Origin of the sequence: Muricomes intestini, assembly GCF_004346165.1 — a bacterium.
GTDB lineage: Bacteria > Bacillota > Clostridia > Lachnospirales > Lachnospiraceae > Muricomes > Muricomes intestini.
In genome coordinates this window covers 57672-115342 of record NZ_SLZZ01000009.1, presented here as the reverse complement: position 1 = coordinate 115342, position 57671 = coordinate 57672, and the positions used below count along the sequence as shown (strand labels likewise).

At 44.3% G+C, this 57671-nt stretch carries 52 protein-coding genes (2 of these 52 cut by a window edge); 45 read left to right on the top strand and 7 right to left on the bottom strand.

Annotated elements, in window-relative coordinates; all coding sequences use genetic code 11:
- From EDD59_RS08175 to folK, 10 genes are all read left to right on the top strand, one after another.
- A protein-coding gene (locus EDD59_RS08175) for an NADH-dependent [FeFe] hydrogenase, group A6 (protein WP_132380823.1) crosses the window boundary here: on the top strand, positions 1-201 show its 3' end. 1542 nt of this gene lie to the left of the window's left edge; the window shows 201 of its 1743 coding nt (coding positions 1543-1743); its start codon lies off the left edge, out of view; its stop codon occupies positions 199-201.
- Between the two features lie 15 nt (positions 202-216).
- Complete coding sequence (locus tag EDD59_RS08170) at positions 217-1929, top strand: [Fe-Fe] hydrogenase large subunit C-terminal domain-containing protein (RefSeq protein WP_132380821.1); 1713 nt, start codon at positions 217-219, stop codon at positions 1927-1929.
- Position 1930: 1 nt separating this feature from the next.
- A complete protein-coding gene (locus EDD59_RS08165; RefSeq protein WP_132380819.1) occupies positions 1931-3106 on the top strand; it encodes a SpoIIE family protein phosphatase in 1176 nt (391 codons plus the stop codon).
- A gap of 128 nt (positions 3107-3234) precedes the next feature.
- Entirely contained in the window at positions 3235-3708 is a 474-nt protein-coding gene (locus EDD59_RS08160; protein WP_132380817.1) for a complex I 24 kDa subunit family protein, read from the top strand.
- 3 nt (positions 3709-3711) lie between these two features.
- Positions 3712-5598 carry an NADH-quinone oxidoreductase subunit NuoF gene (gene nuoF, locus EDD59_RS08155; protein ID WP_132380815.1) on the top strand — a complete coding sequence of 629 codons (1887 nt, stop codon included), beginning with the start codon at positions 3712-3714 and terminating at the stop codon, positions 5596-5598.
- Between the two features lie 12 nt (positions 5599-5610).
- Positions 5611-7305, top strand: coding sequence for a [FeFe] hydrogenase, group A (locus EDD59_RS08150; RefSeq protein ID WP_132380813.1), 1695 nt, complete (start codon positions 5611-5613; stop codon positions 7303-7305).
- A 162-nt stretch (positions 7306-7467) separates the two neighbouring features.
- Positions 7468-8763, top strand: coding sequence for a bifunctional folylpolyglutamate synthase/dihydrofolate synthase (locus tag EDD59_RS08145; RefSeq protein WP_132380811.1), 1296 nt, complete (start codon positions 7468-7470; stop codon positions 8761-8763).
- Entirely contained in the window at positions 8760-9314 is a 555-nt protein-coding gene (gene folE, locus EDD59_RS08140; RefSeq protein ID WP_132380809.1) for a GTP cyclohydrolase I FolE, read from the top strand. Before EDD59_RS08145 ends, folE begins: the two co-directional genes overlap by 4 nt.
- Before the next feature lie 104 nt (positions 9315-9418).
- Positions 9419-10234 carry a dihydropteroate synthase gene (folP, locus tag EDD59_RS08130; RefSeq protein WP_132380873.1) on the top strand — a complete coding sequence of 272 codons (816 nt, stop codon included), beginning with the start codon at positions 9419-9421 and terminating at the stop codon, positions 10232-10234.
- A gap of 1 nt (position 10235) precedes the next feature.
- Entirely contained in the window at positions 10236-11069 is an 834-nt protein-coding gene (folK, locus tag EDD59_RS08125; protein WP_132380807.1) for a 2-amino-4-hydroxy-6-hydroxymethyldihydropteridine diphosphokinase, read from the top strand.
- Here folK and aroA read toward each other — a convergent pair.
- From aroA to EDD59_RS17760, 3 genes are all read right to left on the bottom strand, one after another.
- Positions 11064-12356: a 3-phosphoshikimate 1-carboxyvinyltransferase gene (gene aroA / locus EDD59_RS08120; protein ID WP_132380805.1), complete on the bottom strand. Its 1293-nt coding sequence runs from the start codon at positions 12354-12356 to the stop codon at positions 11064-11066. The genes folK and aroA overlap by 6 nt on opposite strands.
- Positions 12357-12380: 24 nt before the next feature.
- On the bottom strand, positions 12381-13478 hold the full coding sequence (locus tag EDD59_RS08115; RefSeq protein ID WP_132380803.1) for a prephenate dehydrogenase: 1098 nt from the start codon (positions 13476-13478) through the stop codon (positions 12381-12383).
- A gap of 179 nt (positions 13479-13657) precedes the next feature.
- Positions 13658-13801: a hypothetical protein gene (locus tag EDD59_RS17760; protein ID WP_165920892.1), complete on the bottom strand. Its 144-nt coding sequence runs from the start codon at positions 13799-13801 to the stop codon at positions 13658-13660.
- Positions 13802-14001: 200 nt separating this feature from the next.
- Here EDD59_RS17760 and rpsO point away from each other — a divergent pair, with 200 nt between their 5' ends.
- The 30 genes from rpsO (at position 14002) to gdhA (ending at position 44901) form a co-directional block, all read left to right on the top strand.
- On the top strand, positions 14002-14268 hold the full coding sequence (gene rpsO / locus EDD59_RS08110; protein WP_132380801.1) for a 30S ribosomal protein S15: 267 nt from the start codon (positions 14002-14004) through the stop codon (positions 14266-14268).
- A gap of 183 nt (positions 14269-14451) precedes the next feature.
- Complete coding sequence (locus tag EDD59_RS08105; protein ID WP_132380799.1) at positions 14452-16539, top strand: polyribonucleotide nucleotidyltransferase; 2088 nt, start codon at positions 14452-14454, stop codon at positions 16537-16539.
- A 327-nt stretch (positions 16540-16866) separates the two neighbouring features.
- Positions 16867-17811, top strand: a complete 945-nt coding sequence (gene spoIIIAA / locus EDD59_RS08100; protein WP_132380797.1) for a stage III sporulation protein AA — start codon at positions 16867-16869, stop codon at positions 17809-17811.
- Positions 17796-18314, top strand: a complete 519-nt coding sequence (locus tag EDD59_RS08095; RefSeq protein ID WP_132380795.1) for a stage III sporulation protein AB — start codon at positions 17796-17798, stop codon at positions 18312-18314. Before spoIIIAA ends, EDD59_RS08095 begins: the two co-directional genes overlap by 16 nt.
- Before the next feature lie 206 nt (positions 18315-18520).
- Positions 18521-18715, top strand: coding sequence for a stage III sporulation protein AC (spoIIIAC, locus tag EDD59_RS08090; RefSeq protein ID WP_132380793.1), 195 nt, complete (start codon positions 18521-18523; stop codon positions 18713-18715).
- 67 nt (positions 18716-18782) lie between these two features.
- On the top strand, positions 18783-19169 hold the full coding sequence (locus EDD59_RS08085; protein ID WP_132380791.1) for a SpoIIIAC/SpoIIIAD family protein: 387 nt from the start codon (positions 18783-18785) through the stop codon (positions 19167-19169).
- Entirely contained in the window at positions 19166-20365 is a 1200-nt protein-coding gene (locus EDD59_RS08080) for a stage III sporulation protein AE (protein ID WP_132380789.1), read from the top strand. The genes EDD59_RS08085 and EDD59_RS08080 overlap by 4 nt, the downstream gene beginning before the upstream one ends.
- A 68-nt stretch (positions 20366-20433) precedes the next feature.
- On the top strand, positions 20434-20805 hold the full coding sequence (locus EDD59_RS08075) for a stage III sporulation protein AF (protein WP_132380787.1): 372 nt from the start codon (positions 20434-20436) through the stop codon (positions 20803-20805).
- Entirely contained in the window at positions 20795-21400 is a 606-nt protein-coding gene (locus tag EDD59_RS08070; protein ID WP_132380785.1) for a SpoIIIAG-related protein, read from the top strand. The genes EDD59_RS08075 and EDD59_RS08070 overlap by 11 nt, the downstream gene beginning before the upstream one ends.
- Before the next feature lie 14 nt (positions 21401-21414).
- Complete coding sequence (locus EDD59_RS08065; RefSeq protein WP_132380783.1) at positions 21415-22047, top strand: SpoIIIAH-like family protein; 633 nt, start codon at positions 21415-21417, stop codon at positions 22045-22047.
- A gap of 76 nt (positions 22048-22123) precedes the next feature.
- Positions 22124-23716 (top strand): peptide chain release factor 3, encoded by a 1593-nt coding sequence (locus EDD59_RS08060; RefSeq protein ID WP_132380781.1) that lies wholly within the window; start codon positions 22124-22126, stop codon positions 23714-23716.
- A gap of 86 nt (positions 23717-23802) precedes the next feature.
- Positions 23803-24186: an Asp23/Gls24 family envelope stress response protein gene (locus EDD59_RS08055; RefSeq protein WP_132380779.1), complete on the top strand. Its 384-nt coding sequence runs from the start codon at positions 23803-23805 to the stop codon at positions 24184-24186.
- 103 nt (positions 24187-24289) lie between these two features.
- Positions 24290-24688: a transcription antitermination factor NusB gene (nusB, locus tag EDD59_RS08050; protein ID WP_132380777.1), complete on the top strand. Its 399-nt coding sequence runs from the start codon at positions 24290-24292 to the stop codon at positions 24686-24688.
- 9 nt (positions 24689-24697) lie between these two features.
- Entirely contained in the window at positions 24698-25921 is a 1224-nt protein-coding gene (gene xseA, locus EDD59_RS08045) for an exodeoxyribonuclease VII large subunit (RefSeq protein ID WP_132380775.1), read from the top strand.
- Positions 25902-26135: an exodeoxyribonuclease VII small subunit gene (xseB, locus tag EDD59_RS08040; protein ID WP_132380773.1), complete on the top strand. Its 234-nt coding sequence runs from the start codon at positions 25902-25904 to the stop codon at positions 26133-26135. The genes xseA and xseB overlap by 20 nt, the downstream gene beginning before the upstream one ends.
- On the top strand, positions 26125-27015 hold the full coding sequence (locus EDD59_RS08035) for a polyprenyl synthetase family protein (RefSeq protein ID WP_132380771.1): 891 nt from the start codon (positions 26125-26127) through the stop codon (positions 27013-27015). The genes xseB and EDD59_RS08035 overlap by 11 nt, the downstream gene beginning before the upstream one ends.
- Before the next feature lie 13 nt (positions 27016-27028).
- Positions 27029-28918 (top strand): 1-deoxy-D-xylulose-5-phosphate synthase, encoded by a 1890-nt coding sequence (gene dxs, locus EDD59_RS08030; RefSeq protein ID WP_132380769.1) that lies wholly within the window; start codon positions 27029-27031, stop codon positions 28916-28918.
- Between the two features lie 20 nt (positions 28919-28938).
- Positions 28939-29772, top strand: coding sequence for a TlyA family RNA methyltransferase (locus tag EDD59_RS08025; RefSeq protein ID WP_132380767.1), 834 nt, complete (start codon positions 28939-28941; stop codon positions 29770-29772).
- Between the two features lie 102 nt (positions 29773-29874).
- Positions 29875-30708 (top strand): NAD(+)/NADH kinase, encoded by an 834-nt coding sequence (locus tag EDD59_RS08020; protein ID WP_132380765.1) that lies wholly within the window; start codon positions 29875-29877, stop codon positions 30706-30708.
- A gap of 4 nt (positions 30709-30712) precedes the next feature.
- Positions 30713-31171: an arginine repressor gene (argR, locus tag EDD59_RS08015; RefSeq protein WP_132380763.1), complete on the top strand. Its 459-nt coding sequence runs from the start codon at positions 30713-30715 to the stop codon at positions 31169-31171.
- A 9-nt stretch (positions 31172-31180) separates the two neighbouring features.
- Entirely contained in the window at positions 31181-32857 is a 1677-nt protein-coding gene (gene recN / locus EDD59_RS08010) for a DNA repair protein RecN (protein ID WP_132380761.1), read from the top strand.
- An 86-nt stretch (positions 32858-32943) separates the two neighbouring features.
- Positions 32944-34011 carry a SpoIVB peptidase gene (gene spoIVB / locus EDD59_RS08005; RefSeq protein WP_132380759.1) on the top strand — a complete coding sequence of 356 codons (1068 nt, stop codon included), beginning with the start codon at positions 32944-32946 and terminating at the stop codon, positions 34009-34011.
- A 110-nt stretch (positions 34012-34121) separates the two neighbouring features.
- Complete coding sequence (gene spo0A / locus EDD59_RS08000) at positions 34122-34910, top strand: sporulation transcription factor Spo0A (protein WP_132380757.1); 789 nt, start codon at positions 34122-34124, stop codon at positions 34908-34910.
- 85 nt (positions 34911-34995) lie between these two features.
- Positions 34996-36444, top strand: a complete 1449-nt coding sequence (gene glgA, locus EDD59_RS07995; protein ID WP_132380755.1) for a glycogen synthase GlgA — start codon at positions 34996-34998, stop codon at positions 36442-36444.
- Between the two features lie 53 nt (positions 36445-36497).
- Complete coding sequence (metF, locus tag EDD59_RS07990) at positions 36498-37367, top strand: methylenetetrahydrofolate reductase [NAD(P)H] (RefSeq protein ID WP_132380753.1); 870 nt, start codon at positions 36498-36500, stop codon at positions 37365-37367.
- A 12-nt stretch (positions 37368-37379) separates the two neighbouring features.
- Positions 37380-38030 carry a vitamin B12 dependent-methionine synthase activation domain-containing protein gene (locus EDD59_RS07985; protein WP_132380751.1) on the top strand — a complete coding sequence of 217 codons (651 nt, stop codon included), beginning with the start codon at positions 37380-37382 and terminating at the stop codon, positions 38028-38030.
- Positions 38027-40450 carry a homocysteine S-methyltransferase family protein gene (locus EDD59_RS07980; protein ID WP_132380749.1) on the top strand — a complete coding sequence of 808 codons (2424 nt, stop codon included), beginning with the start codon at positions 38027-38029 and terminating at the stop codon, positions 40448-40450. The genes EDD59_RS07985 and EDD59_RS07980 overlap by 4 nt, the downstream gene beginning before the upstream one ends.
- Before the next feature lie 111 nt (positions 40451-40561).
- Positions 40562-43201, top strand: a complete 2640-nt coding sequence (alaS, locus tag EDD59_RS07975) for an alanine--tRNA ligase (protein WP_132380747.1) — start codon at positions 40562-40564, stop codon at positions 43199-43201.
- 125 nt (positions 43202-43326) lie between these two features.
- The gene (gene rpsU / locus EDD59_RS07970; protein WP_004054229.1) at positions 43327-43503 is read left to right on the top strand and encodes a 30S ribosomal protein S21; all 177 of its coding nucleotides are present in this window, start codon (positions 43327-43329) and stop codon (positions 43501-43503) included.
- 63 nt (positions 43504-43566) lie between these two features.
- A complete protein-coding gene (gene gdhA / locus EDD59_RS07965; protein WP_132380745.1) occupies positions 43567-44901 on the top strand; it encodes an NADP-specific glutamate dehydrogenase in 1335 nt (444 codons plus the stop codon).
- 121 nt (positions 44902-45022) lie between these two features.
- Here the strand turns inward: gdhA and EDD59_RS07960 are convergent, their stop codons facing one another.
- Both EDD59_RS07960 and EDD59_RS07955 read right to left on the bottom strand, forming a co-directional pair.
- The gene (locus EDD59_RS07960; RefSeq protein ID WP_132380743.1) at positions 45023-47362 is read right to left on the bottom strand and encodes a hypothetical protein; all 2340 of its coding nucleotides are present in this window, start codon (positions 47360-47362) and stop codon (positions 45023-45025) included.
- A gap of 24 nt (positions 47363-47386) precedes the next feature.
- The gene (locus EDD59_RS07955; protein WP_132380741.1) at positions 47387-49495 is read right to left on the bottom strand and encodes an efflux RND transporter permease subunit; all 2109 of its coding nucleotides are present in this window, start codon (positions 49493-49495) and stop codon (positions 47387-47389) included.
- A gap of 160 nt (positions 49496-49655) precedes the next feature.
- Between EDD59_RS07955 and EDD59_RS07950 the strand changes: the two genes are divergently transcribed.
- The 4 genes from EDD59_RS07950 (at position 49656) to EDD59_RS07935 (ending at position 54749) form a co-directional block, all read left to right on the top strand.
- Positions 49656-50261: a TetR/AcrR family transcriptional regulator gene (locus EDD59_RS07950; RefSeq protein ID WP_132380739.1), complete on the top strand. Its 606-nt coding sequence runs from the start codon at positions 49656-49658 to the stop codon at positions 50259-50261.
- A 131-nt stretch (positions 50262-50392) separates the two neighbouring features.
- Positions 50393-51058, top strand: a complete 666-nt coding sequence (gene sdaAB, locus EDD59_RS07945; RefSeq protein ID WP_132380737.1) for an L-serine ammonia-lyase, iron-sulfur-dependent subunit beta — start codon at positions 50393-50395, stop codon at positions 51056-51058.
- Complete coding sequence (gene sdaAA, locus EDD59_RS07940; protein ID WP_132380735.1) at positions 51059-51922, top strand: L-serine ammonia-lyase, iron-sulfur-dependent, subunit alpha; 864 nt, start codon at positions 51059-51061, stop codon at positions 51920-51922.
- 154 nt (positions 51923-52076) lie between these two features.
- Positions 52077-54749 (top strand): cation-translocating P-type ATPase, encoded by a 2673-nt coding sequence (locus EDD59_RS07935; protein WP_132380733.1) that lies wholly within the window; start codon positions 52077-52079, stop codon positions 54747-54749.
- A gap of 51 nt (positions 54750-54800) precedes the next feature.
- Here EDD59_RS07935 and EDD59_RS07930 read toward each other — a convergent pair whose 3' ends face one another.
- Both EDD59_RS07930 and EDD59_RS07925 read right to left on the bottom strand, forming a co-directional pair.
- A complete protein-coding gene (locus tag EDD59_RS07930) occupies positions 54801-55559 on the bottom strand; it encodes a type 1 glutamine amidotransferase (RefSeq protein ID WP_132380731.1) in 759 nt (252 codons plus the stop codon).
- Positions 55556-56917, bottom strand: coding sequence for a Mur ligase family protein (locus EDD59_RS07925; RefSeq protein WP_132380729.1), 1362 nt, complete (start codon positions 56915-56917; stop codon positions 55556-55558). Before EDD59_RS07925 ends, EDD59_RS07930 begins: the two co-directional genes overlap by 4 nt.
- Before the next feature lie 203 nt (positions 56918-57120).
- Between EDD59_RS07925 and EDD59_RS07920 the strand changes: the two genes are divergently transcribed.
- Positions 57121-57671, top strand: partial view of a cation-translocating P-type ATPase gene (locus EDD59_RS07920; RefSeq protein ID WP_132380727.1) — the beginning only. It continues 1891 nt past the right edge of the window; only the first 551 of its 2442 coding nucleotides appear in the window; its start codon is at positions 57121-57123; the stop codon falls past the right edge of the window.

Genomic DNA, 57671 nt, shown 5'->3' with positions numbered 1-57671 from the left:
CATGCAGATGTCCGCAATTATGAAGATATTAAAGCTGCCCGCGCAAAGGCATTGTATGATAATGATAAGGCAAAATCAATCAGAAAATCCCATGAAAACCCTTCTATTAGGAAACTGTACGAGGAATTCTTAGGTGAGCCGGGAAGTGAAAAAGCACATCATATTCTGCACACCAGTTACGTAAAACGCAGCATTAATTAGAGGAAAGGCATGGTCATGAGGGTAATTGATTTTAAAGATGCAAAATGCAGGCATTGCTATAAATGTGTGCGCCACTGCATGGTGAAGGCAATTTCCATTCAAAATGAGCAGGCACACATTCTGAAAAACCACTGTATCAATTGTGGACGCTGCCTGGAAATATGCCCTCAGAATGCAAAAAAATTTGCCAGTGATATGGATAGGGTAAGAGGATATTTAAGGCAGGGATATAAGACAATTATTTCCATAGCCCCCTCTTATCTGGGAGTATTGGAGTTTGATTATCCCGGGCAGGTCGTGGATGCCCTGCACAGACTGGGATTTGCGGAAGTCAGGGAGACAGCGGAGGGAGCTGCCATGGTGACGGGTGAGTATAAAAAAATCATCCGGGAAAAGAAGATGGACAATATCATTACTACATGCTGTCCCAGTGTCAACGATCTTGTGGAGAAGTATTATCCTGACTGTGTCCATCTGCTGGCTCCGGTAGTATCGCCCATGGTAGCCCATGGGCGGTATATTAAGAAACTATATGGGAATGACGTGAAAGTAGTATTCTTAGGTCCGTGTATTGCCAAAAAGCAGGAGGCTGCCGGCGATGAGAGAGTCTCCGGTGCTATTGATGCGATTCTTACATTTGAGGAACTGGCGCTCTGGCTGGAAGAAGAAGGAATCCAGTTGAATACTTGCAAAGATATGCCGATGGGCAATCCTGATCCAGGGATAAACCGTATGTATCCGGTCAGCGGCGGAATCATTCAGTCTGTGGTGGCTGAAAAAGAGTCCGATACTTATCATAAGGTTTATGTGGACGGACTTGCAAACTGTATGGAGATGCTGGACTGTCTTCAAAGAGGTGAACTAAAAGCCTGTTTTATTGAGGCAAATGTGTGTGAGGGCGGATGTGCAAAAGGCCCTGCATCTGCAAGGTGGAACACATCCTTTGTAAAAGCAAAGATAAAAATTGAAAATTCTGTATCACACCGAGCAGCCGGAAAATTACCTTTTATGAGTTCGCAGGAGCTCGCAAAGAAATTCAGGGACAGTCATCTGACAGATAGTGTTCCCACAGAGGCGGAGATCAGAGAAATTTTAAAATCCACCGGGAAATATGCTGCCGATGATGAGCTCAACTGCGGTGCCTGCGGTTATCCTACCTGCCGGGATAAGGCCGTTGCAGTCTATCAGAACAAGGCAGAGCTTTCCATGTGTATGCCCTACGCATTGACAAAGGCGGAGTCTATGGCCAATGTGATACTGGATGTGACACCAAATATGGTGTTCGTCGTTGACAGTGATATGCAGATTGTAGAATGTAACAATAGGGCACAGCATTTTCTAGGTGTCGGCAGAAAGGAGGCCGTGCAGCGATTTATCTTTGAGTTTATTGAAGCCGGGGATATTGAGCAGGCTTTGCGTACAAAGAAATCAATTCTTCATAAAAAGGTACAGTTAAAAAACGAGAATATGATCGTAGAAGAAAATATTGTATATATTGAAAATCTGGATTCTGTACTTGTGACCTTCCAAGATGTGACTGAGGAAGAAAGGATGAAAGAGCAGCGCTATGAAAAGAAGGTAGAGATGGTGGAAATGGCGCAGAAAGTTATTGAAAAGCAGATGTTGGCCGCTCAGGAGATTGCGGGCCTTTTGGGAGAGACAACCGCGGAGACAAAGGTAACGCTGACAAAGCTCAGTGACTCTATTTTGAAACAAGGGGAAGAGTAGTATGAGTGTGAGTATTGATGTAGCGTGGAAGAGTTTGAATAAGCATCAGGAAGAGCTGTGCGGCGATAAGGTGGAAATATTAAAAACGGAAAATTCTGATATTATGATTTTGGCCGATGGAATGGGGAGTGGCGTGAAAGCGAATATTCTTGCTACCCTTACTGCTAAAATTTTGGGAACCATGCTCTGTGAAGGCGCAGAAATTGAATCCTGCGTTGAGACAGTCGCCAAAACTCTGCCCATCTGTCAGGTCCGGAATGTGGCCTATGCAACTTTCAGCATTCTGCAGATATTTCATAATGGGTTCGCGCACTTGATAGAATATGACAATCCTGCCTGTGTTTTCATCCGCGATAAAAAGATTATAAAATATCCTTATGAAGAAATGGTGATAGAGGGCAAGAAAATCCGTGAATATTGCTTCAGGGTGCAGCAAAATGACTGTTTTGTTCTGATGAGCGACGGTGTAATTTATGCCGGTACGGGAGAAATATTAAATCTTCATGGTTGGACCTGGAAAAGCATGGCTGAGTACACTCTGAACTGTACAAGGAAAACTCTGTCGGCTTCCAGACTTGCCGCGATGCTGAGTCAGGCCTGTGATGATTTGTATATGCAAAAGCCCGGAGATGACACCACAATTGCCGTGGCAAGAATTATTGAGAGAAGAGTGGTGAATATTTTTACAGGTCCTCCTTTGAGAATGGACGATGATGAAAGGCTGATGTATGACTTTATGCACATGGAAGGAAAAAAGATTGTGTCAGGAGGGTCAAGCGCCAATATAGCAGCCCGCATCCTGCATAAAGATATTGTCACAAAAATAAATTACAGCAATCCCGGTATACCGCCCATAGCAGTGATAGAGGGGCTGGATCTGGTGACAGAGGGAGTCCTGACATTGGGCAGGACACTTAAATTATTAAAACGTTATATCAATGATGAGTTTGACACAGAATTTTTTGATGAGCTGGATGCTGATAATGGAGCTTCAAAACTCGCTAAAATATTGATTGAGGAGTGTACAGAACTAAATCTGTTTGTAGGCACGTCAGTCAATGAGATACATCAGAGCTCGGATTTAAGCTTTGACCTAAGCTTAAGAATGAATTTAGTAAAGCAGCTGTGCAGTGCAGCTGAAAAAATGGGAAAGAAAGTAACTATAATGTACTATTAAAAAAACAACGTTTTCTATTGCTTATTTTTCTGCCTTAACATATAATAACAGGGATTGACAAATTTTTAACTATTAAACGTGCCATTTAAGCAGAGATGCTTAGCGGGCATTATCAGAGGAGGTATCCCATGTTAGAACAGATTTACTATGATAAGGCAGATGAAATCATAGCATCTCACGGATCCAGCCAGGCATCCCTTATCCCGATTATCCAGGATATTCAGACAGAATACCGTTATCTGCCGTCAGAACTTTTAAGTTATGTGGCTGAGAAGCTGGGAATCAATGAAGCAAAGGCATACAGCGTTGCCACATTTTACGAGAACTTTTCTTTTGAGCCAAAGGGAAAGTACATTATTAAAATATGTGATGGAACAGCCTGTCATGTCCGCAAATCTATTCCGATTCTGGAAAAACTTTACAGCGAATTAAAACTTTCCGAAGAGAAGTCTACAACAGAGGATATGATGTTTACTCTTGAAACGGTTTCCTGTCTCGGGGCCTGTGGACTTGCACCGGTGCTGACGGTCAACGACAAGGTATATCCGGCTATGACACCGGATGCGGCAGTGGAATTGATTCATGAACTGAAAGGAGTTTAAGCCATGAAAAGAATCGAAAACAGGGAAACTCTTGCGCAGGTTCGTGGAAATTCTAACAAACAGATAGAGCAAAGCAGATGCAGAGTGTTGATTTGTGCAGGTACAGGGTGCCTGGCAGGAGGCTCTGGTGATATTTATGACAGAATGTGTGAACTGGTAAAGGAGAACCCGGATATAGAGGTCTGTTTTGAAGCAGAAGCTGCACACAGGGACGGTGAGATTGGCATTAAGAAGAGTGGATGTCACGGTTTTTGCGAGATGGGGCCTCTGATGAGGGTAGAGCCTCAGGGCATATTGTATACAAAGGTACAATTAGAAGACTGTGATGAAATCTTTCACAAAACAATAGAAAAAGGGGAGATAGTCCGACATCTGTTGTTTAAGCAGGGAGATGTGGAATATCCCAAGCAGGAGGACATCCCGTTTTACAAAAAACAGACACGGCATGTTTTGAAAAACTGCGGTCAGATTGACGCCGAGAATATTAAGGAATATTTGTCTGCGGGAGGGTATCAGGCGCTGGAAAAGGTTCTCTTTGAGATGAAGCCGGCAGAAGTGATTCAGGAAATTACGAAATCGAATTTAAGAGGACGTGGGGGAGGAGGCTTTCAGACAGGTTACAAATGGTCCCAGGTGGCACGGCAGCGTGAGAAGAAGCGATATGTAGTCTGTAATGGTGATGAGGGAGATCCGGGCGCATTCATGGATAGAAGTATCATGGAGGGTGACCCTCACAAGATGATAGAGGGTATGATGATTGCCGCCTGCGCAGTTGGAGCAGATGAGGGATATATTTATGTACGTGCGGAATATCCTTTAGCTATTGCCAGGCTGAAACTTGCCATTGCACAGGCAGAGGAATGTGGTCTGCTCGGCAGCAATATTTTAGGGACAGATTTTTCCTTCTGCTTACATATCAATCGTGGTGCAGGTGCATTCGTCTGTGGAGAGGGGAGCGCCCTGACGGCGTCTATTGAAGGAAACAGAGGGATGCCCCGGGTAAAACCTCCAAGAACTGTGGAGCAGGGACTCTTCGGCAAACCCACTGTGTTGAACAATGTAGAGACTTTTGCGAATGTGCCTCTTATTATTACGGAAGGTGCACAGTGGTTTCGTAATATTGGACCTGAGAACAGTCCCGGAACAAAAGCATTTGCTTTGACAGGGAGCGTAAAGCATACGGGGCTTATAGAGGTGCCTATGGGGACGACTTTGAGGGAGGTCATCTATGATATAGGTGGAGGCATTAAGGGGGACGGGAAATTCAAGGCGGTACAGATCGGAGGGCCCTCCGGCGGATGTCTGATCTCTCCACATTTGGATGTAAGCTTGGACTTCGATTCTTTAAAAAAGATGGGGGCAATGATAGGCTCCGGCGGTTTGGTGGTCATGGATGATAAGACCTGCATGGTGGAGGTCGCAAGATTTTTCATGAATTTTACGCAGAATGAGAGCTGCGGAAAATGTGTTCCGTGCAGGGAAGGAACCAAGCGTATGCTGGAGATCCTGGAAAGAATTGTGGCGGGAAATGGTGAGCCGGAGGATTTAGACTTGCTGGAAGAGCTGGCCTTAACAATCACGGAAACTGCACTGTGTGGCCTGGGGAAAAGTGCTGCACTGCCGGTTATGAGTACATTAAAGCTGTTTAGGGATGAATATGAAGAACATGTTATGGACAAGAAATGTGCATCCCACACCTGCACCGCACTGCAAAAGTATATGATAGCGCCTGCTTTGTGCAAGGGCTGTTCTAAGTGTGCGAGAAACTGTCCTGTGAATGCTATCAGCGGGAAAATAAAGGAACCATATGTTATAGATACCACAACTTGCATTAAGTGCGGTGCCTGCGAAAGTGCCTGTGCATTTGGTGCTATATACATGGAAGGATAGGAGGAAATGAGTATGAATTATATGACAATTAATAACAGGCGAGTGGCATTTACAAATGAGAAAAATGTTCTTTCGGTCATTCGAAAGTCAGGGATTGATCTGCCCACTTTCTGCTATCATTCTGAATTGTCCACCTACGGGGCATGCCGTATGTGTGTGGTGGAGGATGAAAGAGGAAAAGTGTTCGCATCTTGCTCGGAAACTCCGAGAGACGGGATGAAAATTTACACAAATACCCCCAAATTGCAGCACCACAGAAAAATGATTCTTGAGCTTCTGCTGGCATCCCACTGCCGTGAATGTACAACCTGCGCAAAAAACGGAGTTTGTGTATTGCAGAGACTTTCCAGACAACTGGGAGTACGGGAAATTCGTTTTGAAAACAACAAAAAAGAGCTGCCACTGGATATGACGTCAGAATGTATCGTAAGAGATCCTAATAAATGTATATTATGCGGTGATTGTGTCCGGACCTGTGACGAGATACAGGGATTGGGTATACTGGATTTTTCATTCCGCGGTTCCAAAATGCAGGTGACGCCGGCTTTTAATAAAAATCTGGCCCAGACAGACTGTGTGGGGTGCGGCCAGTGCCGCGCTGTCTGTCCTACAGGGGCGATTACCCTCAATTCAAATGTACACTCTGTATGGGCCGCATTGTCTGGAAAAAACACGAGAGTCGTAGCCCAGATTGCTCCTGCGGTACGAGTGGCAGTTGGAGATAAATTTGGGATAAGGAAAGGCGAAAACACCCTTGGACGCCTGGTGGCAGCTCTGCGAAGAATTGGATTTGACGAAATATATGACACGAATTTCGGCGCGGATCTTACAGTTATGGAGGAGTCAAAAGAGCTGACAGAACGTCTGGAATCCGGGACAAAACTTCCCCTGTTCACATCATGCTGCCCTGCGTGGGTGACTTTTTGTGAAAAAAAATATCCGGAATTCAAAGAAAATATCTCATCCTGCCGTTCCCCCCAGGGAATGTTCGGTGCACTAATCAAAGAAGAAGCTCGAATGAATGACGGAGAGGATAATCGGAAAACAATCGTTGTGTCTATCATGCCCTGCACGGCAAAAAAGGCGGAGATTAAAAGGCCGGATTACTTTACAGAAGGGGCACAGGATGTGGATTATGTGCTGACGACAACGGAAGTGACCCGGATGATTCAGGAGGCGGGAATTGATCTTGCCCAGGTCCAGCCGGAAACAATGGATATGCCCTTTGGAATTGCATCTGGGGCCGGTGCCATTTTTGGGGTGACCGGAGGTGTCACTGAGGCAGTACTGCGCCGGCTGATAGACAGCAACAAAGCAGAGGATCTTGAGGCAATTAGTTTCACCGGGGTCCGCGGAGTTGACGGCATCAAAGAAGCATCTGTAAAGCTAAAAGACCGGGAAGTGAAACTGGCAGTTGTAAATGGACTGCAGTGTGCTTCGAAAGTGCTGGATAAGATGAAAGCGGGCGAAGTATATTATGATTTTGTTGAAGTGATGGCCTGTAAAAGAGGATGCATTGCCGGCGGTGGGCAGCCGGTGCCAATCGGAGCAAGGACAAAAAAGGCAAGACTGGAAGGAATTTATAAAATTGATCATATGTCCCAGATAAAACTTTCCAATCAGAATCCGATTGTAATGACAGTTTATGATGGGATTCTGAAAGGGAAAGAGCATAAGCTGCTGCATCATAATAAAGCAGAAGTATAACGAAAAAGTAACAGTGTTTTTCTTTCATTCACTTGTGATAAATATTATTTGGTGATATGATGATACCAGGGTCAAAAGGCCATGCGTTTCATGCTTGCATGGAAAAGCATGGCCTTTTGACCCTGGTATCATCATAATATTATACGAAAGGAAACAGGAAACGTGACCTATAAAGAAGCAAGGGTATATTTGGACGAAGTGTCGAAATACGGAAGTGTACTTGGCTTGGATACGATTCGAGGTTTGTTGAATGAACTTGATAATCCTCAGGATGACTTAAAGTTCATACATATCGCAGGGACTAATGGCAAGGGATCTGTGCTTGCATACACTTCAACAATTTTAAGTGAGGCAGGGTACCAAACAGGACGATATGTATCACCAACAGTAGTTTCCTATCTGGAGCGGATTCAGGTAGACGGGAAATGGATACCGGAAGATGATTTCGCAGAATTAGTGAGAGAAGTTCAGAAAGCTATTGTACGTATGGAGGCTCATGGTGAGGCAAGTCCCACTGTTTTTGAGGCTGAAACGGCAGTGGCTTTTTTGTATTTCAAGAGAATGCAATGTGATTTCGTAGTGCTGGAAACCGGTCTGGGGGGGACACTGGATGCGACTAACGTTGTAAAAAACACAATAGCCGCCGTATTTTCATCTGTCAGTCGTGACCACATGGAATTGTTGGGAGAAAGTCTGAAGGAGATAGCAGGGAATAAGGCCGGAATTATGAAGCCAGGCTGTGTGGTTGTGACAGCCGGGCAAAAGCCGGAAGTGATGGAGGTTTTTGAACAGTGTGCAGGTGAGCTTGGGTGCAGGATATATAAGGCGGATGCAGGCAAGGTGGAAATTTTGGAAGAAAGCTGGAGTGGGCAGCATTTTACCTATAAGAACCGGGCAGATATTCATATTTCCATGGCAGGCAGATACCAGATTATGAATGGGGTAACTGTATTGGAACTTATAGACGCGCTACAGGATGCCGGATATCGTATACCAGAAGAATCGCTCAGAAAAGGTTTCGAAAAAACAGTGTGGCCGGGAAGATTTACCTGTATCAGTACCAACCCGATATTTATTGTAGACGGGGCCCATAATGAGGAGGCCGCTTTACGCCTGCGGGAATCTGTTGAAACTTATTTTCCCGGGAAAAGGCTTATCTTTATTATGGGGGTCTTCCAGGATAAGGAATATCAAAAAATAGCACATATTATGGGACCTATGGCCTCTAAGATTTTTACAGTAGATCTGCCAGATACAGACCGGACACTGAAAGCAGCAGAACTGGCGGGGGCGCTGAGTCTATATTGCCCCGATGTAAAGGCGGAGACAGCTATTTCCGAGGCCGTAAAGGATGCATTTCTGGCAGCGGCCAAAGAGGATGTGATACTGACATTTGGCTCTTTGTCCTATTTGGGACTGGTGATGGAGCTGGTTAAAAAGAGGGGAGAGCAAAAATGATAGATCAGGGAAAAGTAAAACAGGCAGTCCGTCTGCTTCTGGAGGGGATAGGAGAAGACTCAGGACGGGAAGGCCTTAAAGACACACCGGAGCGTATTGCACGGATGTATGAAGAAATATATGGCGGAATGGAAGAAAGCGCCGAAGAGCACTTGAAAAAAACTTTTCATGTGGATAATAATGAAATGGTTGTAGAGAAGAATATTACCTTTTATTCCATTTGTGAACATCACCTTCTTCCGTTTTACGGGAAGGCTCACATTGCATATATTCCCGACGGAAAGGTTGTGGGATTAAGCAAGCTTGCAAGAACTGTGGAGATGTTTGCACGGCGGCTGCAGCTTCAGGAGCAGCTGACTGCACAGATTGCCGATGCTCTGATGGAAAGCCTAAATCCAAAGGGTGTGTGTGTAATGCTTGAAGCAGAGCATATGTGCATGACAATGCGGGGAATCAAAAAGCCGGGCAGTCAGACTGTCACTGTTGTGAAAAGGGGTGGATTTTCAAACAATCCGGAACTTATAAACTTGTTTTTTCAGATGATAAAATAGAAAGTTTTACAAGCTATCCAGACCCTGCTACTCGTGTCCGGCAGAGGCAGAATGTAATTGGAGCGGTGAGAGGAAGAACATGGAAATCGAGTGGTGAGAAGAATATGAGAATAGGAAAAAAAGAGTTTGATACAGAAAAGCATATTTATATTATGGGGATTTTAAATGTAACACCGGATTCCTTCTCTGATGGCGGAAAATATAACCATATAGAGGGGGCGCTTAAACATGCAGAAGAGATGATTCAGGAAGGTGCGGATATTTTGGATATAGGCGGAGAATCTACCCGTCCGGGACATATAAAAGTTACAGATGAAGAGGAAATTGAGCGGATTATGCCTGTGCTGGAAGGATTGAAAAAGGAGTTTGATATACCCATCTCTGTTGACACTTACAAAAGCAAAGTCGCACAAGCCGCTGTTTTAGCCGGGGCAGATTTGATAAATGATATCTGGGGTTTGAAATATGATGATAAAATGGCAGATGTGATTGCAAAAGGACAGACGGCGTGCTGCTTGATGCATAACAGGGAAAAAGCAGAATATAAGAACTTTTTACAGAATGTGCTTGAGGATTTACAGGTAAGCGCGGATATTGCCGGAAGTGCGGGGATTAAAAAGGACAAGATTATTTTGGATCCGGGTGTAGGGTTTGGAAAGACTTATGAAATGAACCTGGAAATTATAAAAAAGCTGAACCATCTAAAAGAGTTGGGATATCCGCTTCTCCTCGGCACGTCAAGAAAAGGTGTGATTGGATTAACTTTAGATTTACCTGTAAACCAGAGAGAGGAAGGCACTCTGGTGACAACTGTTCTGGGCATATTAAGCGGATGTGCCTTTGTGCGTGTGCATGATGTGAAACGAAACAAACGTGCTATACAGATGACAGAAGCAATTATGCGGAAACATGAGGTGTAAGATGGATCAGATTAAAATAGAAGATTTAGAAGTATTTGCAAATCACGGGGTATACCCGGAAGAAAATGTTCTTGGGCAGAAATTTCTTGTATCTATCATTTTATATACAAATACAAGACTTGCCGGTCAGACGGATGACTTGACAGCATCCATTCATTATGGTGAGGTCAGTCAGTTTGTAAATGATTATATGAAAAGGCATACATATAAACTTATTGAACGTGCGGCGGAAAGTCTGGCGGAAGAGCTTCTTCTCCAGACGAAGCATCTGAAGAAAGTAGAGCTGGAGTTAAAAAAACCGTGGGCACCGGTAGGCCTGCCTGTGAAATATGTCTCTGTAAAGATTGAAAGGCAATGGCACACTGCATATATTGCACTTGGTTCTAATATGGGAGATAAACAGAAATATTTGGATGATGCCGTAAAAGCCTTGGACGAGGTTCGGGGATGTCAGGTGACAAAGACCTCCTCCTGGCTGATTACCCCTCCCTATGGAATGACGGAGCAGGACGATTTTCTGAATGGATGCCTGGAGCTTGACACACTTTTATCTCCAGAAGAGTTGCTGGATATGTTACACAAAATCGAACAGGATGCCAGGAGGGAGAGAACCATCCACTGGGGGCCGAGGACTCTTGATCTGGACATCCTTTTTTATGATGATCTAATATTGGGGTCAGATACGTTGTGTATCCCCCATGCAGATATGCAGAACCGGGATTTTGTGCTGCGGCCGCTTGTGGAAATAGCACCGTATAAGCATCATCCCGGAAACGGAAAAACTGTTAAGGAAATGCTCGCTGCTTTAAATGAATCGCGTTCTGTTTCTCTATAATAGCAGTTCAAAAGTATCATAAAAGGAAGGATAAGACACATCTACACATTCACTGTTGAGAATATGGGTCGTTCCTTCCGCCGCCAGTGCGGCAACGCTGAAAGCCATGGCAATCCGGTGATCGAAGAGGGTATGGACGGTTGCCCCGTGGAGAGGCCTTCCGCCCTCTATTACCATACCGTCAAAAGTAGGATCTGCAGGACAACCCATTGCTCTCAGATTATCGGTAATCGTTTCTATCCTGTCTGTTTCCTTCACTCTCAATTCTCCCGCATCACGTATAATGGTGGTACCTTCTGCCATGGCTGCCATAACGGCAATAACGGGGATTTCATCTATTAATGCAGGGATAATGCTTCCTTCTATAGTGATACCGTGCAGCTGACTGGTGCGGACAAGTATATCGGCGGCTTTTTCACCGCTGCTGGTATGCTCATTCAGGAGTGTAACATCACCTCCCATGTCCTCGCATACTTTCAGCATTCCGGCACGTGTGGGGTTGATTCCCACATTCTTAATTAATATTTCGGAGTCCGGCACAATAAGGCCGGCGGCAATGAAATAGGCGGCAGAAGAAATATCTCCGGGCACCATAATTTTTTGAGCGTATAGTTCACTTCCCGGACGGATAGAGGCAGTTGTACGAATATCCAGAAGCTCGTGTGAGGAAGTCAGGTCAGCACCGAAATTCTGAAGCATGAGCTCTGTATGGTTTCTGGATAGCGTCGATTCGGTCACGGAGGTTTCCCCCTCAGCGTAGAGCCCGGCCAGCAAGATGCAGGATTTCACCTGAGCCGAAGGAACCGGTGACGTATAATGGATACCGTGAAGATTTCCTTTTGTGATGTAAAGGGGTGCGCAGTCATTGCGCAGGATGCTGGAAATATTTGCGCCCATCTGCGTCAAGGGTTCCATGATCCGTTTCATAGGACGTAAATTCAAGGATTCATCCCCCGAAATTTTAGAGTCGAACTCCTGCCCGCAGAGAATGCCGGAAATCAATCTTGTAGTAGTACCGCTGTTCTCCACATTTAGTATGTCTGAAGGGGGTGTTAATCCATAGAGCCCCTTTCCGTGGACGATAACGGTGTCCTGTTTTTGCTCAATCTCAACTCCAAGCTTGCGGAAACAATCTATAGTAGCCAGGCAATCGGCTCCTTCTAGAAAATTATGGGCCTCGGTAGTTCCTTTGGCTATAGAGCCAAGAATAATGCTGCGGTGGGAAATGGATTTATCTCCGGGTACTGTGATTTGGCCTTTTAATCCTGTAATGTTGGTTAACTCCATATTTCTGCCCTCCTGAATAGTTACCTACACTTTATAAACGATATATCTGTATTTCTGCAGCAGCTCAGCTGCCTTGCCCGAGGAAAGTTCATCGTAAAATTCAATGCGCAGTACTCCTTCCTCAAACTCCCGGTTATGTACAATGCCGATATTCTTGATACTGATATTATTACTTGCCAGAATAGTGGCAATGGTGGCAATTCCTCCCGTCTCATCAATAATATCGCAGTAAAGAGCAAAGCTCTTTTTGATTGGCCCGGCAGAACTGTTAGGCATAGAATCCCGGTAATCTTTTGAGGTCTCAAAAAATGTAAACAGCTCCTCCTCAGAACTCTTATCTATGGACGCTAAAGCTCTTTTTAATGTTTCAATATATTCTCTGAGAATATTGGAGATATTTTCCTTGTTTTTCAGACAAATCTGCTGCCACATGATTGGAGAGGATGAGGCAATTCTCGTAATATCCTTAAAGCCGCCTGCAGCCAGATTTTTCATCAGTTCCTCTTCTGTGTCTGTCTCATGCACAAAATTTACCAGGCTGGAGGCAATGATATGAGGCAGGTGGCTTATGGTTCCAGTGATATAATCATGCTCTTTGTAATCTAATATGATAGGAAGGGCTTTCAGTGATTCAACGAAAGTCCGGTATTCGTCAACTTTTTTAGAAGAGACTTTTGCGGAAGGTGTAAGGATGTAATATGCATTTTCAATTAAAATTGATTTTGAATTACTGTATCCGCTTTTTTCAGAGCCGGCCATAGGATGTCCGCCGATAAAGTTCTCTTCCAGACCAAGGCGGGTAATCTCCTTGTGAATTGATGTCTTGACACTTCCCACATCTGTCAGAATACAATCCGTGTTAATGAAATCCTTGAGCTGTCTGAGATAAGCTGTGTTATATGTAATAGGAGCACAGAGAAAAATATAACTGCACCCTTCGAAATTCTTGTCAATAGAAGAACAGAATGTACGGATTGTTCCCTCCTGAACTGCCAGAGCCAGAGTTTCCTTATTTTTATCAAATGCAAGAACTTCATAGTCCGGGTAATACTGGCGTATTGCCTTTGCAATAGAACCGCCAACCAGTCCCAGGCCAATGAAGCCGATCTTTTTTGTTAACATAAATGAAATCCTTTCCTGTCGCTAATTCAAAGTCAAAGATCCCGCAGCAAGCTGACGGGGCATCAAACTTACAGCGCAGCAAGCTGCGGGGTATTTGACCCTCGCGGCAGTCGCCAAATGAAAATGCAAGCATTTCCGCTTGGCTCGTTGCTCGCGGGAATAAAATATACAAAATTAGTTTAACATCTTGCTGTGCAAAAGTAAATTCGATTTTCCATTCTTTTAAAAGGAGCTGCTGAACTTTGTAACAGTTCAGCCATCAGCTCGATTCCGCTGCGCTTCATCTCGCTGTGGCAGAGCACCATATGAATTTTCGTCAGCATATGCATACGAAAGCAAGCTTTCTCCTGCTTATGCTGACGAAAATTCGCATGGCTGAACTGTTACAGAATTTTCTTTACATCTATATCGTCTTATGCTATACTCTTTGGGTATGGATTCAGCCGATATTCGGTAATCGGATTACTCCGGCCATTACTTAATATCAGGCAGTTTGTAAAATAATAAAAGGAGGAAACAAGACATGATCGCAAAGGAAAAGAAACAGGCAATCATTACAGAGTATGGAAGAAGTGAGGGAGACACAGGTTCTCCGGAGGTACAGATTGCAATTCTTACAGCAAGAATCAACGAGCTGACAGAGCACTTCAAAGCAAATCCGAAGGATCATCATTCAAGAAGAGGTCTTCTGAAGATGGTAGGACAGAGACGTAATATGCTTGCATATCTCAAAAATAAGGATATCGAAAGATACCGTACTTTGATTGAAAAACTCGGATTAAGAAAATAATTTCAAATCCATCAAGGTTCCGTTTGCGTGTCATCAGCATCGGAACCTTTGCTGTGCTATTTAAGGTTAAGGACAGATGAGAAAGAGCCGAGACCACTGAAAAGGATATTAGCGGATACTAATATATTTTTCAGTAGTTTCGGAGTTCGCTGTCCAAAATAATGTATTTTAAAGGAGACAAATATGTTTAAAAAATTTGAAATGGAACTGGCCGGCAGAACCCTGCGCGTAGATGTGGACAGAGTCGGAAAACAGGCGAATGGTGCCGTGTTGATGCATTACGGCGACACAACCGTACTTAGTACGGCGACGGCATCCGAAAAGCCAAGAGAGGGAATCGATTTTTTCCCTTTGAGTGTGGAGTATAATGAAAGACAATATGCGGTAGGAAAGATTCCAGGAGGTTTTAATAAGAGAGAAGGCAAGGCATCTGAGAATGCAGTCCTCACCTGCCGTGTAATTGACAGACCTATGAGACCTCTATTCCCCAAGGATTACAGAAATGATGTGACACTGGAGAACCTGGTGATGTCTGTGGACCAGGACTGCAGCCCTGAGCTGACTGCTATGCTGGGAGCGGCAATTGCCACATGCATTTCAGATATTCCTTTTGACGGACCGATTTCTACAACGCAGATGGGTCTGGTGGACGGAGAGTTTGTGTTTAATCCTACTGCCTCACAGAAAGAAGCTTCTGATCTTGCACTTACGGTTGCTTCTACAAAAGAAAAAGTAATCATGATTGAGGCCGGGGCCAATGAAGTACCGGAGGCTCAGATGATAGATGCTATCTTTGCGGCACATGACGTAAACCAGAAAGTAATTGCTTTCATTGATACTATCGTTGCAGAGTACGGAAAGCCAAAACATTCTTATGAGAGCTGTGCGGTTCCGGAAGAACTGTTTGCGGCGATTCAGGAGGTTGTACCGCCTGCTGCCATGGAAGAGGCTGTATTCACAGATGATAAGCAGACACGGGAAGAAAACATCCGTGTGATTAAAAACAAATTAGAAGAAGCATTTGCTGAAAATGACGAATGGCTGAACGTGCTGGATGAAGCGGTATACCAGTATCAGAAAAAGACCGTCAGAAAGATGATTTTGAAAGACCACAAGCGCCCCGACGGACGTCTCATTGATCAGATCCGCCCGCTGGCTGCAGAAATTGACCTGATTCCGAGAGTACATGGCTCTGCTATGTTTACAAGAGGCCAGACTCAGATTTGTACGGTCACTACACTGGCACCTCTGTCTGAGGCTCAGAGAATTGATGGACTAGATGAGGCAGAGACATCAAAAAGATATATGCACCACTATAATTTCCCGTCCTACTCTGTAGGCGAGACGAGACCGTCCAGAGGGCCGGGACGGCGTGAAATCGGACATGGAGCACTGGCAGAAAGAGCATTGATTCCCGTATTGCCGGATGAATCCGAATTTCCTTACGCAATCCGTACTGTGTCCGAGACCTTTGAGTCTAATGGCTCAACTTCACAGGCAAGTATCTGTGCGTCCAGTATGTCCCTGATGGCTGCAGGCGTACCAATTAAAGCAGCAGTGGCAGGTATCTCTGCAGGCCTGGTGACAGGAGACACAGATGAGGATTATCTGGTATTGACGGATATTCAGGGTCTGGAAGATTTTTTTGGAGATATGGACTTTAAGGTAGCTGGTACTCACAAGGGTATCACGGCGATTCAGATGGACATTAAGATTCACGGGCTTACAAGACAGATTATCGAAGAAGCCATCGCAGCTACCAAGAAGGCCAGAACTTATATTTTGGATGAAGTTATGAACAAGACAATTGCAGAACCCAGGACACAGGTGGGAACCTATGCACCGAAGATTATTCAGATGCAGATTGACCCGCAAAAGATTGGCGATGTGGTGGGACAGCGAGGAAAGACTATCAATACGATTATTGAGCAGACCGGAGTGAAAATTGATATCACTGATGATGGAGCTGTATCCATCTGTGGCACAGATAAAGAAGATATGGATAAAGCAGCGAAGATGATTGCTATTATCACGACAGACTTTGAAGCCGGACAGATATTTGAGGGGAAAGTAATCAGCATTAAGGAGTTTGGTGCATTTTTGGAATTTGCTCCCGGGAAGGAAGGAATGGTCCACATTTCCAAAATTTCCAAGGAAAGAGTGAACAAGGTGGAAGATGTACTCAAACTGGGGGATATTGTTAAGGTTGTATGCATGGGTAAGGACAAGATGGGAAGATTCAGCTTTAGCATGAGAGATGTAGCAGAATAAAAAGTGGGAAGCCAGAGTTTGGCTTGATGCCTTTATAAGAGTCAAATACCCCGCAGCAAGCTGACGGGGCATCAAACTTGCAGCGCAGCAAGCTGCGGGGTATTTGACCCTCGCGGCAGTCGCCAAATGGAAATGCAAGCATTTCCGCTTGGCTCGTTGCTCGCGGGAATAAAGAAAGAAGCGTATGAATAAGGATTGATTATAAATCAGCCTTATCCATGCGCTTCTTTTTTACGTGAGTGACGAGTAAAATTTGCAAAGCGTGTTTCGGTAAGTTCAGGCATATTTCCGGAATGTGTTCATATATTGTTTAAAGAGGTGGACAAGATGAGTGGAGAAAATAGAGAACATCAGGTGCTTCAGGTGCTCGCGAAATCCATCCGGACTGTTGTGGAAGCCCAGAGACTGGATTTTAAAAAGCTGCAGGAGGTTCGGATGAGGGTTGGGAAGCCTCTTGGCATAATTTATGACAATGAGGAATGGCTGCTGCCGTCAGGACAGGCACAGGCGCATCTGGTAACCAAGGATGAAATAAGGGAAACGATGGAATACGTCAGTCATTACTCTCTTTACGCCTATGAGCAGGAAATGAGGCAGGGGTTTATCACAATTGAAGGAGGACATCGTGTGGGAGTGATGGGAAAAGCAATACTGGAAGGCGACAAGGTGAAGAATTTGCAGTATATTTCATCCGTGAACATAAGAATGGCCCACGAGGTTTTGGGATGCGCAGACAAGGTGCTGCCTTTTCTTACAAAAAACCGTCAGATATGCCATACATTGGTGATTTCACCACCCCGCTGTGGGAAGACAACATTAATCCGGGATCTGATACGGCAGATATCGGACGGAAACACATATATTAAGGGCTGCACGGTGGGTGTAGTAGATGAACGTTCGGAGATTGGCGGCTGTTACCTTGGAATTGCCCAAAATCAGCTGGGGATGCGCACGGATATACTGGATGGATGTCCAAAAGCGGAGGGGATGATTATGCTGATACGCTCTATGGCACCACAGGTTATCGCAGTAGACGAAATTGGTGCTCCTGAGGATATACATGCTATTGAATATGCCATGCAATGCGGCTGCAAGATGATTGCCAGCGTACATGGAATGTCTATGGATGAAGCGAAAGACAAGCCTGTGCTTGGGAAACTGATTAAAGAACGCAGGTTTGAGCGCTATATTATACTGGGAAACGAAAAAAAACCCGGAGAGATACGGGAAGTCTATGATGAACGGGGGAGTCTGCTATGCAGAGATTTATAGGCAGCTTGCTGATTATTACAGCAACGACGGGCGCAGGGATGGTATATGGGGTGGAATTGCAGCGATATCTGGAGAAGCTTTTGTACATTCGTCATATTGTATATATGCTGAAAGGCGAGATGGAATATTCCAATGTACCTCTGGGAGAAATATTCGGAAGGGTTGCAGTGAGAGTAAAGAATCCTTACAGAACCTGGCTTAAAAGTATGGAGTGGCAGATAGAAAATAGGGAAGAGGATGAATTCGCAAAAATATGGATTCGGGCTGTAGATAAAAACTTAAGTGAACTTCATCTAAAAAGTGCACATTCTATTCAACTGAAAGAACTGGGGACATTTCTGGGACAGCTGGACGGCAAGACTTCCAGCAGGACCATGCAGCTTTACATCAATAGACTTGAGCTGGAAATTGAAAAAGTGAGAGAAGGCATGTCGTCAAAGAAAAGAATTGGCAGCTGCCTCGGCGTGATGGGCGGGGTTTTTTTGGTTGTCATATTAATATAAAGATACCAGGGTCAAAAGGTCATGCGTTTCATGCTTGCATGAAAAAGCATGACTTTGGGACCCGCAAAACATGAGAAAGTAGCCCAAGTAGGGCGGATTTCGAATGCTTTTAGGATTGCGGGAACACAAAGTGCGGAGCAATCCGTAGGTATCAGGGGGCAAAATACCTTTTGACCCCTACATCAATATAAAGACAGGAGGGTTCCATGACCATAAATTTGATATTTAAAATTGCGGCGGTGGGGATACTGGTTTCTATCTTAAGCCAGGTTCTCAAACACAGTGGGCGGGATGAACAGGCATTTCTTACGAGCCTTGCAGGGCTGATACTTGTACTGTCATGGATACTTCCTTACATATATGACCTATTCACATCTATCAAACAATTATTCGCTCTGTAAAGATTTCGAGGGTTTTGGTCAGTATTTGTAATGACAAAAATACGGCATATGGGAAAGGAGGTATTCTATGAGCATAATTCAGATAGGTATTATAGGTGTAATCGGTGCCCTTCTGTCCATACAGTTTAAAGGCGGGAAGTCAGAATATGGGATTTATATAAGTGTGGCTATCAGTATTTTTATTTTTGCATGTATTGTAGACAGGCTTGGGATGTTTGTGAAGGCAGTGTCCCAGGTGAGGCAATATATTAAAATTGATGCCAGCTATATTGCAACTATGCTGAAAATGATTGGGATTACTTATATTGCCGAGTTTTCCTCAAGTGTCTGTAAAGACGCGGGATACCAGACAATAGCCGTGCAAATTGAAATTTTCAGTAAGCTCACTATACTGGCACTTGGACTGCCTGTGCTGCTCGCCCTTTTGGAAACAATCCAGGAGTTTTTGTCATGAAGAGAGAACAAGGAAAAACATTTGGACATGTCATACTATTTCTTCTGATATTTGCAGTAATATTTTTGGGAAATGGGCGAGGCTGCTGCCTGACTGTATGCGGGGCCGAGAATGAAGAGGATATAGATTATGGCGCACTTGAAAACGAGACTGAAAATAAACTGTTTTCAGAATTTGATTTCACGGAAATAGATGACAGCCTACAAAAGCTGTTTCCAGAGAAAAAAATTACCTTTCAAGAATTAGTGTCATCCTTGATACAAGGAGAGGGGGCGGGTGCCGGAAAGCAAATCCTGGAATTTGTGGCTGACCAGTTTTCCTATGAATTTAGACAGAACAGGCAAAATCTGGTCTATATACTTCTGATTGCTATTATTGCGGCTGTTTTTACGAACTTCTCCAATGCGTTCCAGAACAAACAGGTATCGGAAATCAGTTTTTATGTTTTATATATTCTTCTGATTACAATGTGCCTGAATGTATTTCGGATTGCAATGGAAGGAATTGAAGGCCAGCTGGATGTGCTGCTGGACTTTATGAGGGTTCTGTGTCCCAGCTATTTTCTTGCAGTGGCAATTGCTTCGGGAAGCAGCAGTTCGCTGATCTTTTACAATATTGTACTGTTTTTGATTTACGTGGCGGAGGCTTTGATTTTACGTTTCCTCCTTCCGATTATTAATATTTACATTATGGTACAGGTGATAAATTACCTCGCAGGTGAAGAGTATCTGTCTCAGTTTGCCGAACTCTTAAAAAAACTGGTTTCATGGATTCTTAAAACATTGATTTCTGTAGTGATTGGAATTAATGTCATTCAGGGAATGCTTGCACCAGCCATTGATACACTGAAACGCAGTGCCCTGACAAAAACAGCACAGGCCATACCGGGAATTGGAAATGCAATCGGCGGGGTTACCGATGTAGTATTGGGTACGGCTATATTGATAAAAAATGGCGTTGGAATGGCAGGAGCAATTATTATAATTTCTATCTGCGCTGTACCTGTTTTACAGAACGTTTTTATGATGCTGATGTATAAGCTGGCTGCTGCTTTGGTTCAGCCTGTTTCAGATAAACGAATCACAAACTGTATCAGCAGTGTCAGCGAAGGCTATGAGCTTCTTGTAAAAGTGATACTTTCAACAGGAATATTATTTTTGCTGACTATTGCCGTGATAACAGCCACAACATCTTAAACAGCAAGGTATCATGGGGGCAAAACACTTTTTGACCCCAACATCATTTGTATGAGGGGGATGTGAGAATGCTTAATTATTTATATGAATGGATTAAAAACCTGGCATTTTTCCTTGTGATCGTTACAGCAGTACTCCAGGTAATCCCCGGAACCGGGTACAAAAAATATGTGCAGTTTTTCTCCGGGATGGTCATGATACTGCTGATGCTGACACCGATCCTAAAGCTTGTGGGGATGGAAAATCAGTTTTACGAGCTGTACCACAGCAAAGAATACGAACTGTCAAAAAAAGAGATTGAAGAACAGCAGAAATATTTTGAGAATCTGGATATCATGGACTTTCTCCCCGATGAATATCAAAATCATACAGAGGAAGAGGACGATACAAAGAGCATCCCTAATGAGATAAAAGTGGAGGGCATTCAGGTTGGAGAATAAATGGAAGGAAATGCTGAATCAGTTAAAAGAAAAGGGGAAGCTTCCCGGGAAGACCCAGCTTTTGATTATTTTGCTCGTGGGCATCCTGCTGGTGGTGATAGTCATACCCGTTCCAGACAAGAAAACAACGGATGATGCAGAAAGTACGGGGAATGCCGGGGAAAGGCCGGTTTTGCAGTCTAACTCTTCGGAGGAATATGAGCAGTATCTGGAACGGCGCGTTTCCAAGACTCTGGAACATGTGCAGGGAGTCGGAAAGACAGAGGTGATGATTACACTGAAGTCTTCCGGTCAGGATATTGTGGAAAAGGATCAGCAAAACAGCAGCCAGACGACTAATGAGGAGGACAGTTCAGGGGGAACCCGTTCTGTCAAAGATAATACGTCAGGTAAGACCAGTATCTATGAGCAGTCTTCTGATGGCTCCCAATCGCCTTATGTGAGCAAGAAACTTACCCCGGAAATTGAAGGAGTTATTGTGATTGCTCAGGGAGGGGACAACGCGGTTGTTGTGGAAAATATTACAGAGGCAATACAGGCATTATTCGGCGTAGAGGCGCATAAAATAAAAATAATGAAAAGGACTGATACATAAAAGGAGGATTCCAAGTGAAGCGTTTATTTAAGAAAAATCAAATCATTATTACCACGCTGGCAATTATGATTGCCATTGCCGGGTACCTGAATTACTCAGGCCGGCTGTTCGGACAGTCAGATAAGGGGTCGGCAGAGGCAAATGCAGATTTGGCAAACAAGGAGTTGCTGGACATCTCGGAGGAAGATATGGAGACAGGTTCCGATGACATAGCAAGCAATGACTCTGAAGTGGATGGGACACCAGGGGAAGCGGTATTGACAAGTGGCGGAACAGATGCGACTGTGGCACAGGCTAAAGTGTCCCGGGAACAGGTTCGCGCTCAGAACAAAGAAACGCTGCAGGCCATCATTGACAACACAAATATCAGCGATGAAGAAAAACAGGATGCCATTGCCCAGATGGTTCAGATGACGCAATTGTCCGAGCAGGAAGTGACAATCGAAACTCTGATGGCATCTAAAGGCTTTTCAGAAAGTGTAGTAAGCCTTACAGCCGACTCTGCAGACATTGTTGTAAACAGCGCCGAACTGACAGATGCCAACCGTGCACAGATAGAAGATATCGTAACACGGAAGACTGATATAGCCCCGGAAAACATTGTTATCACACCAATACACGAGGGTACTGCAGACAGTGGGGAATAAAAAAATAATTGCGGCCGATAACAACTTGTGATAAACTAGATAAGTTAATAGGATGTTTGAACTGGAGATTAAAAATATGTCAGAAATTACAAAGGAAATAAAAAAGAGAAGAACATTTGCCATTATTTCTCACCCGGATGCGGGCAAGACTACGCTTACTGAGAAATTTCTGCTTTACGGGGGTGCAATCAACCAGGCTGGCTCCGTAAAGGGAAAGGCGACGGCAAAACATGCGGTTTCGGACTGGATGGATATTGAAAAAGAAAGAGGAATTTCTGTTACTTCTTCCGTGTTACAGTTCCGTTACGGCGGATACTGCATCAATATTCTGGATACGCCGGGGCATCAGGACTTTTCAGAGGATACTTACCGGACACTTATGGCGGCCGACTCTGCGGTAATGGTTATTGATGCTTCCAAGGGTGTGGAAGCACAGACCCGCAAGCTGTTCAAGGTATGTGTCATGAGGCATATTCCGATTTTTACCTTTATTAATAAAATGGACAGAGAAGCAAGAGATACCTTTGACTTGCTGGATGATATCGAGAAAGAACTGGGTATTGCGACATGCCCGGTGAATTGGCCCATAGGTTCAGGCAAAGGATTCAAAGGCGTGTATGACAGACAGAAGAAGGAAGTGGAGCTGTTTTCAGATACACATAAAGGAACTGCAATGGGAGAGGTAAAGAAGATCGATGTCAATAATCCAGAACTGGACTGGATACTTGGGACTGAGGCAAAGGTTACCCTGGGGGAGGATATAGAGCTCCTGGACGGTGCTGCAGCAGAGTTTGAGCAGGAACTGGTCAACAAAGGAAAACTGTCACCGGTTTTCTTTGGCTCCGCTCTCACGAACTTTGGCGTTGAGACCTTTCTGAAGCACTTTCTGGCAATGACCAGTTCTCCGCTTCCAAGGATGTCTGACTTAGGAGAGATAGATCCTATGACAGAACCTGATTTTTCCGCCTTTGTATTTAAGATTCAGGCGAATATGAATAAGGCGCACAGGGACAGAATTGCATTCATGAGGATCTGTTCCGGTGAGTTTGATGCCGGTATGCCGGTCTATCACATGCAGGGCAGAAAGGAGGTACGTCTTTCGCGCCCGCAACAGATGCTGGCCAGCGAAAGAAAAATTGTTGACAAGGCTTACGGCGGAGATATTATCGGTGTGTTTGATCCGGGAATTTTTTCTATCGGTGATACACTGACCGCCTCAAAAGACAGGTTTACCTACGAGGGAATCCCTACGTTCGCTCCTGAGCATTTTGCCAGAGTACGTCAGGTGGATACGATGAAGCGCAAGCAGTTCGTAAAGGGCATCAATCAGATAGCTCAGGAGGGCGCAATTCAGATATTCCGGGAATTGAATACTGGAATGGAAGAAATTATTGTAGGCGTGGTCGGTGTACTGCAGTTTGATGTATTGAAATACCGCCTGTTAAATGAATATAATGTAGAAATCAGATTGGAGAACCTTCCTTATGAGCATATCCGCTGGATTGAGAATGAAGGAATCAACATGGACAAACTGGTGGGGACTTCGGACATGAGGAAAATTAAAGACTTAAAGGGCAGGCCCCTGTTGTTATTTGTGCATGAATGGAGTATACGTATGACTCTGGACAGAAATAAGGAATTAAAACTTTCTGAATTCGGACGATCCTGATATTCTTCTTTTCAAATGGAAGGATATTTGTTATAATGTAAAATAAAAAAGAAAACATCAGCGCTATTAAGCAGGAGGTTTTTACGATGGCAAAGGACGAAAGAAATATTTATTCTATACAGAATGATTCCAGCTTGGGAGAGGTCAAGATTGCAGATGAAGTGGTTGCAATTATTGCTGCTCTTGCCGCCACTGAGGTGGAGGGAGTGGCATCCATGGCAGGCAATATTACCAATGAGCTGATTGGAAAGCTGGGTATGAAGAACCTGTCGAAAGGCGTGAAGGTGGACGTGCTTGAAGGTGTTGTGACAGTTTCTCTGGCACTGAACCTGAAGTATAATTACAGCATCATGGAGATTTCTTCCAAGGTGCAGGAAAAGGTGAAGAGTGCAGTGGAGAACATGACCGGTTTGGAGGTAGCCGATGTCAACATCAAGGTGGCCGGTGTAGAAATGGAAAACCAGGAATAACCTTTTCATTGCAAAGGACAGCAGAGGTGTAGTATAATAGGGGGTGTCGTAAGACATCCCTTTTGCTTGTTAATTTGGGATGTTAATGGAAAGGAGCCAGTACATGGTAAGAAGAGAGTTTCGGGAGCATGTTTTTAAAATGCTTTTTCAGATAGAGTTTATTGATATGGAGGATATGCCGGAACATATAAGCCTTTACTTAGATTATCTTGAGAGTGCCGGAAAGGCAGAAAAGGAGCAGATAAAAAACAAACTGCAGGCAGTCATAGGAAAAGTAACTGAGATTGACGGGATTTTGAACAAGAAAACCACAGGCTGGAAGACCACAAGGATGAACAAAGTGGATTTAACAATTTTGCGCCTTGCCACCTACGAGATGAAGTGGGATGAGGACATTCCGACAGGCGTGGCAATCAATGAAGCTGTGGAGCTGGCAAAACGTTTCAGCGGGGACGAAGGTCCCTCCTTCGTCAATGGGGTTCTTGCGAAACTTGCGGACTAGGAGGCAGCTATGCGTAACGTCTATACGGTAAAGCAGGTCAATGCATATATTAAAAACATGTTTACACAGGACTTCATGCTGAATAGAATTTATGTAAAAGGTGAGGTCTCCAATTGTAAATATCATACTTCAGGACATATCTATTTTTCGTTAAAGGACGAGTCCGGCACGATAGCCTGTGTAATGTTCGCGGGTTCACGGTCAGGGCTTTCTTTTCGTATGCAGGAGGGCCAGCAGGTGATTGTTTTAGGAGCCATTGGTGTTTATGAAAAGAGCGGCAATTACCAGCTTTATGCCAGAGAAATTATATTGGACGGAGCGGGACTTCTGTATGAAAAATTTGAGACACTCAAAAAAGAACTGGAGGAGATGGGCATGTTTGCCCCCCAGTATAAGCAGCCTATTCCGAAATATGTGAAGACGGTGGGCATTGTGACGGCACCTACAGGTGCTGCAGTCCGTGATATTATCAACATCGCTTCCAGAAGAAATCCCTATGTGCAGCTAATTCTGTATCCTGCACTTGTACAGGGAGAGGGTGCAGCGGCCAGCATTGTCCGTGGAATCAAAATGCTGGAGAAAAGGGGCGTGGATGTGATGATTGTGGGACGCGGAGGCGGCTCTATAGAAGACTTATGGGCATTCAACGAAGAGGCAGTGGCACGGGCCATTTTTGACTGCCGCATTCCTGTCATCTCTGCTGTTGGACATGAAACAGACACAACCATTGCAGATTATGTGGCTGATCTGCGTGCGCCCACACCGTCGGCAGCCGCTGAACTTGCGGTCTATGAGTACATGGGAACAGCAGGGCTCATGGGAGAATATGAGCTGCAGTTGAGGCGCAGTATAACCCAGAGGATTTCTCAGGAGAGAACAAGGATTGAGCAGGCAGCACTTAAACTTAAGCTTGCACACCCGGGCCAGAAGCTTAACGAGAAAAGACAGCGCACTGCAGATGCAGAGCAGAGGCTGCGCATACTGATGAATAATTGCCTGGAAGGAAAGAAACACCAGTTTGCACTATATGTGGAGCAGATGAAGGGTCTTTCGCCTTTGGCAAAGTTAAATCACGGATATTCTTATGTGGAAGGGCCCAAAGACGCAAACATTAAGTCTATAAAGCAGGTTTTTCCCGGAGCTCCAATCCGAATCTATGTAACGGATGGATATATCGGTGCAGAAGTAAAAGATACGGCGGAGGTGAAGTTAGATGACAGAGCAGGAAAATGATATACAAAAGGAGCAGGAACCTTCCCTGGAAGAGCTGTTTGAAAATCTGGAACAGGTAGTTTCCAGACTGGAAGGAGATGAAATATCTTTGGAGGAATCCTTTCAGCTCTATCAAAAGGGAATGAATTTGTTGAAGCAGTGTAATACAACGATTGATACCGTGGAGAAAAAGGTACAGATGCTGGATGAGAATGGAGAGGCTCATGAATTTTAAGGAGATATATCAGATAAAAACAAAAGAAATTGAGGGCATACTGCGCAAGTACCTTCCAAAACAGGAAGGGTACCAGGCCGTAATTATGGAAGCTATGGAATACAGCTTGATGGCCGGGGGAAAACGTCTCCGCCCCATGCTGATGCAGGAGACCTACCGGCTCTTCGGTGGAAAAAGCCGGGTGATAGAGCCTTTTATGGCAGCGCTGGAGATGATTCACACCTATTCACTGGTTCATGATGACCTTCCGGCCATGGATAACGATGATTACCGGAGGGGGAGAAAGACGGCTCATATTGTATATGGAGAGGATATTGGAATTCTGACTGGTGATGCACTGCTCAATTATGCTTTTGAGACTGCTTCCGGCGCTTTTGATATGGAGCCGGAGCGAAGTTGTCAGATTGGGAAGGCTCTTCAAATATTGGCCAGAAAGGCTGGAATTTATGGGATGATCGGGGGACAGGTAGTAGATGTAAAATCCGCCGGGGAATCCGTATCCGGTGAAAAGCTGGATTTTATCTACAGGCTGAAGACAGGTGCTCTGATTGAGGCGGCTATGATGATCGGAGCTATCCTCGGGGGTGCAGACGAAAAACAGGTGAAGCTTGCAGAAGAGATTGCAGGGAAGACAGGGCTGGCTTTTCAGATTCAGGATGATATCCTGGATATCACAGGAACTGCGGAAATTCTGGGGAAGCCGATACACAGTGATGAAAAAAATGACAAGACAACCTATGTTACATGGAAAGGAATATCAGAGGCGAAAGCACTGGTGGAAAAGCTTTCCCATGAGGCTGTGGAGCTTCTTATGAGTCTGGAGCCAAAGGAGGAATATCTGCCTCAACTGTTGGAATCATTAATTAACAGAAGCAAATAGAGAGGAATTCCTTATGATATTAGAAAAGATTCAAAGGGAAAATGATATAAAAAAGCTCAGTCCGGAAGAACTGGGTCTGCTGGCGGAAGAAATCCGGCAGTTCCTTATTGAAAAAATCAGCAGGACCGGCGGACATCTGGCTTCAAACCTTGGGGTTGTAGAACTTACGATGGCGCTGCATCTGGTATTTTCACTGCCTGAGGACAAGCTGATTTGGGATGTGGGACACCAAGCCTACACACATAAGCTCTTGACAGGCCGCCGGGCAGGCTTTGATGCCTTGCGCAAATATGGAGGAATGAGCGGGTTTCCAAAGCGAAAGGAAAGTAAATGTGATGCTTTTGATACAGGGCACAGTTCCACATCTATTTCTGCAGGGCTGGGATACGTAGCCGCCAGGGATATACTTGGGGCTTCAAATTCTGTTGTGTCCATTATAGGGGATGGTGCCATGACAGGAGGAATGGCATATGAGGCCCTGAACAATGCATCCCGTCTGAAAAGTAATTTTATTATCATACTCAATGACAACAATATGTCTATATCCGAAAATGTAGGCGGAATGTCTAAATATCTCAATGGCCTGCGTACAGCAGAAGCTTATACAGGTTTGAAGAAGGGTGTGGAGGACACGCTTCTTAAGATTCCTGTACAGGGAGAAAAAATTGTAAATAAGGTGAAGAAAACGAAAAGCGGCATCAAACAGCTTCTTGTACCGGGCATGTTGTTTGAAGACATGGGAATTACTTATCTTGGTCCTATAGACGGCCATGATGTGAAGAGTCTATGCAGAACTTTGCATGAGGCAAAAAGAGTAAATCACGCGGTACTTATCCATGTTCTGACGAAGAAGGGAAAGGGATATACTCCGGCAGAGGAAAACCCTGCCCGCTTTCACGGAACCGGACCTTTTGATGTAGCCACCGGAGAGTCAAACGGGGGCAGCAGCCAGAAGGACAGCTATTCAGATGTGTTCTCTAAAGTGCTTTGTGACATTGCAGGGCAGGATGAAAGGGTCACTGCAATCACAGCCGCCATGGCGGATGGTACGGGACTTTCACGTTTTCAGAAGTATTTCCCGGAACGTTTCTTCGATGTGGGAATTGCAGAAGAGCATGCGCTGACGTTTGCGGCAGGGCTGGCCGCAGGTGGAATGAAGCCGGTGGTTGCAGTGTATTCATCCTTTTTGCAGCGGGCCTATGACCAGACGATCCATGATATATGTCTGCAAAAGCTGCCGGTTTTTCTGGCTGTGGATCGTGCAGGCCTAGTGGGCAGTGACGGCGAGACACATCAAGGACTGTTCGACCTGTCTTTTCTGTCCACAATTCCGAATATGACGATTATGTCTCCCAAGAATCGCTGGGAGATGGCGGATATGGTCAGGTTTGCTGTGGATTTTGAATATCCTATAGCTTTACGGTATCCAAGAGGAGAGGCCTATGGGGGACTTAAAAATTTTCGTACGCCTGTTGTATATGGGAAGAGTGAAGTTATCTATGAAGAAGAGGATATTGTCATTTTATTTGTAGGCCATATGGCTTCCCTTGCAGAGGAAGTGCGGAGAAAACTAAAGGACACCGGATATTGCTGCAGCCTGGTCAACAGCCGGTTCATAAAGCCTCTGGATACTAAAATGCTGGAAAGAATGGCCGCGGACCATACACTTTTTGTGACCATAGAAGAGAATGTCCTGACCGGCGGCTATGGAGAACAGGTGCTTTCACATGTATCAAGAGCTCATTTGGGGGTTCATGTGCTTAATATCGGGATTTCTGATGATTATGTGGAGCATGGAAGTGTGGACGTACTGCGCCATGAAGTAGGGCTTGACTGTGAAAGCATTACAAAAAAAGTGATTACAGAATATATATCCTGCTTTAAGCGGGAAAATATAAAATAAGAGTAGGATGAAAGAGGAAAATGAAGGAAAGATTAGATATACTGCTGGTGAAGCGAAATCTGGCAGAATCCAGGGAAAAGGCAAAAGCTATCATTATGTCGGGAAATGTCTTTGTGGATGGACAGCGGGAGGACAAAGCAGGCTCTGCTTTCTCTGAGGAGGTGTCCATTGAGGTGCGGGGGCATACCCTGCCTTATGTAAGCCGTGGCGGGCTGAAGCTGGAAAAGGCACTTGCTAATTTTGATGTCAGTGTTGCAGGAAAGGTTTGCACGGATGTTGGTTCATCTACAGGCGGCTTTACCGACTGTATGCTGCAGAATGGAGCTGTAAAAGTATTTGCTATAGATGTCGGCAGAGGACAGCTTGACTGGAAACTGAGGCAGGATGAGCGGGTAGTATGTATGGAGAAAACTAATATCCGTTATGTGACCCCGGATGACATCAAAGAGCCGGTGGACTTTTCTTCGATAGATGTTTCGTTTATTTCTTTGACAAAGGTATTGGAGCCTATACGCAGCTATCTGAAAGAAGATGGAGAGATTGTGGCTCTGATTAAGCCGCAGTTTGAGGCGGGAAGAGAAAAAGTCGGAAAAAAAGGGGTGGTGCGGGAGAGAAGCACCCATCATGAGGTCATAGAAAAAGTGGCATCGTATGCCAGCTCCATCGGGTTTGAAGTAAAGAATATTGATTTTTCTCCAATCAAGGGGCCTGAGGGGAACATTGAATATCTGATACATTTAAAAAAATCAGCGGTGGGTACAATTGAAATAAAAGCTGACTTGTGGGCAGTGGTGGACAGAGCATTTGAGACACTGACGAAGTCAAAGACCTCGCAGCAAGCTACGGGACATTAAATTTGCAACGCGGCGAGCTGCGGAGTATTTGACTCTCGCGGCAGTCGCCAAAGTCAAGCCTGCTTGACCTTGGCTCGTTGCTCGCGGAAATAAGGGGATACAATGGACAATTTTTATATTATAACAAACAAACTGAAAGATACTGATTTCTGCATCACAAATGAAATTTTAGAATACATCAGGCAAAATGGCAAAAAGGGTATTCTGTCACAGAAAGATGAGAAAGGAAATATTATACAAGGGACTGTCCCGGAGAAGGTGGACTGCGCTCTCGTTCTAGGCGGTGACGGGACTTTCATCCGTGCGGCAAGGGAGTTGGAGGGACGCAATATTCCGTTGGTGGGTATCAATCTGGGGACATTGGGTTATCTGACTGAGGTGGAACTACATGATTTCCGTAAAGCTCTGGATATTTTGTTCCATACTAAACCGGCTATTGAGGAGCGCATGATGCTGTGCGGCCAGGTGGAGGAGATACCTGCACATTCAGCGATGAATGACATTGTGATCACAAGAGAAGGATCCCTTCGTGTCATACACTTTAACATTTATGTTAATGGGGAACTACTCAGCTCATATCAAGCTGACGGTGTGATTATTTCCACGCCTACGGGGACGACGGGATATAATCTTTCCGCAGGCGGTCCCATTGTGGAGCCTACGGCCAGCATGTTCGTAATTACGCCTATTTGCCCCCATGCACTGAATACAAACAGTATCGTATTGTCGGCAGAAGACATTATTGAGGTGGAAATCTGTCCGGGACGATATGGCAAAACGGAACATGCCGTGGCCGCATTTGATGGTACAAATCCCATCTCCATGATAACCGGGAACAGAATTTTGATAAAGAGGGCAGAAGAAACGACGAAGATGATTAAGCTTTACAATGAGAGTTTTATGAGAAGATTATGTAAGAAGATGAAAGGAAAGTAGAATTATGAAGGTCAGTCGCCATGCAAAAATCATTGAATTAATCAGCCAGAATGATATTGAGACTCAGGAAGAGCTGGCGGAATATTTAAATAGAGCCGGATTCAAAGTGACGCAGGCAACAGTGTCCAGAGACATCAGGGATTTGAAGCTTACCAAGGTATCTGTCGGTGGAAGCAGACAGAAATATGTGATACTAAAAGCCAAGGAAGATGGGATGAGTGAAAAGTATATCCGTGTGCTTAAGGATGGCTATGTGTCTATGGATATGGCACAAAATATTCTTGTGATTAAGACTGTATCAGGCATGGCAATGGCAGTTGCTGCTGCGGTAGACGCTATGAAATGGAAAGAGGTAGTGGGGTGCATTGCGGGGGATGATACGATTATGTGCGCAATCCGCAGTGTAGAAGATACCACAGCTGTCATGGATAAGATTCGGAAGATTGTGGCAAAGGGGAATTAGGGAAAATATATGTTACAATATCTGCATGTAAAAAACTTAGCGTTAATTGACGAAATTGAAGTGGAATTCCAGTCAGGACTCAATATCCTGACCGGGGAGACGGGAGCCGGGAAATCTATTGTTCTGGGCTCTGTAGGTCTTGCCCTGGGCGGCAGATACAGTGCAGACATGCTGAGAAAGGGAACCGGCTTCGGCCTTGTTGAGCTGATGTTTTCAGTAGACGATGATGTGATAGAAAAGCAGCTGGAGGAACTGGATATTTTTCCTGAAGGCGGGATGCTTGTGCTTTCAAGAAAATTGATGGAGGGCCGCAGCGTCAGCAAAATTAACGGAGAGACTGTGAATATGGCCACCCTGAAGGACGTGGCCAGTATTTTGATTGATATATACGGACAGCACGAACACCAGACACTGCTGCATAAGAAAAATCATCTTGCACTGCTGGATGTGTATGCTGGTGAGAGGGTGACAGAGTTAAAAACATCTGTTGCCACTGCGTTTAAGAAATTTCAGAAATGCCGGCGTGATTTGGAAGCATCGGGTATGGACGAGGAAAGCCGTAAAAAAGAAATTTCACTTGCCGAATTTGAAGTGAGCGAAATAGAAGAAGCAAATTTACAGGATGGAGAAGATGAAAGCCTTGAGGCGCTGTACCAGCGTATGACTGAAAGCAGACGTTTTACGGAGAGCATTGCCCAAACTTACCAGTTTACAAGTGAGAGTGCATCCGGTAATGCCAGCGATGCCTTAAGCAGAGCCATCCGCGCCTTTCAGGGTGTAGAGGACTGCGACGCCGCCGGCAGTGCTTTATATCAGCAGCTTGTGGAGATTGACAGCCTTCTCAACGACTTTAACAGAGAACTCTCTGAGTATGCAAAAAGTTTCGAGTTTTCGGAGGAAGAGTATTATGAGACAGAAAATCGTCTGAATCTGTTAAATTATTTAAAGGCAAAATATGGAAATAATGTAAATGAAATCAAAGAATATTGCAGAACAAAAAGTGAAAGACTAAAGGAACTGAAAGATTATGAGAATTATACTGCAGAACTCGAAAAAAAATATGCAGACAGTGAAAAGGAATTAAAGAAATATTCAGCAGCGCTGACAAAAGCGCGGAAAGAGGCTGCGCACACCTTTGTTAAAGAGATAAGGCTGGGATTAATTGATTTAAATTTCCTGGATGTACAGTTTGAAATGAAGGTAAGTAGTATTGGTAATTATTCTGCAAATGGAGCAGATGAAGGTGAATTTTATATTTCTACAAATCCCGGCGAGCCGGTAAAGCCTTTGGGAAATATTGCGTCTGGAGGAGAACTTTCCAGGATTATGCTCGCAGTCAAGGCTGTATTGGCAGATAAGGAAGACACACCAACTCTGATTTTTGATGAAATAGATACGGGAATCAGTGGAATTACTGCCGGCAGGGTCGGGGAAAAGATGCGTGCGATAGGCAAAAACAGACAGGTTATTTGCATTACTCACCTTCCCCAGATAGCAGCTATGGCAGATGCACATTACTTGATTCAAAAAGAAGCAAAATCAAATATAACCAAAACAGAAATATTTTGCCTGGGAGAGCAGGAATCGATCAACGAACTTGCAAGATTGCTGGGCGGAGCAAAGATAACCGCCAAAATAATGGAGAGTGCGGCCGAAATGAAAGAACTGGCAAAGCGTGAAATATAATACCAGTGTGAAACAAACTATATACACACATACTAAAACAGATACCAGAACGGTATCTGCTTTTTTTTAAGAAAGGATGTGTGTGCATGAGAGAACACTGGCATAATAAAATACTTGTTTTCTTTTTTATTGTTTTTTTATCTGCTGCTGTAGGATGTTTTGGGTGGATATCCACTGCGGATTCGGCAAAACAGACGGAAGTCAGCACAGAGGCAATCAGCAGCGATACGGTTCTTGTCGGAGGTATGCCGGTGGGAATTTATATGGAAACCGATGGAGTTATGGTTCTGGACACAGAACATATTGAAGGCTTAGACGGGACGGCTTATGAGCCGGCAGCGCATCTTGTGAAATGCGGTGATTATATTACCGGATTAAATGGGAAAACAATTGAAAATAAAAAGGACTTGATGAATGCTTTAAAGAAATTAGATGAGGAAACGGTGATTCTTCAGCTTAGAAGAAACGAAGAAACTTTAGATGTAAAAATCAAACCGGTGGAGTGTAAGCCTGATGAGTACAAATTGGGAATCTGGGTGAGAGATAATATACAGGGTCTTGGAACTGTTACATTTCTGACTAAAAGCAGCAGGTTCGGAGCTTTGGGGCATGGGATACATGATATAGATACAAATACATTGCTCTCCATCGCAGACGGAACCCTTTATAAAACAAGCATACACTCTATCAAAAAGGGGGAGAATGGCATACCGGGAAGCATGGAAGGAATTATTGTGTACAATGGGTACAATAGGCTTGGCACGGTTGAAAAGAACACAGAGGAAGGAATTTATGGGAGGATAGATAAAATTGATGATTTGTTCACAGAACAGATTCCTGTTGAGACTGCATCCAAAGATGAAATAGAAATTGGGGATGCGACAATGCGTTGCTACATCGACAACGAAGTGCATGAATATAGTATAAAAGTGACAGATATCGACTATTCCGGACAAGAGGTGAATAAGGGTCTGGTGATCCAGGTGACAGACCCCGGACTCCTTGAAAAGACTGGTGGAATCATACAAGGAATGAGTGGAAGTCCAATCCTCCAGAAAGGGAAATTAATAGGCGCAGTAACCCATGTTTTTGTGCAAGATTCCACAAAAGGGTACGGAATTTTTATAGAGAACATGTTGGAAAATGTTAAGTAAGTGTCTTTGTCGAATTTACGAAACAAATTCCTCTTGCTTCTATAATGGTCGTCGGGATATAATAATCGCGTGGTGTTTTTCAGTTTAGGTCCTTGGAGGAGAGAGGGATTATGGAACATTTGAACGTGGCCATTGCTGATGATAATGAGAGGATTTTGGATTTGCTGGAAGAAATTATCAACATGGACAAAGAGCTCAAGGTGGTGGGAAAGGCAAAAAATGGTGAAGAGATGTGTCAAATTATCAAAAACCAGCAGCCAGATGTGGTTCTTCTTGATCTTATTATGCCGAAAATGGATGGGTTATCTGTTATGGAGTGTATTAATCAAGACAAAACCATGTCAAAACACCCTGATTTTATTGTCGTAACAGCGGTCGGCCAAGAAAAAATCACAGAAGACGCCTTCAATAAAGGTGCAAATTACTACATCATGAAACCTTTCAATAATGAGATGTTGGTGAATCGTATCAAAACTGTAAGAAAAGTGTTCCAAAATCACGACAAGAAAAATGAGGAATTATCCGTGCATTCATGTACCAGAGAAGAAGACCTGGAGAATCGTATTACGAATATGCTGCATGAAATCGGCATACCGGCTCACATCAAAGGATATCATTATCTGAGGGATGCAATCATGATGGCTGTTGAGGACATGGATGTGCTCAATGCGATTACGAAGGTACTTTACCCCACCGTGGCAAAGAAGTACCAGACCACATCCAGCCGTGTTGAGCGTGCCATACGTCATGCAATCGAAGTTGCATGGAACCGGGGAAAACTAGACACATTGGACGAATTATTTGGATATACAGTCAGCACAGGAAAAGGGAAGCCTACAAATTCAGAATTTATAGCCCTGATTGCAGATACGATTCAATTAGAGTACAAGCACAGATAATTCTTTCTTTTACTCAGAAAATAGGTTATAATACTTTGTGATATAAAATTTTAAAGTAAATACTGAGGGAATTGGAGGAAAGACTATGAAAAACATTTTGTTTGCAGCTTCAGAATGCGTACCGTTTATTAAGACAGGAGGTCTTGCGGATGTCGCAGGTTCGCTGCCTAAATACTTTAACAAAAAAAAGTTTGACGTACGTGTTGTGCTTCCGAAATATTCCTGTATGATTCCGAAATGGGAAGATAAAATGGAAAATGTAGACCATTTCTATATGGACATTGCAGATCAGAATCAGTATGTGGGAATTCTGAAATGTGTACATGAGAATGTTACATTCTATTTTATTGACAATGAGTACTATTTCAGCGGTGCTGCTCCATATGATGGAGATCCAAGGTGGAATATTGAAAAGTTTGCTTTTTTTTCAAAAGCGGTCTTAAGTATTCTTCCGGTCATCGGATTTCGTCCTGATTTAATACACTGTCATGACTGGCAGACCGGGCTGATACCGGTTTATATTGATAATTTCCGTTACCTGGGAGAGTATTACCGGGGAATTAAAACAATTATGACAATACATAATCTGAAGTTCCAGGGAGTGTGGGACACAAAAACTGTCCGTCAGATTACAGAACTGCCAGAGTATTATTTTGTACCGGACAAAATGGAGGCATACAAGGATGCCAATCTTCTGAAGGGCGGGATTGTATATGCAGACAAGGTAACGACAGTAAGCCAAACTTATGCCGAGGAGATTAAGACACCTTTCTACGGGGAAGGGCTTGACGGTCTGATGAGGGCCAGGTCCAATGATTTATGCGGTATTATAAATGGGCTTGATTACGAAGAATACAGTCCGTTTTCAGACACCAGAATTAGCAAAAAGTTTACGACAGATACCTTCCGGAGGAATAAACCAGCCAACAAGCTGGCGCTGCAGGATGAACTGGGGCTGGAGAAGAACTCCAGAACTATGCTTATCGGAATGGTATCCAGGCTGACAGACCAAAAAGGGTTTGACCTGATAGATTATGTAATGGATGAGCTGTGTCAAGATGCGGTACAGATGGTTGTATTAGGCACAGGTGAAACAAGATACGAGAATATGCTCCGGCACTTTGCTTGGAAATATGCAGGAAAAGTATCTGCGAATATCTTTTATTCGGAAGATTTATCCCATCGGATTTATGCATCCTGTGATGCATTTTTGATGCCGTCGCTGTTTGAACCATGTGGTTTAAGTCAGCTCATAAGTCTTCGCTATGGTACGGTTCCGATTGTGAGAGAGACTGGAGGATTAAAGGATACAGTAAAGCCATATAACGAATTTGCTAAAACCGGTACAGGTTTTAGCTTTGCCAATTACAATGCACACGAAATGCTGAATACAATTCGTTATGCAGAACGTATTTACTACGACAAGAAACGTGATTGGAATAAAATTGTAGAGCGCGCTATAAGCCAGGATTTTTCCTGGAAGAATTCTGCCAGACAGTATCAGGAATTATACAGGAACCTGATTGAAGAATAAGAAAAATAGCTTTTTAAAAAAGGGCTTAAGATAAAGACAGGGGAATAGATTACATGAAGATTATAGACAAACTGAAGGAAGACCGGATACACATATCCTTTGAGGTTTTTCCGCCGAAAACGAATGCAGGATTTGATAAGGTGTTACGGGCAACGAACAGGATTGCTGAATTGAAACCGGACTTTATCAGTGTCACTTATGGGGCAGGAGGCGGCACCAGTAAGAATACCGCAGAAATTGCAAGACATATCAAAGAGGATCTGGGTGTAGAAAGTCTGGCACATCTCACCTGTGCCTCCTCCACAAAGGACGAAGTAATAAATGTTATAAAGAATCTCAAAGAATTGGGAATAGAAAACATACTGGCACTGAGAGGAGACATTCCGGAAAATTTATCTTTTCCCTCAGAGGATCGTTTCCGTCATGCCAGCGAGCTGGTGACAGAGATACATAAAAATGGTGATTTTTGTGTCGGTGCAGCCTGTTATCCGGAAGGACACCCGGAGAGTCAATGTAGTAAAGAGGACATCAGATTTCTGAAAGAAAAGGTGGACAGGGGAGTTGATTTTCTGACCACCCAGATGTTTTTTGAAAATGATATCCACTATAATTTTTTGTACCGTATCCGGGAGGCGGGTATCACAGTACCTGTTTTGCCCGGCATTATGCCTATCACGAGTGCAGCGCAGATAAAACGAAGCGTTGAACTCTCAGGTACTGTATTCCCCAGGCGTTTTTTGGCGATTGCAGACCGGTTCGGAGATTGCCCGGAGGCTATGCAGCAGGCCGGAATCGCATATGCTGTTGACCAGATTATTGATTTGCTTGCCAATGGAGTGAGAAATATCCATATATATTCGATGAACAAACCGGAAGTGGCGGAAACAATTATGTCTCAATTATCAGAAATTGTAAAATGCTAGGAGCTGCAACAAATGGATACGATGACGAAAGAAGCCATCCGTTATCTGGGATATGGAAAACATGCGGTAGACGATCATACCCTTGCACTGATTTCAGATTCTTTTTTGAATCTGGGGACGGCTGCAGGCCGGAAATTCATCTACCGCATCTTTGATTTAAAACAGATGGCGGATGACAAGATTCTAATTGAAACTGCGGAGATATACAGCAAAAATTTGAGGAAGAACCTTAAAGGCTGTAATAAAATCGTGCTGTTTGGAGCAACCTTGGGAATAGGAGTGGACAGACTCATCCGAAGGGCTTCTTTGACCGATATGGCTAAGGCAGTGGTACTGCAGGCATGTGCGGCTGCTATGCTGGAAGAATATTGTGACGAATGTCAGGACAATATCGGCAGGGAGCTAAAACCCCAGGGTCTTTATCTTAGACCACGTTTCAGCCCCGGGTATGGAGATTTTGACATACAGTATCAGGCTGTGCTCATGCAGATGCTGGACTGTGCAAAGAAGATTGGGCTGACCATGACAGATAGTTTTATGATGTCTCCGACAAAGTCTGTCACGGCTGTTATAGGAGCCAGTGCCACAAAAGAAAAATGCCACATCAAAGGCTGTGAGTCTTGCAGTAAAGAAGATTGTGCGTATAGAAGGGATACAATATGATTTTAGACAGATTAGGAAAAGAGCTGCTGTTTTTCGACGGTGGCATGGGAACCTTACTTCAGGCGGAGGGTTTAAAGCCTGGAGAGCTTCCTGAAACATGGAATATAATGCATGCCGATGTTATCACAGACATCCACAGGCAATATATCGAATCCGGCAGTGATATTGTGCTGACAAATACATTTGGAGCTAATGCACTGAAATTTCATGATGAAACCTGTTCACTTCAGGAAATTGTGCGCACGGCAGTGATACACGCCAAGACAGCAGCCGCCCTGGCAGAGACAGGCGGACGAGAAATTTACACTGCACTGGATGTGGGGCCTACCGGAAAACTGTTAAGACCCATGGGGGATCTGGATTTTGAAGATGCCTACGAAGCTTTTGGTGAGGTAATGCGCTGTGGAGCTGAGGCGGGAGCAGATTTGATTCACATTGAGACCATGAGTGACACCTATGAATTGAAGGCTGCTGTACTGGCGGCGAAAGAAAACACCAGTCTTCCGGTGTTTGTAACGACTATTTTTGACGAGAGGGGCAAGCTTCTCACTGGAGCAGACGTTCCTGCAGTTGTGGCGCTGTTGGAAGGACTGCGGGTGGATGCACTTGGTATCAACTGTGGTCTGGGGCCGGTACAGATGCTTCCTGTTTTTGAACAGATCCTTCAGTACACTTCACTGCCTATTATTGTCAAGCCTAACGCAGGACTGCCCAAACAGGTAAGAGGAGAGACTTATTACGATGTTCTTCCCAGGGAGTTTGCGGCCACTATGCGAGAAATTGTAAGTCAGGGCGCTGCCATTGTGGGCGGGTGCTGCGGTACTACACCTGAGCATATCAGAGAAATGACAGAAATCTGCCGGGGAATGCCGCTGAAGCCAATCACAGAAAAAAATATCACAATGGTTTCCTCCTATGGACAATCTGTATGTTTCGGACAGGGTTCTAAAATCATAGGCGAACGAATCAACCCCACAGGGAAAAAGAGATTTAAGCAGGCATTGAAGGAACATGACATAGATTATATTCTCAAGGAAGGAATCACCCAGCAGGATCTGGGGGCACATATCCTGGATGTGAATGTGGGACTGCCGGATATAGACGAGACCGCAGTGATGGTAGAGGTAGTGGAAGAACTACAGAGCGTAACCAACCTGCCGCTTCAGATTGATACGGTGGATGCAAAGGCTATGGAAGCGGCACTGCGGATTTATAACGGGAAGCCCATGGTGAATTCTGTCAGCGGCAAGCAGGAATCTATGGACGTTGTATTTCCTTTGATGCAAAAATATGGCGGTGTTGTCATAGGACTTACTCTGGATGAGACAGGAATCCCCAAAACAGCAGAAGAGAGAGTAGCAGTTGCCCGAAAGATTATCAAGGAAGCAAAGAAATATGGAATACAAAAAAAGGATATTGTAATTGATGTGCTTGCTATGACAATCAGTTCAGAACCTGAAGGGGCAAAGGTGACGCTGGAGGCTCTGAAGAAGGTCAGGGAAGAGCTGGGTGTGCACACGGTTCTGGGAGTGTCTAATATTTCGTTTGGACTGCCCAGCCGTCCTGTCATTAATTCCAATTTTTATACTATGGCAATGTTAAACGGTTTGAGTGCAGGAATCATCAATCCCTTCTCTGAAGAAATGATGAAGTCCTTTTATGCATATCATGCGCTCATGAATCTGGATAGTAATTGTGAGAAATATATTTCCAGATATGCAGGTATAAGCAGTGCTGTACAGGATGCTTCTTCCGGCGCTTCCAAAATGTCACTCAAAACGGCAATTGAGAAAGGCCTGAAGGAAGAAGCCTATCACATTACCAGTGACATGGTTAAAAAACAGGCGCCTCTTGATATCATCAATGAACACCTGATTCCTGCGCTGGATTATGTGGGAAAAGGATTTGAGCAGGGCACAGTCTTTCTGCCCCAGCTTTTAGTGAGCGCAGAGACGGCGAAAGCAGCATTTGCCATTTTGAAGGATTCTCTCGCCAAAAGCGGTGAGCAGGGTGAAAAGAAGGATAAAGTCATACTGGCCACCGTAAAGGGGGATATCCATGATATCGGTAAAAATATCGTAAAGGTATTGTTGGAAAACTACGGCTTCGATGTTATAGATATGGGGAAAGATGTGGCACCAGAAAGAATCACTGAGAAAGCAAAAGAAGAGAATGTACAGCTTGTGGGCCTAAGTGCACTCATGACAACTACTGTGGTCAGTATGGAGGAAACGATACGTCAGCTGAGAAAAAGTGTGCCCGGCTGCCAAGTGATGGTAGGCGGTGCGGTACTGAACCAGGAATATGCCGATATGATAGGAGCAGATTTTTATGGAAAAGATGCCATGCAGTCCGTATATTACGCGCAGCGTGTTTTTAAAGGGGACAAGAAGGAGAAAATGAGGTTGAGCTTAAAATAAAAGTAACTATTTGAAAAACTTTTACAGCTATGGTATGATAGCTTAGCAAAATTTTGAACACGCATAAGGCAGAGTTCCCTGCCTCAGATAAAGAAACCGGAGGATGAAATTATGCAGTCATATGGAGTAAACCAATTAAGAAAGATGTTCTTGGAGTTTTTTGAAAGTAAAGGGCATCTGGCAATGAAGAGCTTTTCTTTAGTGCCACATAACGATAATAGCCTTCTGCTCATTAATTCAGGAATGGCACCGCTGAAACCATATTTTACAGGACAGGAGATTCCGCCGAGGAAAAGGGTGACGACATGTCAGAAATGTATCCGTACAGGTGATATTGAGAATGTTGGAAAGACCGCCCGTCACGGTACCTTTTTTGAAATGCTTGGAAATTTTTCTTTTGGAGATTATTTCAAGAATGAGGCGATCGAGTGGTCTTGGGAGTTTCTAACAGAGGTAGTAGGCCTTGACCCGGACAGATTATATCCATCCGTATATGTGGAGGATGATGAGGCCTTTGAAATCTGGAATAAAAAGATAGGAATTTCCCCCGAGCGCATTTTTAAGTTCGGAAAGGAAGATAATTTTTGGGAGCATGGTTCCGGTCCATGCGGCCCCTGCTCTGAAATTTATTACGATAGAGGAGAAAAGTACGGGTGTGGCAAACCGGATTGCAAAGTAGGCTGCGACTGTGACCGTTATATGGAAATATGGAACAATGTATTTACCCAGTTTGAAAATGATGGTGAAGGGCACTATTCAGAACTGGAGCAGAAGAACATTGATACGGGAATGGGACTGGAAAGACTGGCTTCTGTGGTGCAGGATGTGGATTCGATTTTTGATGTGGATACCCTCAAAGAACTCCGCACCCATGTTTGCAGGCTTGCCAATGTGGAGTATGCAAAAGATTATCAGATGGATGTCTCAATCCGTGTAATTACGGATCATGTCCGCTCCGTAACATTTATGATATCCGACGGAATCATGCCTTCCAATGAAGGAAGGGGATATGTATTGCGGCGTCTGCTCAGGAGGGCATGCAGGCACGGACGGCTCCTGAACATAGAAGGAAACTTTATGGAAACACTGGCGGAAACTGTAATTGAAGGTTCTAAAGACGGCTACCCAGAGCTGGAAGAAAAGAGAGACTTTATTCTGAAAGTAATTGTAAAGGAAGAAGAGCAGTTTAATAAGACCATCGACCAGGGGTTGGGAATTTTATCTGAGATGATTGCTGGTATGAACACAGCGCAGAAAAAAACTCTTCCCGGTGAAGATGCCTTCAAACTGTATGACACTTACGGGTTTCCCATTGATCTGACAAAGGAGATACTGGAAGAGAAGGGGATGGATGTGGACGAAGAGGGATTTCGGGCTGCAATGGAAGTGCAAAGAAAGACTGCAAGGGCTGCCAGAGGCGTGACAAACTATATGGGAGCAGATGTGACTATATATGAGTCTATAGATCCAAGTGTCACAAGTACCTTTGTGGGCTATGATCATTTGAGCTATGAATCAGAAATTTTGGTGCTGACTTCTGAGACGAAAATTGTGGATGCACTCTCAGAAGGAGAAAGAGGGACTGTTTTTGTGGAGAGTACTCCGTTTTATGCCACCAGTGGGGGACAGACGGCCGATACAGGCATTATAAGCACTTCTGAAGGGGTATTCAAAGTAGAGGATACAATTAAGCTTCTGGGCGGTAAAATAGGCCATGTGGGGCAAGTCGTCAGCGGAATGCTTCGTGCGGGACAAAAAGCTGAATTATCCGTAAATGCGGGGAAACGGGCTTTATCTGCAAGAAATCACAGTGCCACTCATCTTCTCCAAAAGGCATTAAGGATGGTACTTGGCACTCATGTTGAGCAGGCAGGCTCCAGTGTGAATGAGGAACGGCTGCGTTTTGATTTTACTCATTTTTCCGCAATGAGCCGGGAAGAACTGAAGAAAGTAGAGGATATCGTTAATGAGAACATTGCAGCATCTCTTCCCGTAGAAGTTCAGAACATGCCTATAGAAGAGGCAAAGAAAACCGGAGCGCAGGCACTTTTCGGAGAAAAGTACGGTGATATTGTACGGGTAGTAAATATGGGAGGGTTCTCCATCGAATTCTGCGGCGGCACACATGTAAAAAATACCAGTGAAATCATGGCATTTAAGATTATCTCCGAGAGCGGTGTGGCTGCAGGGGTACGTCGTATTGAGGCACTGACTTCAAAAGGTCTGTTAGATTACTATAGCAGCCTGGAAGAAAAATTGAATGAGGCGGCGAGAGCAATGAAGGCAGCACCTGACAATCTTGTGGAAAAAATCTCTCATCTGCAGTCGGAGAACAAAGCTCTGCACGCGGAGGCAGAAAGCTTAAAGAGCCGCCTTGCACAGGATGCAATGGGAGATGTCATGAATCAGGTACAGGAAGTGGCAGGACTCAAGCTTTTGGCTATAGAAGTGGACAGTGTAGATATGTCAGGCTTACGCGAACTTGGAGACCAGCTAAAGGACAAACTGGGAGAAGGGGTTGTTGTTCTTGCATCTGACAATGAAGGAAAAGTAAATCTTATGGCAACTGCGACAGAAGATGCCATAAAACAAGGCGCTCATGCGGGAAACTTGATTAAAGCAATCGCCGGTCTGATAGGCGGCGGCGGTGGCGGCCGTCCGAATATGGCACAGGCAGGAGGCAAAAATCCAACGGGAATCAAAGAAGCTCTTGTAAAAACAGCAGAGGTCCTTAAGGGACAACTTTCTTAGTTTTTTTGTTGTAAACAGTTGACGTTTATCAAAAATATGATATAATCTTTTGTAGTGCAATAAATATACCCGAACAGTCGTATGATGCACAATACAGGGCTGGAGGGGAGGTTAGGTGTGAGACTATGTCAAATGTAATCGTTAAAGAAAACGAGACGTTAGATAGCGCTTTACGCAGATTCAAAAGAAACTGTGCAAAGGCTGGTATTCAGCAGGAAATTCGTAAAAGAGAGCATTATGAAAAGCCAAGCGTAAGACGTAAGAAGAAATCTGAAGCTGCTAGAAAACGCAAATATAATTAATATGTGCAGATGAATAGAGTGTTGAAAGACACTCTATTTATTACATTTTAGGAGGAAAAAGGGATGTCATATGTAGACGAGGTAATCGAGTTAGTAGTGAAAAAGAATCCTGCAGAACCGGAATTCCATCAGGCAGTGAAGGAAGTACTGGAGTCTCTTCGGCTCGTAGTAGAGGCAAATGAAGAACAGTTCCGCAGAGACGCTCTTCTGGAAAGGCTGACTGAACCGGAAAGACAATTGAAGTTCCGTGTGCCGTGGGTAGATGATAACGGCCAGGCTCATGTAAACACAGGCTACCGTGTTCAGTTCAACAGTGCAATTGGACCATACAAAGGAGGGCTTCGTCTGCATCCATCCGTAAACCTTGGCATTATTAAGTTCCTGGGATTCGAGCAGATTTTTAAAAACTCTCTGACAGGCCTTCCTATCGGCGGAGGAAAGGGCGGCTCTGATTTTGACCCCAAAGGGAAATCTGACAGAGAGATTATGGCATTTTGTCAGAGCTTTATGACGGAGCTGAGCAGGTACATCGGAGCAGACACAGACGTGCCGGCCGGTGATATTGGAACAGGTGCAAGAGAAATCGGGTATCTGTACGGGCAGTACAAGCGTATCCGCGGATTATCAGAGGGTGTTCTTACAGGAAAAGGGTTAAGCTACGGAGGATCTCTGGCGCGCACGGAGGCTACCGGATATGGGCTGCTCTATCTGACACAGGAAATGCTAAAGCTCAATGGAATCGAATTGGAAGGTAAGACAATTGCAGTTTCCGGCTCCGGCAATGTTGCAATCTATGCAACAGAGAAGGCACAGCAGCTAGGTGCCAAAGTAGTGACCGTCAGTGATTCAAACGGCTGGGTATACGATCTGGATGGCATTGACGTAACTGCACTTAAGGAAATCAAAGAAGTAAAACGGGCAAGACTGACAGAATACAAGAATTACCGTCCAAATTCAAAGTATCATGAGGGAAAAGGAGTGTGGTCGGTAAAAGTTGACATTGCACTTCCGTGCGCAACGCAAAACGAACTGCTTTTGGATGATGCGAAGATATTGGCAGAAAATGGATGTATTGCAGTGGCAGAGGGCGCAAATATGCCAACGACGCTAGAAGCAACCGAATATCTTCAGGCAAATGGAGTACTGTTTGCTCCTGGGAAAGCAGCCAACGCCGGGGGCGTAGCCACATCTGCTCTTGAAATGTCTCAGAACAGTGAAAGACTTAGCTGGACCTTCGGGGAGGTTGACAGCCGCCTCAAGAGGATCATGGTATCTATCTGTCATAATATGGTGGATGCAGCCGAAAGATACGATGCAAAGGGAAACTATGTAGTAGGTGCGAACATCGCAGGCTTTGAGAAGGTCGTGGACGCCATGATGGCTCAGGGAATTGTGTAAAATACTGTAGGTTTTGACGTTTTGCAAACACCTAAATATTCACATAGGCAGAAAAGAGCATAGGTACAGAAAAAGAGACAGCTTTCTCGACGAGGAGACTGCCCCTTTTTCTGTACTTGTGTTATTTATCTGAAACAAAGACAAATTTTACCTGTCCATCCATATTATTGGAAATGCCGGAGAAGTTCTTGTATTTTCTTGAGGCATCGAGCATTGTGCTTAGTTTATCCAGCAGGCCATCGATATCGCCGTTAAATACGCTTACAAGTTTCTGAATCCCTTTTTCATTGAATTGAATCATGCCGTCATTCAGAGTTGCGGCACCATCATCCAGTTTTTTTACGCCATCAACCAGGGCAGCGGATCCTACCTGAAGACTCTGGATTCCATTGGAGAGGGCACCGGCGCCGTTATCAAGTGCGAGAGCTCCCGAGGACAGCTGGGAGGCGCCGGCTGTTACACTTTTTGCACCAGCATCTGCAGCCTGCATGTTTTCGTCAAGAGAAGCTGCGCCGCTGTTGAGTTTAGAAGCGCCTGCGGATAATTGTACCAAACCATTTGCAAGGCCGTTTTCACCAGCGATTCCTTCTTTCAGGGCAGTTGTTCCCTGTTGCAATTCGTTCAACTTATGGCTGACCTGGGGAAGTCCTTTATCGTTGTCGGTAATCAGCGTATTAATTTTGGCTACGCCATCCGCAGCCTGTGTAACACCGGCACTAATGGCAGATGCGTTTGGTGCAAGACTGTCAGCCATTCCCTTCAGCATGGTTGCATCGGTAATAATTGTTGTCAGATTGTCGGCAGCCATATTTGAAGCGTTGCTGATTGTATCAGACTGTGCATGGATCTGACTGTCAAGCTCAGAAGCTTTTGCATTTCGGATTTCCTGACCAGAGTTTAGGGCATCCATTGCGCTCCGGATAGTAGCAGCAGTTGCTGGATCAGATTCATCCAGGCCGGCGGCAACATCGTTCAATCTGGCGATGGCGCTGTCAGTCTTGCCGTCATCTGTTACGGCATCACTGGCAGAAGTGGTGATTGAAGAGTTTCCAATTTGTCCCTGGAGAGCATTGGCAGCTTCGAGTGTTTCCTGAGCCAGTACAGACATGTTTTTCCCTCCGGTTTGCGGGGTCCCGTTATTCAGAACGCTGCTTAACGCAGCAGCACCGTCCTTTAAACTTGACTGCTGTCCGTCCTGCACTGTGTTTAAACCATTATTTAACTGTTGTATTCCCCCTGCAAGCTGGGTAAGCGTTGATGTAAGTTCAGGCTTCATGGCATCTACACTGTCACTTAGTGTTATAACACCTGCTTTCAGATCACCGGAGGCAATCGCAGAAGCCCTGGCCAGATTTATATTCAAGTCGGAAACGCCGTTTTTTAAGGTCCCGGTTCCACTTGAAAGTTTGCTGGTTCCGTCTGAAAGTGTCTGGCTTCCAAGAGCCAGCTCACTGCTCCCTGAGACAAGAGTTTGCGCGCCACTCTTTAGAGTAATGCCGCCTTCTGCAAGCTGCCCGATGCCCTTTGTCAAAGCCCCGGAAGAGGAAAGCAGCGTATCGAGCCCGGTCCTTAGTTCACCGGAACCATCCACAAGCTGATCTGCCGCTGACTGCAGACTGTTCATGGAATCTAGCAAATCAGATAAGCTGTCGAACTGATCAGTCTCCAGGTTGTTGAAAATCTGGTTTGTGGCGATAGTAATGCCATCTGCAGGCTGATAATCTGCAACATCTGCTTCGACCTCAAAATAGTCAGGGACATCCAGATCAGATACGCCCAGATTTGCTTTGAGTCCCGGGAGCCCCATGCCGATTGCAATATCACGGTCACCATCGGATACAAGCTTCCCGTTTGAGGTGGTAACATTTGTAAATATATTACTGTCCAGAACCAATCCGGTCACCATCAAAAAGGGGGTATATTTTTCTACTGTTGATTTGGTGTTGTTTTCGTATTGATAATGAATGACCAGGTGCCCGCTTTTTCCTTCGAGATCCTCCGGGTTGACAGTTTTCCCATTCAGAGCGTAAGTAACATTTATTTCAACCGGAAGAGTTTGTGTGATTGTTCCCTGATAGCAGATGCTTTTGTTGTCCCCTGTCCATGCCAATTTTTGGCCATTCTGAGAAAAGGTTTCATCGCCCTTTACATTTTCAATATCTTTTAAAGAAGAAACATCTTCGATGGTGTTTGTATCTGTAATATTTTTTAGCTGATCTGATACGGTAATGGACGTGACAGATCCAGTGCCGTCAATTTTGGCATAAACAGTTTCATCTTTGTAAGGTTTCGCATCAGACGAAGCCTGGTATGATGTCTTAGATGTATTTGTATCAGAAGCACTTTCTGTTTTAGCGGCACTTTCTTTTGCATAAACTGCAGGTGAGATTCCTAAGGCACTGGCAGTCAGGGTCAAAGTAAGTGCCAGGGCGACTAAAGTTCTATATTCTCTGTTTTTCATTTTCAACTACCTCCTAATTGTATATTAAGCATTTACTTGGTTTTGTGCTAAGGCGCTATGCTCTGCGATTGCCACCCGCATCCCTTTTGTTGTTGCACAAATGAATTTGTCAAATATCATCAGCATAGACGGGAGAATGAGAATGACGACAAACATACTGATGATGGCGCCTCGTGCCATCAGTATACAGATTGATGAAATCATATCAATGTCTGAGTATAAACCAACGCCGAAGGTTGCCGCGAAGAACCCCAGAGCCGATAAGATGATAGAGGTGATGGAGGACCCCAATGCAATCCGGATAGATTCTTTCTTCTCCTTCCTTTTACAGCGTTCCTTTTTATAACGTGTTGTCATCAAAATTGCGTAATCTACGGTTGCGCCCAACTGTATGGTTCCGATGACAATGGAAGCAATGAAAGGCATTTTTACTCCCGTGTAATATGGAATCCCAAGGTTAATGAATATTGCAAATTCAATCACTGCTACTAAAATGACCGGAAGGGAAATGGATCTAAATACAATTGCTATAATAAGAAAGACAACAATAATGGAGATTGCACTTACCACTTTAAAATCCTTATCGGTAATCGTGATCAGATCATTCGTACAAGGAGCTTCTCCAATCAACATTGCAGAGGAATCATATTTTTTGATGATATCATTCAATTTGGTGCATTGTTGGTTTACTTCCTCAGTCGCTACTTTGTATTCAGATTGGACAAGGAACAGTTGCCAGTTTCCTTGCTTCAGCGTTTCTGTAAGCTTGGTTGGAATTACATCTCTTGGTATTGCAGAGCCAAGCAGACTATCTAATCCAAGTGCAAATTTTACCCCTTTTACATCTGACATTTTATCTAGCATTGCTTTTGCATCTTTGGAAGAAAGGTTTGTATTTGCAAGAACCATATGTGTGGCATTCATGTCAAATTCTTCAGAAAGCTTTTCATTTGCTTTGATGCTGTCCAGATATTTTGGAAGTGTAGCATCCAGATTATAATAAACGTCAGCCTTCTTGTAACCGATGAGTGCAGGAGGAAGCACTACCAGGAATACCAGAATAAACACTTTGAAATGTTTAGTGATAAATCTGGCTGGCTTCTCCATGGCCGGCATAACGGTGCGGTGTGTTGTTTTCCTAATCAGTTTATCAAAGATCATGATAAATGACGGCAGAATCGTTACACAGCTGAGAACGCCGAACACAACGCCTTTTGCCATAACGATGCCAAGATCTTTTCCAAGAGTGAAGGTCATGAAACACAATGCGATAAATCCGGCCACCGTTGTGAGGGAACTTCCGAGAACAGAAGAAAAGGTATTGGAAATAGCATGTGCCATGGCACGTTCTTTATCATTGGGGAAACGCTGTTGATTCTCCTGATAACTGTGATACAAAAATATGGAGTAGTCCATTGTGACACCTAATTGCAAGACCGCACTGAGTGCTTTTGTAATATATGAAATTTCACCGAGAAAATAGTTGCTTCCCATATTATAGACGATTGCCATTCCAATACTCAGCATAAAAAAGAGCGGAAGAATCCAGCAGTCCATAAATATAGAAAGAACGATACAAGTTAGGATAACCGCGATCAGGACATAAATAGGAGTTTCCTTTTCTGACAGCTGTCTGATATCCGTGACGACGGCGGACATACTGCTTAAGTAACATTGCTTATTGGTGATGCTCCGGATTTCTGTTATAGCATCCATTGTGCTGTTTGCGGAAGTTGTATCGTCAAAGAAGATTGCCATCAGTGTTGCGTCATCCGTATTAAATACATCCTTTAGTTTACTGGGAAGTGCGTTGATTGGAATAGAAGTATCTGCGATAGAATCGTACCATATTACATCAGCAACGCCGTCTACATTCTCAATCTTTTCCTTTATAGCTGCCTCTTCTTTTGTAGTCATTCCCTCCACGACTTCCATTGCGAAAGCACCCTTCTTGAAATCATCCATCAGAATATTCTGACCTTTCATTGTATCAATATTATCAGGAAGATAATAAAGAATGTCGTAATTTACTTTGGTTTTGAAATAGCCCAGAGCCGAAGGTATTAGAAGTAAAATACCGAGTATCAGAATGGCAACACGATACTTTACTATTTTTTTACCTACGTTAACCATGTTGTTTTTCCTCCTTTTTATTTATGACCTTTAGTCATTTTTAGACTAAAAGTAATATACACCCAAAATGACCATACGTCAATATTTTTTGAATGTAAAGTTGACTTTTGGTCACTTTCTATTTATAATGAAGAAAAGTGAGTGAAAAGAGTGTGGAATTATGGGGAAAGTGGAAAAAAACAAGCAGCACAAATTAGAGGCATTGTTTGGCAGTGCCTATGACTTGTTTTTATCTCAAGGTATTTCCCAAACATCCATTCACGACATTGTTCAGAAAGCAGGAGTTGCCAAAGGAACATTTTACCTTTATTTCAAGGACAAGTATGAAATCCGGGACAGGCTGATCGCGAGGACGGCCGGAAAACTTTTTATGGCAGCACATGAAGAGCTTGAAAAATGCGGGATTCCTGAGTTTGAAGATAAGATTGTCTTTATTGTGGACTATGTGCTGGATCAGATGGTCAAAAACAAAGCGATACTCAAATTCATTTCTAAAAATCTCAGTTGGGGGATTTTCAGGCAGGCAATCATAAAAAACGAAGGAGATGAACAAATGAATGTTATGCAGTTCTTTCGTAAAATGGTGGAAGAAAACCCCAAGGTAGAGTTAAGAGCGCCTAAAACAATGCTATTTCTGATAATTGAGTTGGCAAGTTCTGCATCATACAGCACAATTTTGGAGAATGACCCGATCAGCTATGAGGAACTGAAGCCTTATTTAAATGAAAGTATCCGGGCGATTATTCGGAACCATATTGTCGAATAGGAACAAAAGTGTTATTATAGCACCTTGGAAGAAAATACAGGAGAATTGCAACTAATTCGTGGATATTTAAATGAGAATTTGCTATACTGATTAAGGAATAGGCTTACATTCTTTTTTGGAGGAAGCGGATTATGAACATCTTTGATATTTTAGGACCGGTTATGGTAGGGCCGTCCAGTTCTCATACAGCGGGGGCGGTACATATAGGACATGTTACGAGAAAGCTGCTGAGAAGCCGCCCGGTAGAAGCAGAAATTGGACTCTGTGGCTCCTTTGCGGCCACGGGAAAGGGCCATGGTACAGACAAAGCACTTGTAGCGGGACTTCTGGGAATGCAGCCGGATGATATGAGAATTCCTGAGAGTTTTAAGATTGCAGCTCATGAAGGGCTGGATTTTCAGATAAAGAATATAGAAATACGGGATGCCCATCCCAACACGGCGCTTTTAAAGGTAACCGGTGAGGACGGCAGAGTATTAGAGGTGCAGGCCTCTTCTCTGGGCGGAGGCCGTATTATGTTAAATAAATTGGACGGCATTGTGGTGAACTGTACCGGAGAGTGTCCTACACTGATTGTCCACAACCATGATACTCCCGGGCATGTAGCAGAAGTGACTTCCATGCTTGCAAAGGAGTCTATCAACATTGCGACCCTTCAACTCCACCGCGAGAAAAGAGGCGGACTGGCAGTTATGGTCATTGAGATTGACCAGACGGTGCCGGACTCTTTTATAAAGTGGCTGGAAAAACAGGAAGGCATTGTAAAGGTAACTTATATAGACAGGGAGGAAGCATAGATGGCTTATCAGTCTTTGGAAGAAATTAATCAGTTTTGCGTAGAAAAGAGTGTCCCATTTTGGAAAGCTGTATTGTTGGGGGACATGGAGGAAAATGGTATTAGTGAAGAAGAATCTGTCCATACTATGAAGGGAATGTGGGACGCTATGCTGCGGGCAAGCGATGATTACGACACAAATCTCACCTCAAACAGCGGACTCGTAGGAGGCATGGGGGGACAGATGGAATCATACCGCAAAAAAGGAGATACACTTTGCGGAAATTTTGTTTCTAAAGTTATTGCGCAAGCTTTGCAAATGGGGGAATCCAATGCTTGTATGAAGCGGATTGTTGCCGCCCCGACAGCGGGGGCTTGTGGTGTGATACCGGCGGTGCTTGTTCCCTTATTCAGAGAGAAAAGAAATATAGAGCAGGAGATTCTCCACAGTCTTTATGTAACGGCGGGAATCGGAGAGGTGATAGCATCCAGGGCTTTTATAGCAGGCGCATCAGGCGGATGCCAGGCAGAAATAGGCTCTGCCTCCGCAATGGCTGCGGGAGCGCTGGTTTATTTAAAAGGCGGAGACAATAATCAGATTACGGATGCAGCTGCAATGGCCCTGAGTAATCTAATGGGACTTGTCTGTGATCCTGTCGCCGGTCTGGTTGAAGTACCCTGTGTAAAAAGAAATGTAGTGGGAGCTGTCAATGCGCTGTCTGCGGCGGATATGGCTCTGGCAGGCATTACAAGCCGTATTCCTCCGGACCAGGTAATTGATGCCATGAGAGAAGTTGGGGAAACAATGAACGATTCTCTGCGTGAAACAGGAAAAGGCGGGTTGGCGAACACTCCAAGAGCAAAAGAAATTTCAGAAAATATTTGACGGATAAGTGCGGGATGTGTTACAATGCCATTCAGTAAGGGAGTAGTCGGCGATTAACCGCGAAAGGGCCAACAACCGGAACAGAAGTTCCTGGCTTTTGATGAAATGACGAGACTTATCTGTATATACAGATAAGTCTTTTTTTAATCGTAGGATGAAAACAGACTTAAAGGAGGTCACTATGAAAGAGTACTTAACCAATGTGGAAGAAGTACTGCAGGAACAAAAGTCTAATGAGGAAGGTCTTAGTACCCAGGAGGCTGAAAAAAGGCTGCAGCAATATGGAGCAAACAAATTAAAAGAAGGAAAAAAAGTATCTGTTTTTCAGCGTTTCCTTGGAGAACTGGCGAATCCTATGATTATTATACTAATTGTAGCTGCGGTTATCTCCGGAATCACATCAGTTTTGGAAGGTGAGCCCTTTGCAGAGGCTATCATCATCATGATTGTGGTGATTATTAACGCGGTGCTGGGTGTTGTGCAGGAGAGCAAGGCTGAGAAAGCGATTGAGGCTCTCCAGGAAATTGCGGCGGCCACATCAAATGTAATCCGCGATGGGAAGCAAGCCAGCATAAGAAGCGAGGAGCTTGTTCCGGGGGATATTGTTATGCTGGAAGCCGGAGACGCAGTTCCGGCAGATGCAAGAATTATAGAAAGTGCCAGCATGAAGATAGAAGAGGCTGCACTGACCGGAGAATCTGTGCCTGTCAATAAAATTTGTAAAGTCTTGAATCTGGACGGAGCAAAGGATGTCCCTCTTGGCGACAGAAAGAACATGTGCTATATGGGAAGCACGGTAGTATATGGGCGCGGAAGGGCCGTAGTGACGGCAACTGGCATGGATACCGAGATGGGGAAGATTGCCGATGCACTGTCAAATGCAAAAGATGACGAAACACCGCTCCAGATTAAATTGAATCAGCTCAGTAAAGTTCTAAGTATTCTGGTGTTGATTATCTGTGTTGTAATATTTGCAGTAAGTCTAATTAGAGCACAGGTGACAGGAACAGGAATTAACGGAGAGTTTGCTCTGGATACATTTATGATCGCAGTTTCCCTGGCGGTAGCTGCCATTCCGGAAGGCCTGGCAGCCGTAGTGACGATTGTACTCTCCATGGGTGTTACCAAGATGTCTGCAAAAAATGCAGTGATCCGCAAGCTTACTGCTGTGGAGACATTAGGCTGTACACAGATTATCTGTTCCGATAAGACCGGTACACTGACCCAGAATAAGATGACAGTGGTCCATCACAGCGGGTCTGATGAAAAAAGACTTGCAATGGCGATGGCTCTGTGCTCAGATGCCAACCTGGATGATGAAAATAATGCAGTGGGAGAACCAACTGAAGCTGCTCTCGTAAATGATGCTTATAAGCTTGGACTGCCTAAATCTGAATTGATGGAAGAATATCCGCGTGTAGGGGAAGCACCTTTTGATTCTATGCGCAAGATGATGTCTACCATACATCGGACGAGTGACGGTGAAATTATACAGTTTACAAAAGGTGCTCCGGATGAGGTTTTAAAACGGTGTACAAAATTCTGGTCGGATGGCCAGGAAAAGCCTTTAGATGATAAAACCAGAGAAGAAATCATAAGTCAGAACCGTGAGATGGCAGGACAGGCATTGCGGGTGTTGTGCGGTGCACAGCGCAGCTGGGATTCAATCCCTGACAACCAGGAACCAGGTAATTTGGAGGAGGAGCTTTGCTACCTGGGGTTGTCTGGCATGATTGACCCTGTACGCCCGGAAGTGCAGGACGCAGTTAAGGAATGCCGGGAAGCGGGAATCCGTCCTATTATGATTACGGGAGACCACAAAGATACGGCTGTCGCTATTGCAGAGCAATTGGGAATCATCGAAGATGCCAGCCAGGCAATCACCGGGGCACAATTGGATGAAATCAGCGATGAAGATTTTTTCACAGAGATTGAAAATTATTCCGTATATGCCCGTGTGCAGCCGGAACATAAGGTTCGTATTGTTAAAGGGTGGAAGAAGAAGGGCATGATTGTGGCCATGACCGGGGACGGTGTCAATGACGCTCCTTCTATCAAAAGCGCTGATATCGGTGTCGGCATGGGTATCACAGGGACAGATGTCACAAAAAATGTAGCAGATATGGTTCTGGCAGACGATAATTTTGCAACCATCGTATCTGCGGTTGAAGAGGGACGCCGCATATATGATAATATCAGAAAAGCAATTCAGTTCCTTTTAGCTTCCAATATGGCTGAGGTACTGGCTGTGTTTTTCGCCACACTGATGGGCTTTCAGATTTTAAAACCAGTGCACCTGCTTTGGATTAATCTGATTACAGATGCGTTCCCTGCACTGGCACTGGGTATGGAGAGAGCTGAAAGCGATATCATGAAGCGGGAGCCGAGAAATTCCAGAGACGGAATTTTTGCAGGAGGAATGGGATTTGATATTGGTTTCCAGGGAGCAATTGTAACAATATTAACGCTGGGTTCTTATTTTATCGGACATTATATAGAATCAGGTGTGTGGGAGATTACGGATAGTGCCGATGGAATGACGATGGCCTTTCTTACCTTGTCGATGGTTGAGATTTTCCATTCATTTAATATGCGCTCCAGACGGGGTTCCATATTTACTATGAACTATCATAATAAGTGGCTGTGGGGGGCTATGCTGCTTTCATTCGTATTGACAACAGGAGTTATTGAAATTCCTGCCCTTGCAAAGGCGTTCTCATTCCAGCCGATTGACTGGAACGAGTATCTGATTGCTATGGGACTGGCGATTGCGATTATTCCGATTATGGAAATAACAAAAGCTATCCAGAGAAAGCTGAAGAAATAGAGTAAATGTAATAAAAAGGTGAGCGGACAGGAAAACTGCCCGCTCACCTTTTTAGATGTGTCTTTTGATTGTTTCTTTTAAAATATACTTCTTGTCACTGTATCTGCCTGCAATGTATCCGTTTGCCAGATGTTCTAATTCATCTTTCAGCGGCTCAAGAACAATATTATCACTGTATTTTCTTTTTAGGGCTCTTTCCAGCAGATAATCACATACCTGTGGATTTTTTGGGAGAAGAGGACCATGCAGATAGGTTCCGATAACATTTTTGTAAAGCACACCTTCGTAACCGGATTTGCCTGTATTGCCGAGCCCATAGAATACCTTGCCAAAAGGTGTATGGCTGCCGATGTAGGTGCGGCCGCCGTGGTTTTCAAATCCCACTACAGGTGTGTCAAAGAGGGGACTGTCAAGGACAATATTCCGAATTAGGCGCTCCGGCTGCCATTCGGTGGTAATGTCTAATATAGAAAGGCCTTCTATCATCTTTTTGTCCGTCTTGTAATATTTTCCCAGAAGCTGGTATCCTCCGCAGACAGCCAGGACAACTCCGCCGTCTTCCACATAATTTTTAAAATCCTGCTGAATGTTTTTCAAATGTCCGCATACCAGCTCCTGCTCCCTGTCAGAGCCGCCGCCCAGCAGGATAATATCCAGTTGAGAAAAATCTATAGTATCACCAGAAAGAAAAGGAATAACCTCTGCTTCCATGCCCCGCCATTCCAGACGCTTGCGGAAACACTGTATGTTTCCCCTGTCACCGTACAGATTCAGCAAATCTGGGTATAAATGTCCGATTGTGAGCTTCATGTCTCTTCTCCCCCTTTTTGTGTTTTCTCTAATTCCGTCAGCATATAATTTGTGCTGTAAAGTCCGGAATAATTTACAATCACATAAAGATTGCCTGTCCCTCTCTTAGTGCGCTCAATAATAGTGCTGCGCAGATCTGTGGTATTATCACAGGAGATATCCTCGTATTTTAGGCGAAGCCCCATATCAAACTTACGGGTGCCCGCTGTAGTAATTGTGGCGGCTTCTGCATCTGCAAGATACTGGAAGTCTACATCCCAAAGCCAGGAGATGTCTTCACCATCTTGATAGGTATCGTTAATCTGTATGATGATATCCTTGGGTTTTTCGTCTTTTAATACAAGAGAAATCTTCTGTTGGAAACCGATAGGGTTCTTGGCAAGATGGAGCTGAACTCTTGCACTGTTAATTGAAAAGATACTTTCCCGGTTATTGCCGTAATCAAAAGATTCTATCATATCCTGAAAATGTGCCAGGTCAGCTTCCAGAGCATTCAGCGCCGCATAAGCGGATAAGGTATTATAAATATTGTATGGAGTGCGGGCTGTTGAATGAATCAGCATGCCATCCATAGAAAATGTATACAATTCGTCTTCCAGAGAAATGTCTGCCGCCGTAAAATCAGGCTCAGGCCGTTTCAGTCCACAGTTGGGACAGTGGTAAATTCCCAGTTGTCCATAATGAAAGAAATCATATTCCAATTTCTTTTCGCAGGAACGGCAAAAAATACTTTCCCGGATTTCAGAGCGGGAAATGTCATCAAATATCTGCTCACTGATGCCATATGTTACAAACGTATTTCCACTTTCCGAAGCCAGAGTGTAGGAAAGTACATCATCGCAGTTAATAATCAGTTTTGTATCCGGAACGCTTGTTACAGCAGTCTTCAGTTTATTGAATGTAATGTCCACCTCGCCGAAACGGTCGAGCTGATCCCTGGAAATATTAGTTAAAAGAGCGCAGTCCGGTTTTAATTGGGGCAGTACATTTACAGATGCAATTTCATCTACCTCAATACAGGCATAATCTGCATCCAGGCGGCAGTGCTTGTCTGCCGCAAGAACAAAGGCGGAGATAATCCCGTTGAGCATGTTGGCACCAGTTCGGTTTATAATCACCTTTTTACCTTCTGCTTCCAGGGCATGATATAAAATACTGTTGGTTGTTGTTTTACCGTTTGTCCCCATAGTTACAATTGTTTTTTCCTTTACCATTCCCACCATAACACTCAGGATGTGGGGATCCACAAGACGGGCCACATATCCCGGAAGAGTGACGCCGCTCCCTCTGTTTAGTTTTTTAATCAGATAACTGGTGCATTTAGCACATTTGATTGCAAGTACGCTTCTTAATTTCATGATCTTATTGTCAACACTTATCCTTTTCTTAGAATCTTGTACTATTATAATGGAAACAAGTCCAGAAAACAAGGAACTGTGTCAATTTATGAAAATTTTGGTGAAGCCTCTGGAAATTTGTTCTCAGTGTGGTAGAATGAATAAGATTAAATTTGGAAAATACTGTAGATAATGTATCACAAAAATGAGGTGAAAGAAAATACATGCGAAAAGAAAACAGACTGCAGATGATTGAAGAGAGAAGTAACAGGAGGATCCCCACCACTCGGTATCGTCCGGAGTACCGTAAGGGGCTGACCAATCAGCAGGTGCAGGAACACAGGCTGCATGGTTGGAGTAATATATCGGTGGACCCACCTGCCAAGACAACAAAGGAGATTATCCATGATAATCTGTTTACGTATTTCAACCTGATATTTTTAATTCTGGCTATACTTTTATGTATTGCGGGTTCTTTCCGCAACCTTACCTTTCTGCCGGTTATTATTTTAAATACATTGATTGGAATTGTGCAGGAAATCCGGGCAAAAAGGGTTCTGGACAAGCTGACCATGCTCAATGCGCCGCATGCAACAGTGGTTAGAGAAGGCCTGGAAACAGTGATTGATGCGGAAGAGTTGGTGTTGGACGATATTGTTATTTTTAAGGCCGGCAATCAGGTCTGCGCAGATGCTGAAGTTTGTGCAGGTGAGGTTCAGGTCGATGAGTCTCTGCTGACAGGTGAATCTGATGAAATCACGAAGAGAAAAGGCGA

Coding starts and splice junctions, on each gene's coding strand:
- EDD59_RS08170 (WP_132380821.1), top strand. CDS start 217: ATGAGGGTAATTGATTTTAAAGATGCAAAATGCAGGCATTGCTATAAA.
- EDD59_RS08165 (WP_132380819.1), top strand. CDS start 1,931: ATGAGTGTGAGTATTGATGTAGCGTGGAAGAGTTTGAATAAGCATCAG.
- EDD59_RS08160 (WP_132380817.1), top strand. CDS start 3,235: ATGTTAGAACAGATTTACTATGATAAGGCAGATGAAATCATAGCATCT.
- nuoF (WP_132380815.1), top strand. CDS start 3,712: ATGAAAAGAATCGAAAACAGGGAAACTCTTGCGCAGGTTCGTGGAAAT.
- EDD59_RS08150 (WP_132380813.1), top strand. CDS start 5,611: ATGAATTATATGACAATTAATAACAGGCGAGTGGCATTTACAAATGAG.
- folE (WP_132380809.1), top strand. CDS start 8,760: ATGATAGATCAGGGAAAAGTAAAACAGGCAGTCCGTCTGCTTCTGGAG.
- folP (WP_132380873.1), top strand. CDS start 9,419: ATGAGAATAGGAAAAAAAGAGTTTGATACAGAAAAGCATATTTATATT.
- folK (WP_132380807.1), top strand. CDS start 10,236: ATGGATCAGATTAAAATAGAAGATTTAGAAGTATTTGCAAATCACGGG.
- aroA (WP_132380805.1), bottom strand. CDS start 12,356: ATGGAGTTAACCAACATTACAGGATTAAAAGGCCAAATCACAGTACCC.
- EDD59_RS08115 (WP_132380803.1), bottom strand. CDS start 13,478: ATGTTAACAAAAAAGATCGGCTTCATTGGCCTGGGACTGGTTGGCGGT.
- EDD59_RS17760 (WP_165920892.1), bottom strand. CDS start 13,801: ATGCTGACGAAAATTCATATGGTGCTCTGCCACAGCGAGATGAAGCGC.
- rpsO (WP_132380801.1), top strand. CDS start 14,002: ATGATCGCAAAGGAAAAGAAACAGGCAATCATTACAGAGTATGGAAGA.
- EDD59_RS08105 (WP_132380799.1), top strand. CDS start 14,452: ATGTTTAAAAAATTTGAAATGGAACTGGCCGGCAGAACCCTGCGCGTA.
- spoIIIAA (WP_132380797.1), top strand. CDS start 16,867: ATGAGTGGAGAAAATAGAGAACATCAGGTGCTTCAGGTGCTCGCGAAA.
- EDD59_RS08095 (WP_132380795.1), top strand. CDS start 17,796: ATGCAGAGATTTATAGGCAGCTTGCTGATTATTACAGCAACGACGGGC.
- spoIIIAC (WP_132380793.1), top strand. CDS start 18,521: ATGACCATAAATTTGATATTTAAAATTGCGGCGGTGGGGATACTGGTT.
- EDD59_RS08085 (WP_132380791.1), top strand. CDS start 18,783: ATGAGCATAATTCAGATAGGTATTATAGGTGTAATCGGTGCCCTTCTG.
- EDD59_RS08080 (WP_132380789.1), top strand. CDS start 19,166: ATGAAGAGAGAACAAGGAAAAACATTTGGACATGTCATACTATTTCTT.
- EDD59_RS08075 (WP_132380787.1), top strand. CDS start 20,434: ATGCTTAATTATTTATATGAATGGATTAAAAACCTGGCATTTTTCCTT.
- EDD59_RS08060 (WP_132380781.1), top strand. CDS start 22,124: ATGTCAGAAATTACAAAGGAAATAAAAAAGAGAAGAACATTTGCCATT.
- EDD59_RS08055 (WP_132380779.1), top strand. CDS start 23,803: ATGGCAAAGGACGAAAGAAATATTTATTCTATACAGAATGATTCCAGC.
- nusB (WP_132380777.1), top strand. CDS start 24,290: ATGGTAAGAAGAGAGTTTCGGGAGCATGTTTTTAAAATGCTTTTTCAG.
- xseA (WP_132380775.1), top strand. CDS start 24,698: ATGCGTAACGTCTATACGGTAAAGCAGGTCAATGCATATATTAAAAAC.
- xseB (WP_132380773.1), top strand. CDS start 25,902: ATGACAGAGCAGGAAAATGATATACAAAAGGAGCAGGAACCTTCCCTG.
- EDD59_RS08035 (WP_132380771.1), top strand. CDS start 26,125: ATGAATTTTAAGGAGATATATCAGATAAAAACAAAAGAAATTGAGGGC.
- dxs (WP_132380769.1), top strand. CDS start 27,029: ATGATATTAGAAAAGATTCAAAGGGAAAATGATATAAAAAAGCTCAGT.
- EDD59_RS08025 (WP_132380767.1), top strand. CDS start 28,939: ATGAAGGAAAGATTAGATATACTGCTGGTGAAGCGAAATCTGGCAGAA.
- EDD59_RS08020 (WP_132380765.1), top strand. CDS start 29,875: ATGGACAATTTTTATATTATAACAAACAAACTGAAAGATACTGATTTC.
- argR (WP_132380763.1), top strand. CDS start 30,713: ATGAAGGTCAGTCGCCATGCAAAAATCATTGAATTAATCAGCCAGAAT.
- recN (WP_132380761.1), top strand. CDS start 31,181: ATGTTACAATATCTGCATGTAAAAAACTTAGCGTTAATTGACGAAATT.
- spoIVB (WP_132380759.1), top strand. CDS start 32,944: ATGAGAGAACACTGGCATAATAAAATACTTGTTTTCTTTTTTATTGTT.
- spo0A (WP_132380757.1), top strand. CDS start 34,122: ATGGAACATTTGAACGTGGCCATTGCTGATGATAATGAGAGGATTTTG.
- glgA (WP_132380755.1), top strand. CDS start 34,996: ATGAAAAACATTTTGTTTGCAGCTTCAGAATGCGTACCGTTTATTAAG.
- metF (WP_132380753.1), top strand. CDS start 36,498: ATGAAGATTATAGACAAACTGAAGGAAGACCGGATACACATATCCTTT.
- EDD59_RS07985 (WP_132380751.1), top strand. CDS start 37,380: ATGGATACGATGACGAAAGAAGCCATCCGTTATCTGGGATATGGAAAA.
- EDD59_RS07980 (WP_132380749.1), top strand. CDS start 38,027: ATGATTTTAGACAGATTAGGAAAAGAGCTGCTGTTTTTCGACGGTGGC.
- alaS (WP_132380747.1), top strand. CDS start 40,562: ATGCAGTCATATGGAGTAAACCAATTAAGAAAGATGTTCTTGGAGTTT.
- rpsU (WP_004054229.1), top strand. CDS start 43,327: ATGTCAAATGTAATCGTTAAAGAAAACGAGACGTTAGATAGCGCTTTA.
- gdhA (WP_132380745.1), top strand. CDS start 43,567: ATGTCATATGTAGACGAGGTAATCGAGTTAGTAGTGAAAAAGAATCCT.
- EDD59_RS07960 (WP_132380743.1), bottom strand. CDS start 47,362: ATGAAAAACAGAGAATATAGAACTTTAGTCGCCCTGGCACTTACTTTG.
- EDD59_RS07955 (WP_132380741.1), bottom strand. CDS start 49,495: ATGGTTAACGTAGGTAAAAAAATAGTAAAGTATCGTGTTGCCATTCTG.
- EDD59_RS07950 (WP_132380739.1), top strand. CDS start 49,656: ATGGGGAAAGTGGAAAAAAACAAGCAGCACAAATTAGAGGCATTGTTT.
- sdaAB (WP_132380737.1), top strand. CDS start 50,393: ATGAACATCTTTGATATTTTAGGACCGGTTATGGTAGGGCCGTCCAGT.
- sdaAA (WP_132380735.1), top strand. CDS start 51,059: ATGGCTTATCAGTCTTTGGAAGAAATTAATCAGTTTTGCGTAGAAAAG.
- EDD59_RS07935 (WP_132380733.1), top strand. CDS start 52,077: ATGAAAACAGACTTAAAGGAGGTCACTATGAAAGAGTACTTAACCAAT.
- EDD59_RS07930 (WP_132380731.1), bottom strand. CDS start 55,559: ATGAAGCTCACAATCGGACATTTATACCCAGATTTGCTGAATCTGTAC.
- EDD59_RS07925 (WP_132380729.1), bottom strand. CDS start 56,917: ATGAAATTAAGAAGCGTACTTGCAATCAAATGTGCTAAATGCACCAGT.